The sequence below is a fragment of the Saccharopolyspora erythraea NRRL 2338 genome (assembly GCF_000062885.1).
Taxonomy (GTDB): Bacteria; Actinomycetota; Actinomycetes; order Mycobacteriales; family Pseudonocardiaceae; genus Saccharopolyspora_D; species Saccharopolyspora_D erythraea.
In genome coordinates this window covers 3,381,063-3,438,733 of record NC_009142.1, presented here as the reverse complement: position 1 = coordinate 3,438,733, position 57,671 = coordinate 3,381,063, and the positions used below count along the sequence as shown (strand labels likewise).

44 protein-coding genes and 1 pseudogene (2 of these 45 cut by a window edge) are annotated in these 57,671 nt (G+C 73.0%); 24 read left to right on the top strand and 21 right to left on the bottom strand.

Annotated features, from left to right (window positions below; translation table 11 throughout):
- The 3 genes from SACE_RS15135 to hisD all read right to left on the bottom strand — a co-directional run.
- Positions 1-451, bottom strand: the 5' portion of a protein-coding gene (locus tag SACE_RS15135) for a DUF72 domain-containing protein (protein WP_029621509.1). The gene continues 449 nt to the left of window position 1, outside the view; 451 of the gene's 900 nt are visible here — the first part of the coding sequence; it begins with the start codon at positions 449-451; its stop codon lies off the left edge, out of view.
- 95 nt (positions 452-546) lie between these two features.
- Positions 547-1,887, bottom strand: a complete 1,341-nt coding sequence (locus tag SACE_RS15130; protein ID WP_009945296.1) for an MFS transporter — start codon at positions 1,885-1,887, stop codon at positions 547-549.
- Between the two features lie 26 nt (positions 1,888-1,913).
- Complete coding sequence (gene hisD, locus SACE_RS15125; RefSeq protein ID WP_009945297.1) at positions 1,914-3,233, bottom strand: histidinol dehydrogenase; 1,320 nt, start codon at positions 3,231-3,233, stop codon at positions 1,914-1,916.
- 118 nt (positions 3,234-3,351) lie between these two features.
- Between hisD and SACE_RS15120 the strand changes: the two genes are divergently transcribed.
- The 4 genes and pseudogenes from SACE_RS15120 to SACE_RS15100 all read left to right on the top strand — a co-directional run bounded on the left by SACE_RS15120 (position 3,352) and on the right by SACE_RS15100 (position 7,026).
- Positions 3,352-4,359, top strand: coding sequence for a LacI family DNA-binding transcriptional regulator (locus SACE_RS15120; RefSeq protein WP_009945298.1), 1,008 nt, complete (start codon positions 3,352-3,354; stop codon positions 4,357-4,359).
- A gap of 94 nt (positions 4,360-4,453) precedes the next feature.
- Positions 4,454-4,780, top strand: a complete 327-nt coding sequence (locus tag SACE_RS15115; protein ID WP_009945299.1) for a DUF2795 domain-containing protein — start codon at positions 4,454-4,456, stop codon at positions 4,778-4,780.
- A gap of 507 nt (positions 4,781-5,287) precedes the next feature.
- Positions 5,288-6,120: pseudogene (locus tag SACE_RS37185) on the top strand (aldo/keto reductase).
- Positions 6,121-6,231: 111 nt separating this feature from the next.
- Positions 6,232-7,026: an SDR family NAD(P)-dependent oxidoreductase gene (locus SACE_RS15100; RefSeq protein WP_009945304.1), complete on the top strand. Its 795-nt coding sequence runs from the start codon at positions 6,232-6,234 to the stop codon at positions 7,024-7,026.
- Positions 7,027-7,090: 64 nt separating this feature from the next.
- Here SACE_RS15100 and SACE_RS15095 read toward each other — a convergent pair whose 3' ends face one another.
- Entirely contained in the window at positions 7,091-7,324 is a 234-nt protein-coding gene (locus tag SACE_RS15095) for a hypothetical protein (RefSeq protein WP_231850011.1), read from the bottom strand.
- A gap of 274 nt (positions 7,325-7,598) precedes the next feature.
- Here SACE_RS15095 and grpE point away from each other — a divergent pair, with 274 nt between their 5' ends.
- The 7 genes from grpE to SACE_RS38315 are packed head-to-tail and all read left to right on the top strand — an operon-like array spanning position 7,599 to position 17,692.
- A complete protein-coding gene (gene grpE, locus SACE_RS15090) occupies positions 7,599-8,348 on the top strand; it encodes a nucleotide exchange factor GrpE (RefSeq protein WP_009945306.1) in 750 nt (249 codons plus the stop codon).
- Entirely contained in the window at positions 8,341-10,008 is a 1,668-nt protein-coding gene (locus SACE_RS15085; RefSeq protein WP_009945307.1) for an Hsp70 family protein, read from the top strand. The genes grpE and SACE_RS15085 overlap by 8 nt, the downstream gene beginning before the upstream one ends.
- Entirely contained in the window at positions 10,008-12,368 is a 2,361-nt protein-coding gene (locus SACE_RS15080) for a SaeA-related protein (protein ID WP_009945308.1), read from the top strand. Before SACE_RS15085 ends, SACE_RS15080 begins: the two co-directional genes overlap by 1 nt.
- Complete coding sequence (locus SACE_RS15075) at positions 12,368-13,555, top strand: TRAFAC clade GTPase domain-containing protein (protein WP_009945309.1); 1,188 nt, start codon at positions 12,368-12,370, stop codon at positions 13,553-13,555. The genes SACE_RS15080 and SACE_RS15075 overlap by 1 nt, the downstream gene beginning before the upstream one ends.
- On the top strand, positions 13,555-15,963 hold the full coding sequence (locus SACE_RS15070) for a GTPase-associated protein 1-related protein (protein WP_009945310.1): 2,409 nt from the start codon (positions 13,555-13,557) through the stop codon (positions 15,961-15,963). Before SACE_RS15075 ends, SACE_RS15070 begins: the two co-directional genes overlap by 1 nt.
- On the top strand, positions 15,963-17,558 hold the full coding sequence (locus SACE_RS15065; protein ID WP_009945311.1) for a TRAFAC clade GTPase domain-containing protein: 1,596 nt from the start codon (positions 15,963-15,965) through the stop codon (positions 17,556-17,558). Before SACE_RS15070 ends, SACE_RS15065 begins: the two co-directional genes overlap by 1 nt.
- The gene (locus tag SACE_RS38315; protein WP_009945312.1) at positions 17,555-17,692 is read left to right on the top strand and encodes a hypothetical protein; all 138 of its coding nucleotides are present in this window, start codon (positions 17,555-17,557) and stop codon (positions 17,690-17,692) included. Before SACE_RS15065 ends, SACE_RS38315 begins: the two co-directional genes overlap by 4 nt.
- Here SACE_RS38315 and SACE_RS15060 read toward each other — a convergent pair whose 3' ends face one another.
- From SACE_RS15060 to SACE_RS15045, 4 genes are read right to left on the bottom strand one after another with little or no spacing between them, the layout of a single operon-like run.
- A complete protein-coding gene (locus SACE_RS15060; RefSeq protein WP_009945313.1) occupies positions 17,693-18,352 on the bottom strand; it encodes an RES family NAD+ phosphorylase in 660 nt (219 codons plus the stop codon).
- A 3-nt stretch (positions 18,353-18,355) separates the two neighbouring features.
- Positions 18,356-18,991: a hypothetical protein gene (locus SACE_RS15055; protein WP_009945315.1), complete on the bottom strand. Its 636-nt coding sequence runs from the start codon at positions 18,989-18,991 to the stop codon at positions 18,356-18,358.
- Entirely contained in the window at positions 18,988-20,604 is a 1,617-nt protein-coding gene (locus tag SACE_RS15050) for an Hsp70 family protein (protein ID WP_009945316.1), read from the bottom strand. The genes SACE_RS15055 and SACE_RS15050 overlap by 4 nt, the downstream gene beginning before the upstream one ends.
- A 27-nt stretch (positions 20,605-20,631) precedes the next feature.
- Positions 20,632-24,381, bottom strand: coding sequence for a CHAT domain-containing protein (locus SACE_RS15045; RefSeq protein WP_009945317.1), 3,750 nt, complete (start codon positions 24,379-24,381; stop codon positions 20,632-20,634).
- Between the two features lie 414 nt (positions 24,382-24,795).
- On the opposite strand from SACE_RS15045, the gene SACE_RS15040 reads away from it, so the two are divergent.
- The 4 genes from SACE_RS15040 (at position 24,796) to SACE_RS15025 (ending at position 30,707) form a co-directional block, all read left to right on the top strand.
- Positions 24,796-27,159, top strand: coding sequence for an arylsulfatase (locus SACE_RS15040; RefSeq protein ID WP_011873931.1), 2,364 nt, complete (start codon positions 24,796-24,798; stop codon positions 27,157-27,159).
- Entirely contained in the window at positions 27,152-28,060 is a 909-nt protein-coding gene (locus tag SACE_RS15035) for a formylglycine-generating enzyme family protein (RefSeq protein WP_173401309.1), read from the top strand. Before SACE_RS15040 ends, SACE_RS15035 begins: the two co-directional genes overlap by 8 nt.
- A gap of 27 nt (positions 28,061-28,087) precedes the next feature.
- Positions 28,088-28,996, top strand: a complete 909-nt coding sequence (locus SACE_RS15030) for a LysR family transcriptional regulator (RefSeq protein WP_009945321.1) — start codon at positions 28,088-28,090, stop codon at positions 28,994-28,996.
- Between the two features lie 310 nt (positions 28,997-29,306).
- Positions 29,307-30,707: an MFS transporter gene (locus SACE_RS15025; RefSeq protein ID WP_009945323.1), complete on the top strand. Its 1,401-nt coding sequence runs from the start codon at positions 29,307-29,309 to the stop codon at positions 30,705-30,707.
- A 66-nt stretch (positions 30,708-30,773) separates the two neighbouring features.
- On the opposite strand, the gene SACE_RS38310 is transcribed toward SACE_RS15025, so the two are convergent.
- The 7 genes from SACE_RS38310 to SACE_RS14995 all read right to left on the bottom strand — a co-directional run bounded on the left by SACE_RS38310 (position 30,774) and on the right by SACE_RS14995 (position 37,892).
- Positions 30,774-30,932: a hypothetical protein gene (locus SACE_RS38310; protein WP_009945325.1), complete on the bottom strand. Its 159-nt coding sequence runs from the start codon at positions 30,930-30,932 to the stop codon at positions 30,774-30,776.
- A 240-nt stretch (positions 30,933-31,172) separates the two neighbouring features.
- The gene (locus SACE_RS15020; protein ID WP_009945327.1) at positions 31,173-32,300 is read right to left on the bottom strand and encodes an amidohydrolase family protein; all 1,128 of its coding nucleotides are present in this window, start codon (positions 32,298-32,300) and stop codon (positions 31,173-31,175) included.
- A gap of 8 nt (positions 32,301-32,308) precedes the next feature.
- Positions 32,309-33,676: a type I glutamate--ammonia ligase gene (locus SACE_RS15015; RefSeq protein ID WP_009945329.1), complete on the bottom strand. Its 1,368-nt coding sequence runs from the start codon at positions 33,674-33,676 to the stop codon at positions 32,309-32,311.
- A gap of 213 nt (positions 33,677-33,889) precedes the next feature.
- Positions 33,890-34,090, bottom strand: coding sequence for a cold-shock protein (locus SACE_RS15010; RefSeq protein WP_009945330.1), 201 nt, complete (start codon positions 34,088-34,090; stop codon positions 33,890-33,892).
- A 228-nt stretch (positions 34,091-34,318) separates the two neighbouring features.
- Positions 34,319-36,400 (bottom strand): xanthine dehydrogenase family protein molybdopterin-binding subunit, encoded by a 2,082-nt coding sequence (locus tag SACE_RS15005; RefSeq protein WP_009945331.1) that lies wholly within the window; start codon positions 36,398-36,400, stop codon positions 34,319-34,321.
- Positions 36,397-37,389 (bottom strand): FAD binding domain-containing protein, encoded by a 993-nt coding sequence (locus tag SACE_RS15000; RefSeq protein WP_009945332.1) that lies wholly within the window; start codon positions 37,387-37,389, stop codon positions 36,397-36,399. The genes SACE_RS15005 and SACE_RS15000 overlap by 4 nt, the downstream gene beginning before the upstream one ends.
- Positions 37,386-37,892: a 2Fe-2S iron-sulfur cluster-binding protein gene (locus tag SACE_RS14995; RefSeq protein WP_009945335.1), complete on the bottom strand. Its 507-nt coding sequence runs from the start codon at positions 37,890-37,892 to the stop codon at positions 37,386-37,388. The genes SACE_RS15000 and SACE_RS14995 overlap by 4 nt, the downstream gene beginning before the upstream one ends.
- A gap of 554 nt (positions 37,893-38,446) precedes the next feature.
- On the opposite strand from SACE_RS14995, the gene SACE_RS14990 reads away from it, so the two are divergent.
- Together SACE_RS14990 and SACE_RS14985 are read left to right on the top strand one after the other, a co-directional pair.
- Positions 38,447-41,317 (top strand): DEAD/DEAH box helicase, encoded by a 2,871-nt coding sequence (locus tag SACE_RS14990; protein WP_011873930.1) that lies wholly within the window; start codon positions 38,447-38,449, stop codon positions 41,315-41,317.
- Positions 41,317-42,117, top strand: coding sequence for an SWIM zinc finger family protein (locus tag SACE_RS14985; protein ID WP_009945337.1), 801 nt, complete (start codon positions 41,317-41,319; stop codon positions 42,115-42,117). The genes SACE_RS14990 and SACE_RS14985 overlap by 1 nt, the downstream gene beginning before the upstream one ends.
- A 13-nt stretch (positions 42,118-42,130) precedes the next feature.
- On the opposite strand, the gene SACE_RS14980 is transcribed toward SACE_RS14985, so the two are convergent.
- Positions 42,131-43,429, bottom strand: coding sequence for a sensor histidine kinase (locus SACE_RS14980; protein ID WP_009945338.1), 1,299 nt, complete (start codon positions 43,427-43,429; stop codon positions 42,131-42,133).
- A 272-nt stretch (positions 43,430-43,701) separates the two neighbouring features.
- Positions 43,702-44,112, bottom strand: a complete 411-nt coding sequence (locus SACE_RS14975; RefSeq protein ID WP_021341570.1) for a nuclear transport factor 2 family protein — start codon at positions 44,110-44,112, stop codon at positions 43,702-43,704.
- 321 nt (positions 44,113-44,433) lie between these two features.
- Here SACE_RS14975 and SACE_RS14970 point away from each other — a divergent pair, with 321 nt between their 5' ends.
- The 4 genes from SACE_RS14970 to SACE_RS14955 all read left to right on the top strand — a co-directional run bounded on the left by SACE_RS14970 (position 44,434) and on the right by SACE_RS14955 (position 48,425).
- Positions 44,434-45,045 (top strand): TetR/AcrR family transcriptional regulator, encoded by a 612-nt coding sequence (locus tag SACE_RS14970; protein WP_009945340.1) that lies wholly within the window; start codon positions 44,434-44,436, stop codon positions 45,043-45,045.
- Positions 45,029-46,672, top strand: coding sequence for an acyl-CoA dehydrogenase family protein (locus SACE_RS14965; RefSeq protein ID WP_009945341.1), 1,644 nt, complete (start codon positions 45,029-45,031; stop codon positions 46,670-46,672). The genes SACE_RS14970 and SACE_RS14965 overlap by 17 nt, the downstream gene beginning before the upstream one ends.
- 30 nt (positions 46,673-46,702) lie before the next feature.
- Positions 46,703-47,485, top strand: coding sequence for a crotonase/enoyl-CoA hydratase family protein (locus SACE_RS14960; protein ID WP_009945342.1), 783 nt, complete (start codon positions 46,703-46,705; stop codon positions 47,483-47,485).
- 121 nt (positions 47,486-47,606) lie between these two features.
- Positions 47,607-48,425 (top strand): NmrA family NAD(P)-binding protein, encoded by an 819-nt coding sequence (locus SACE_RS14955; protein WP_009945343.1) that lies wholly within the window; start codon positions 47,607-47,609, stop codon positions 48,423-48,425.
- Between the two features lie 50 nt (positions 48,426-48,475).
- On the opposite strand, the gene SACE_RS14950 is transcribed toward SACE_RS14955, so the two are convergent.
- Entirely contained in the window at positions 48,476-50,335 is a 1,860-nt protein-coding gene (locus SACE_RS14950) for a collagenase (RefSeq protein WP_021341568.1), read from the bottom strand.
- 252 nt (positions 50,336-50,587) lie between these two features.
- Between SACE_RS14950 and SACE_RS14945 the strand changes: the two genes are divergently transcribed.
- A complete protein-coding gene (locus SACE_RS14945) occupies positions 50,588-51,544 on the top strand; it encodes a LysR family transcriptional regulator (RefSeq protein WP_009945345.1) in 957 nt (318 codons plus the stop codon).
- Between the two features lie 7 nt (positions 51,545-51,551).
- Here SACE_RS14945 and mgrA read toward each other — a convergent pair whose 3' ends face one another.
- Positions 51,552-52,598: an L-glyceraldehyde 3-phosphate reductase gene (mgrA, locus tag SACE_RS14940; RefSeq protein ID WP_009945347.1), complete on the bottom strand. Its 1,047-nt coding sequence runs from the start codon at positions 52,596-52,598 to the stop codon at positions 51,552-51,554.
- A gap of 111 nt (positions 52,599-52,709) precedes the next feature.
- Here mgrA and SACE_RS14935 point away from each other — a divergent pair, with 111 nt between their 5' ends.
- Positions 52,710-53,594 carry a LysR family transcriptional regulator gene (locus SACE_RS14935; RefSeq protein ID WP_009945348.1) on the top strand — a complete coding sequence of 295 codons (885 nt, stop codon included), beginning with the start codon at positions 52,710-52,712 and terminating at the stop codon, positions 53,592-53,594.
- 162 nt (positions 53,595-53,756) lie between these two features.
- Here SACE_RS14935 and SACE_RS14930 read toward each other — a convergent pair whose 3' ends face one another.
- Complete coding sequence (locus SACE_RS14930; protein ID WP_009945349.1) at positions 53,757-54,497, bottom strand: hypothetical protein; 741 nt, start codon at positions 54,495-54,497, stop codon at positions 53,757-53,759.
- A gap of 123 nt (positions 54,498-54,620) precedes the next feature.
- Between SACE_RS14930 and hypF the strand changes: the two genes are divergently transcribed.
- A complete protein-coding gene (gene hypF, locus SACE_RS14925; RefSeq protein WP_021341567.1) occupies positions 54,621-56,915 on the top strand; it encodes a carbamoyltransferase HypF in 2,295 nt (764 codons plus the stop codon).
- On the opposite strand, the gene hypB is transcribed toward hypF, so the two are convergent.
- Positions 56,866-57,671, bottom strand: the 3' portion of a protein-coding gene (hypB, locus tag SACE_RS14920) for a hydrogenase nickel incorporation protein HypB (protein ID WP_011873927.1). The gene runs 91 nt beyond the window's last position; the window shows 806 of its 897 coding nt (coding positions 92-897); the start codon falls outside the window, past its right edge; the stop codon is at positions 56,866-56,868. The two genes, hypF and hypB, sit on opposite strands and share 50 nt — an antisense overlap.

Sequence of the window (57,671 nt, the reverse complement as noted above, 5' to 3'; positions counted from 1 at the left end):
CGTGCCGGGCGGCCAGGTCCGCCGCCGCTCCGGTGCTGCGGGGCAGCAGGGCGAAGAACTCCGCCAGCCGCTCGGCGTCGAAACCCAGCGACGGCGGCAGCTGCCACAGCAGCGGCCCCAGCTTGCCGCCGAGGGCGAGCACACCGGAGGCGAAGAAGTTGGCCATCGCCGTCTCGACGCCGCGCAGCTTCTTCATGTGCGTGATGTAGCGGCTTCCCTTGACCGCGAACAGGAAGTCATCGGGCGTCTGCGCCGCCCAGCCGCGGTAGCTCTCCGGCCGCCGCAGCGAGTAGAAGGACGCGTTGATCTCGGCGGAGCCGAGCTTGCCGGACAGGTATCGGAGCTCTTCGCCGCGCCGCAGGTCGGCCGGGTAGAACGAGCCGCGCCAGGGCTCGTAGACCCACCCGGAGGTACCGATCCGCACGCGGTGCGCCTTCGATCTCGATCCCATGACCCCGCTCAGCGTACCGGCCCCGGCGCCCCGTCGTGGGGCGAAGACGCCTCGCCGCCGGGAACCCCGCAGGGCTCCCGGCGGCGAGCACGCGGTCAGACCGCGGTCTTCTGCACCGCGGACTCCGGCTCCCGCCCCGCGTGCAGGCTGCGCCGGAACGTCTCCGGCGCGGCGAACATCGACGCGGCCGCGACCAGCGCCCCGGCGGCGACCAGCGCCGCGACGCTCCACGACGCGCCGCCGGTGGACATGATCAGCGAGGTCGCCAGCAGCGGGGTGAACCCGCCGAGGAGCACGCTGCCGATCTGGTAGCCGATCGACACGCCGCTGTAGCGGACCCGGGGCTCGAACAGCTCGGTGTAGAACGCCGCGATCGGTGCGAACACCGCGCCGTGCGGGACGGCGAGCGCGACCGCCAGCGCCAGCGCGACCAGCGCCGGCGACCGGGTGTCGACCAGCAGGAAGAACGGCCAGGCGTAGGCGGCCATGAACAGCGCGCCGCCGATGAACACCGGCCTGCGGCCGACGCGGTCCGACAGCGCGCCCCACAGCGGCAGCGCCACGATGTTCAGCGCCGCCGCCAGCATCACGCCGGTGAGCCCCGCCTGGCGCGGCAGCCCGAGCTGCTGGGTGAGGTAGCTGAGGATGAAGACGGTGAACACGTAGTAGTTGCCGCCTTCGGCGAAGCGGACCCCGACCGCGATCAGGATCTGCTTCGGGTGGGTCCGCAGCACCTCGACCAGCGGCCTGCGCGCCGGGCCCTCCGCGGCGGTGGCCGCGGCGAACGACTCCGGCTCGCTGATGCGGAACCGGATGTAGAGGCCCACCACCGCCAGCACGATGCTCAGCAGGAACGGCACCCGCCAGCCCCAGGCGAGCAGCTGCGGCTCCGGCAGCGCGGAGACGCGGCTGAACACGCCGGTGCCGAGCAGCAGCCCGGCCGACACACCGGTCTGCGGCCACGCGCCGTACCTGCCGCGCTTGTCGTCGGGGGCGTGTTCCACCGCCATCAGGACCGCACCGCCCCATTCGCCGCCGACGGCGAAGCCCTGGACGAGCCGCAGCACGACCAGCAGCACGGGTGCGATGACGCCGACCTGCCCGTAGGTCGGCAGCAGGCCGATCAGCGTGGTGGCGGCGCCCATCAGCAGCAGGGTCGTCACCAGCATCGCCTTGCGGCCCAGCCGGTCGCCGTAGTGGCCGGCGACGAAACCGCCCAGCGGGCGGGCGATGAAACCGGCAGCGAACGTCCCGAACGCGGCCAGCGTGCCCGCGGTCGGACTGACGTCGCTGAAGAACAGCCGGTTGAAGATCAGCGCGGCCGCGGTGCCGTAGATGGTGAAGTCGTACCACTCGATGACGCTGCCGATGGTGCTCGAGGTCAGCGTCCTCGGCGCGGACGAGGCCCCGGTGCGCTTCGTTGCGGTGGAGGACATGCCGTGCGCTTTCTGGTCGTGGCCGGTCAGGAGCGGGTGACGGCGCCGGGTGCCCAGGGCAGCGGTGCGCCGGCGTACTTGGCGGCGCGGACGTCGCCGGAGCGGGCGTGGCCCTCGAACAGCTCGACGCGGGCGGCGCGGCCGCACACCTCGCCGAGCCGGGCGCTGGCGGCCTCGTCGGTGACCTCCTGGTAGGTGACGGTCTTGAGGTACTTGCCGACCCACAGCCCGCCGGTGTAGCGGGCGGCTCCGCGGGTGGGCAGCACGTGGTTGGTGCCGATCACCTTGTCCCCGTAGGACACGCAGGTGCCCTCGCCGAGGAACAGCGCACCGTAGTTGCGCATCTTCTCCAGCGCCTCGCGCGGGTTCGCGGTGAGGATCTGCACGTGCTCGCCGGCGTAGGTGTCGGCCAGCTCGTAGGCCTCGTCGAGGTCGGCGACGACGTGGACCTCGCCGTGGTCGCGCCAGGCGGGTCCGGCGTTGTCGCGCGTGGGCATCTCGGGCAGCAGCTTGTCGACCTCGTCGATGACCTGCCTGCCGAGGGACTCCGAGGTGGTGATCAGCACCGCAGGCGAGTCCGGGCCGTGCTCGGCCTGGCTGAGCAGGTCGACCGCCGTGACGAACGGGTCGGCGGTCTCGTCGGCGACGACGAGCACCTCGGTCGGGCCCGCGAACAGGTCGATGCCGACCTCGCCGAAGAGCTGGCGCTTGGCCTCGGCCACGAAGGCGTTGCCGGGGCCGGCCAGCATGTCCACCGGCGCCATGCTCTCGGTGCCCAGCGCCATGCTCACCACCGCCTGCACCCCGCCGAGCAGGTGGATCTCGTCGGCGCCGGCCAGGTGCATGGCGGCGACGGTGGCGTCGGGGATCTCGCCGCGGATCGGCGGCGTGCAGGCGACCACCCGCGGCACGCCCGCCGCCTTGGCCGTCAGGATCGTCATGTGCGCCGAGGCCAGCAGCGGGTAGCGGCCGCCGGGCACGTAGGCGCCGGCCGCGGCGATCGGGATGTGCTTCTGGCCCAGGTGGACCCCGGGCAGGGTCTCGACCTCGAACTCCCGCATCGAGGCGAGCTGGTGCTCGGCGAAGGTGCGCACCTGCCGCTGCACGAACTCGATGTCGTCGATGACCTGCTCGGGCACCCGGGCGACGATCTCGGCGATCTGCTCGGGCGAGAGGCGGAACGACTCCGGCTCCCAGCGGTCGAAGCGGGCCGAGTACTCGCGGACCGCCTGGTCACCGCGGGTGCGGATGTCGGCGATGATCGACTCGACCTTCTCCCGCACGTCGGGCAGCGAGGTCGCGACGGCCGCGGAGCGGGCGTCCGGGGTTTTCAGGGCGAGAGACATGGGTGGCGATCCTTCGCATGTTTACGTACACATCCTCTTGGCGAAGCACCATAGGGCGGTAGTCTTGTTTACGTAAACTCCCGACCGCCCTTTCTCGATCCAGGCATGGAGGTGCCCGGTGGTCACCAGCCGGGACGTAGCCCAACTCGCCGGCGTCTCGCAGATGACGGTGTCCCGAGTCCTGCAGGGCAGCACCAAGGTCGCCGCGGCGACCAGGGAGCGCGTGCTGGCCGCGATGAAGGAGGCCGGCTACCGGCCGCACGCCGCGGCGCGCACGATGCGGACCCGGCGCACCGGGACGGTCGGCGTCGTGGTCGCCGACATCACCAACCCCTTCTACCCCCAGCTGCTCGAGGCGGTCGGGCAGGCGCTGGGCGAGGCCGGGCAGCGCATGGTCCTGTGGAACGCCCCCGACCCCGGCGGGTCCAGCGCACTGGCCGCGCTGGACGACGGCACCGTCGACGGCCTGATCTTCACCACCGTCACCGAGGGCTCGACCGAGCTCGCCGAGGTGCTGCGGCGCGGCGACCCGGTCGTGCTGCTGCACCGCGGCCTGGACTCGCTCGAGTGCGACCAGGTCACCACCGACAACGTCGCGGGCGGCCGCGCGGTCGCCGACTACCTGGTCGCTGGCGGGCACACCCGCATCGGCTTCCTGCGCGGCCCCGAGCTGCCGAGCACGGCGCGCCACCGCGAGCAGGGCTTCCGCGACCGGCTGGCCGAACTGGGACATCCGCTGGCCGAGGCGCTGACCAGGCAGGGCGGCTTCGCCCACGACGTGGCGCGGACGGCGATGCGCGACCTGCTCTCCCAGGACGAGCCGCCCACGGCGGTGTTCTGCGCCAACGACCTCACCGCGCTGGGCGCGGTGGACGCCGCGGTCTCGCTCGGACACCGCGTCCCGCAGGACGTGTGGGTGGTCGGCTATGACGACATCGCCATGGCGGCGTGGGACTCCTACGACCTGACCACCGTCCGCCAGCCCATCGCCGACATGGCGCGCGCCGCGGTCGGGCTGCTGCTCGAACGCGTCGAGGACCGTTCGCTGCCGCCCCGCAGGCAGACCTTCCCCAGCGAGCTCACCATCCGCGGCTCGACCGCCCGCACCGCCTGGCCGGGAGCGTGATCGACTTGACTGCCCCGCAGGGGTTTCGCCGCGGCACGCCCGGGCAATCCCGTGAGCTGAAGCGGCAAGCGACCCCGCAGGTACAGGAGGCGACATGAGCACGGATCGTTCGACGCTGGAGGCGACCCTCTCGGCTGCGGACTTCCCTGCGAGCAAGGAGCAGATCGTCGGCTACGCCGCCAACAACGGCGCTGACGAGGACACGTTGCGCGCGCTGCGCGCGCTGCCGCTCGCCGACTACGAGAACGTCGAAAAAGTCATCCGCTCGACTCCCATGGACAAGGGGGTCGAGGAGGGCCAGTCCAGCTCGGACAAGGCCCAGCAGGCGCGGCAGCACACCAAGGGCGGGCTCGCCGAACACGAGACCGAGGTCCCGAGCAACCCGATCGTCGAAGAGCTGGGCGAGAACCGCGGGAGCTGACCGCGGCCCCGGTGCCGAACAGGGCAGGACCGCGACGCGCAGAAGCGCGGCTGGGGTCGCCGGGTGCTGTCCGGGCGCTTCGGTGGCGGTGGCGCCTGCAGACCGTGCCGCCACCGAAGCGTCTTGACTTGCAGGAAGCTTCCAGCTCGCCGAACGCCCCGCTTCCTGACGCATGGAATCCGCTCGCCGCACCTGCTGGCGAACGCGCCGCAACCTCTGCTTTTCCTTGCCCTCCCAGGACAAGACTTCGATGCCTGATGCGTCCACGGCCTGTGACGGCTGACGCATCGATCGCGTCGCGAAGGCGCCCTTGCCGACGCTCAGGGCACCTGGTCCCGGTGTTGCCACCCCTCGTTGCGTATCGATGCAACACGCCCCTACAATATAAGGCGTGTGCAAATAAAGGCGTGCGGTTGTAATTCGGCGGGTGCCGCCGAGGCACGCCGTCACCTTCCCCGCCTGCCCGGACCCGGGCCTACGCAGAACTTCCGAAAGGACGCACCACCGATGACCAGCGTTCCCACGGTCACGCTCAACAACGGCGTCGAGATGCCCCAGCTCGGCTACGGCGTGTTCCAGGTCCCCGAGGACGAGACCGCCGCCGCGGTCGGCGCCGCGCTCGAAGCGGGCTACCGCAGCATCGACACCGCCGCCGCGTACGGCAACGAGGCCGCCGTCGGCCGCGCGCTCGCCGGGTCCGGGCTCGCCCGCGACGAGCTGTTCGTCACCACCAAGCTGTGGAACGCCGACCAGGGCTACGACAACGCGCTGCGGGCCTTCGACACCAGCCTGGAGCTGCTCGGCCTCGACCACCTCGACCTGTACCTGATCCACTGGCCGACCCTGAGCGCGGTCTCCACCGGGAGACCTGGCGCGCCCTGGAGGAGCTGTACTCGCAGGGCCGGGTCCGCGCGATCGGCGTCTCCAACTTCCAGCCCGCGCACCTGCGCGACCTCGCCGAGCACGGCGGCGTGGTGCCCGCGGTGAACCAGGTCGAGCTGCACCCGTTCCTACAGCAGGCCGAGGTCCGCCGGTACGACGCCGAGCACGGCATCGCCACCGAGGCGTGGAGCCCGCTGGCCAAGGGCGGCGAGCTGCTGTCCGAGCCGGTCGTCGCGGACCTGGCGCGCAAGCACGGCCGCACCCCGGCGCAGGTCGTGCTGCGCTGGCACCTGCAGCTGGGCAACGTCGTCATCCCGAAGTCGGTCACGCCGTCGCGCATCCGGGAGAACCTCGACGTCTTCGGCTTCACCCTGGACGAGGCGGACCTGACGACGCTGGCGGCGCTCGACCGCGGCGAGCGCACCGGCCCCGACCCCGACACCTTCAACGTCGCCTGAGCACAACCCGGTAGCGGTGCCCGCGCGCCGCATCACGCGCGGAGCCGCCCGGTCGGCAGAACACTGGGCGGGACGGCGTTCCCTCCCGGCACGAGGAAAGGGTTTTCGCAGATGCAGTTGGACCTCACCGGCAGGACCGCGCTGGTCACCGGTTCCACGCAGGGCATCGGCGCGGCGATCGCCACCGCCCTGGCCCGTTCGGGCGCCCGCGTCGCGGTCAACGGCCGCAAGGGCGAGACCACGGAGGAGGCCGCGCGGCGGCTGCGCGACGAGGTCGCCGGTGCCGACGTGGTGCCGGTCGCCGCCGACGTCGCGAGCGAGGAAGGCGCGCGGCAGCTCGTGGAGCAGTTGCCCCACGTCGACGTCCTGGTCAACAACCTCGGCATCTTCGGCGCGCAGCCCGCGCTGGAGATCACCGACGAGGAGTGGCGGCGCTACTTCGAGGTCAACGTCCTGTCCGCGGTGCGCCTGACCCGCTCGTACCTGCCCGGCATGGTCGAGCGGGGCTGGGGCCGCGTGCAGTACATCGCCAGCGACTCGGCGGTGGTGACCCCGGCGGAGATGATCCACTACGGCATGTCCAAGACCGCCCTGCTGGCCGCCTCCCGCGGCTTCGCCAAGGAGGCGGCGGGCACCGGCGTGACCGTCAACTCGGTGATCGCCGGGCCGACCCACACCGAGGGCGTGGAGAAGTTCGTCTACGAGCTGGTCGACCAGGACCTGCCGTGGGAGCGGGCGCAGCGGGAGTTCATGCGGCTGCACCGGCCGCAGTCGCTGATCCAGCGCCTGATCGAGCCGGAGGAGATCGCCAACATGGTGGTGTACCTCAGCTCGCCGCTGTCGTCGGCCACCACCGGCGGGGCGCTGCGGGTCGACGGCGGCTACGTCGACAGCATCCTGCCCTGACCCGGCCGGGTCCGTCGCCGGCTCGACGGCGGACCCGGGTCCACAGTGGACTTTTTGCCCGGGTTCATTCGCCCGGCACCACCGAATGGTCCACGATCGCAAGGGGATGCCGGATCACCGCGGCGGTCAGCGTCCGGGCGCTCCCGGCGGCGGTCGCGGCGTCGGCTCCGGTGAGCCGGGCGGCGAGGTAGCCGGCGTTGAAGGCTTCACCGGGCCAGTGGAGTCCACCACGCGCGTCCCCTCCGGCGCTGGAGCGACCGACCTCCCTCAGCACGCACCCGTGCGCAGCTTTATTCACCGCCACCTCCGCAACCCCAATCCGCGCAACCGCCGCACCACGGCCTGGGGATCGCCGTCGCTGAAGGCACGGTGCGGGGAAGGCCAAGTGCACGGGAAAGCCGCGGTGCAGGGGAAACGCGGTGCGCTTTGCGCTTTCCGGGTGAGTCGCGGAACCTCTCCGCCCGCGGCTTGGTCCAACCTCGGCGAATCCGTTCCAGAGCCGGTCGACGCAGCGATAGGGTCTGTGATCAACGACAGGTGTACTCCGTGCGGTCGAACGACCGCGGAGCGAAGTGGGCATCGAGGCGGGCGAGGTCATGCGCGACGAACAACAGGGCGGTGCCGCGGCGGAACAGGACTTCGACGCGCACCCGGAAACGCCGGAGCAGTCCGCTGATCCGGACGCGCGACCAGAGCCGGCGGACGGAAGCGGAGCAGCGCCGACGGACGGCGACGAAGCGGCGCCGGCAGCCGCAACGGACGTCGAGGAAACCGAGCCCGCCGACGACGACCCGCTTGTCGCGCTGACCGACGCGGTTTCCGCGCTGACCGAGCAGATCCGCGAACACCACGCCAGAGCCACCGCGCGCGAGCGCGTCATCGACAACCTGCACGCCGAGGTCGAACGGCTCCGCGCCGGCGAGCAGAACCTGCTGCTGCGCCCGGTGGTCACCGACCTGCAGAACCTGCGCAAGGACCTGTTGCACCAGGCGCGGACGCTGCCCGCCGACATCGCGCGCGACCAGGTGGCCGGGTTGCTGGAATCCTTCGCGCTCAGCGTGGAGCTCGCGCTGGAGCGATGCGGCAGCGCACCGATCGTCCCCGCGGAGGGCGACGAGTTCTCCGCGCGCGAACACCGCGCGGTCAAGCTCGTGCCCGCCGAGCGAGCCGAGCAGGACGGCAGGGTCGCCGCGGTCGTCGCCGACGGCTACCGGGACACCGCCACCGAGCGCGTGACCGCACCCGCCCGGGTCCACGTCTACCGGTGGACACCTGTCGAGACCTCCAGCACGGAACAGGAACAGGAGCGCGCGGATGCCTGACGAGAGCCTCAAGGTCTTCGGCATCGACCTCGGCACGACCTACTCCGCCATCGCCTACGTCGACGAGACAGGCCGGCCGGCGGTGTGCCGCAACACCGACAGCCTGGAGACGACGCCGTCGGTGGTGTTCTTCGAGAACGAGTCCAACGTCGTGGTCGGCTCGGTCGCCAAGAACTCCGCGATCACCTACCCCGACCAGGTCGTGTCGCTGATCAAGCGGGAAATGGGGAGCGAGGCGGTCTACGACTACCACGGCACCACCTACACCCCGGAGTCGATCTCGGCGCTGATCCTCAAGCAGCTCGCCCAGGACGCCGCCACCCACACCGGCGGACCCGCCACCCGCGCGGTCATCACCGTCCCGGCCTACTTCGGCATGCTGGAGCGCACCGCCACCAAGAACGCGGGGCAGATCGCCGGGCTGGACGTGATCGGCATCGTGCCGGAGCCGGTCGCCGCTGCGCTGCACTACGAGGCGACGACCGACGCCGAGGACAGGACGATCCTGGTCTACGACCTGGGCGGCGGCACCTTCGACACCACCGCGATCCGGGTGTCCTCCGACGAGATCGAGGTGCTGTGCACCGACGGCGACGACCACCTCGGCGGCGCCGACTGGGACGCCCGGCTGCGCGACTACCTGCTGCAGCGGTTCACCGAGTCGACCGGTACCGACGCCGAGGACGACGAGGAGTTCATGCAGTCGCTGGCCACCACGGCCGAGGAGACCAAGAAGCAGCTCTCCCGCGCCGAGTCCCGGCCGGTCGCGCTGCGCGGCGCGGGCAGCAGCGCGCGCGTGGAGGTCACCCGCGAGCTGTTCGAGCACGAGACCAGGGACCTGCTGGACAAGACGATCGACATCGTCCGGCGCACGCTGGAGACCCTGCGCGACAAGCGGCCGGGCACCACCATCGACGACGTCCTGCTGGTCGGCGGCTCGACCAAGATGCCCGCGGTCGCCGAGCGCCTGCGCGCGGAGTTCGGCTGGGAGCCCAAGCTGCACGACCCGGACCTGGCGGTGGCCAAGGGTGCCGCGCTCTACGCGCTGGGTCGCGTGGTGCACAAGGAGAAGCAGGACGCCGAGGACGCCGGCGGCACCGCCGAGCAGGTGCGGGAACGGGTCGCCGAGGCCGTCGGCGGCGTGGCCGCGCAGACCGGCATCTCGGTGCGGACGCTGGAGGGCCTGGCCGCCAAGCAGACCCGCAACGTGCTGCCGAAGGCGTTCGGGGTCAAGCTCGTCGACACCAGCGAACCCGACTGGCAGAGCAAGCCCAAGCGCCACTACGTCCACCACCTCGTGCACGCCAACGACGCGCTGCCCACCGAGGTGCGCAACCTGCAGGCCGCCACCGTCGAGGAGGGCCAGCAGGGCGTCGAGATCGAGCTGTTCGAGCAGTCCGGCGTGGTCGCCGGGCCGGAGCTGGCCGAGAACAAGGCGCTCAACGAGGGCAAGGGACTCATCGACGGACTGCCGCCGATGCCGGTCGGCTCGCCCGTCGACATCCGCATGACCGTCGACGCCGAGGGGCTGCTCGAGCTCAACGCCACCGAACCGAGCACCGGCAAGTCGCTGGACATCAAGGTCCGGGTCAGCGTGCGCAGCGACGAGGAGGTCGCCGAGGCCGCGAAGGTCGTCGCCGGGATCACGGTCTCGAGCTGATGGCCCCGTTCGACCCGAAGGACTACGAGCAGGAGGTGGTGCGGCCGCTGCGGGGGCGCGGCGGCCGGCTGCCCGACGACCTCGTGTCGCGCTATGCGGTCCGGCTGGACTTCTCCGACGACGAGCTGGCGGAGCGGATCGCCCAGATCCGCTCGCACTGGAACAAGAGCGCCCAGTCCACGGCGAAGTCCACGTTCGTCCGCAGCGTCTACAAGGCTTTCCTGCGCGAGGACGAGGAGCTTCGGCGCGAGCACGGCGAGCGGATGCTGCGGATCTCCTGGTGGCGCGAGCGCGACGCGGCGCGGACCGGCAGCCGCAGGCAGCAGGTCGACGAGCTGGTCGCGATGCTGCACGCCGACTTCGGTGACCTCGGCCTGATCACCTCCGGCCAGCTGGAGGCGATGCGCGAGACCTTCAGCCTGCTGGCACCCGAGGAGGTCGACCGGGCGCTGGAGACCGCGGGCGTGCGGCTGAGCACCCCGGTGGAGCTACCCCGCGCCAGCGGACTGCGCGAGACGACGTACCGGCGGCTGAAGTCGCTGCTCGCCGACGCCGAGATGAGCAGCATCGCCGAGCTGCTGCACGGCGAGCTGACCAGCCTGCGCATCCTCACCGCCTTCGCCAGCACCCCGGCGCACCCGGCAGGGCTGACCGCCGAGGCGGTGCGCCAGGCGATCGACCGGGAGAACCGCCGCTCCGGCAACCAGGCCGTACGCGAGGCGCTGGGCATCCTCAACACCGCGGTGACCTCCGACGGGGTCGACCTGCGCCGGCTCACGCTGTTCCACCTGCTCGACGACGTGCGCAGGCACCACGACAACCGCGCTCCGGCGTCGGTGCTGCTGCGGCATCTGCGGCAGGCGAAGCTGGCGGAGTCCGAAGCGCGGCAGGCCGTGGTGAGCGTGCTCGGCGAGACCGGCGGGCGCGGGCCCGCCCCACCGCCCGGGCTGCCCGGCGTCACCGAGCTGCTGCGCGACGGCTGCCTCGTCGCCGCCGAACAGGCGCTGACCGGCATCACCGACGCCGAGGAGGCCGAGTCCGCCCGGCGGCTGGTGGAGCGCCAGGGCGAACGGGTCCGCGAGCTGCGGTCGGCCGCCCACCGGGCGCTGGTCGCGGGCGAGGAAACCGAGGCGCGGCAACGGTTGCTGCAAGCCGCGGCGCTGGCCACCGACGACGACCGCATCGCGGCCGAGCTGCGCCGCGTCCCTCCCCCTCCGGTGCTGGAGGTGTCGGCGCAGCCGGAGGGAACCGGCGTGCGGGTGTCGTGGCGGGTGCCCGCCGAGCACGAGAACGGGACGGTCTACCGGGTTGTGCGCCGCAACGACCGGGTGCCCGCCGACCCCGCCGACGGGGAGGTCGTCGCCGAGGACACCGCGACGGTCGCCCGCGACACCGGCGCTCGGGCCGGGGTGCGGGTCGGGTACGCGGTGTTCGCCGCGCAGGAGCAGGGCGCGTGGTCGCGTCCGGCGGGAGCCCGGATCGAGGTGCTGCCGCCGGTGCACGGCGTCCGGCTCCGGGCCGCTCAGGGCGCGGTCGAGGCGAGTTGGAAGGTGCATCCCGACGCGATCGCCGTCGACGTCCGCCGCAGCGACGGCTCGCGGGAGTTACCGGTCGCCACCACGGACACCACGTCGTTCCGCGACACCGGCACGACTCCCGGGGTGGACTACACCTACGTGCTGACCGCCCGCTACCGGCGGTCCGACGGCACCGAGGCGTCGTCGGAACCGGTGCGCGCCGAGAGCACCAGCCGCGTGGTGCCCGCGCTGCCGCCGGTCAGCGGCCTGGAGTTCCGCCGCTTCGACGAGGAACTGTTGCTGTCGTGGGTGTGGCCCGAGCGGGCCGGTGTGGCCGAGGTGATGTGGAACGGCACGGCGGGCTCCGGCAGGCACCGGCTGACCAGGCAGGAGTACCAGGCATCGGGCGGCTGCCGGCTGCGCACCGGGCCCGGACCGGTGCGGGTGCGCGTCAGCGCGGTCGCCGCCGCCGAGGACGGCGCCGCGTGCTCGGCGCCCACCGAGATCGACATCCAGGGCCGCCAGCCGCACGTCGGCTACACCGTGGAGCGCCGGTCGCGCCCGTTGGTCGGCGGCGGTACCGCGCGGATCACGCTGACCGCCGACCAGCCGGTGCCGGCGTGCACGGTGCTGGTGGTCGCCGCGCAGGGCCGCGTGATGCCGCTGCAACCGGCCGACGGCCAGGTCATCGGCCGGGTCGAGGGCGAGCTGCGCCCCGGACGCCCGGTCGAGACCACCGTGGAGGTCCCGAAGCTGCGCCGCCCGTACTGGCTGCGTTGCTTCACCGAGACGGCCGGTGTCCGGCTCGTCGACCCGCCCACCGCGCAACTGAAGGCCACCTGATGCCGACCACCGCCTGCCCCTACTGCTACCACCGCTTCCAGCCGGCGAACCTGCGGTTCCAGTGCACGGGGCGGGCCGCGCCCGGCCGCACGCGCTGCACGCGTTCGGTCGACGAGGAGCGGCTGCGGCTGACCGGGTACGCCGAGGCGTCCTGGCCGACGTTCCCGCCGCCGCCGTCGCGGCTGCGGCTGCCGCGGCGCAGGGCCACCTGCCCGGACTGCGGCACCGACACCGGCATCCGCGCGTGCCCGGTCTGCCGCACGCCGCTGCCCGCCAACTTCGCCGACAGCCGCAGCCCGCTGATCGGCATGGTGGGCGGCAAGAACTCCGGCAAGACCGTCTACACCACGGTGCTGGTGCACGAGCTGCGCCACCGCGTGCGCCGCCGCTTCGACGCCGACGTGTCCTTCGCGGGCGAGCAGGCCGGTGCGCGGACCGCCGCGTGGCTGGAGCACTACGAGCACGCGCTGTTCGACGACAACGAGCTGTTCGAGTCCACCGCCGGGTCGACCGACGGCAGTCGCGTGCCGCTGGTGGTGCAGTGGCGCCAGCCCCACCGCTCTTTGGGCCGCGAGGTGCACAGCACCACGACGCTGTCGTTCTACGACGCGGCGGGCGAGGACATGACCACGCAGGAGTTCGTCAACCGCCAGGCCTACCTCGGCGCGGCCGACGGGCTGATCGTGCTGCTCGACCCCTTCCAGCTCCCCGGCACTCGCGACCGCATCGCGGTGCCGGAGGCGGGCATGCGCGAGACCGAGCCGCCGCTGAGCGTGCTCGGCCGCCTCACCGAGCTGCTGCGCGCCACCGGCGGTGTCGGTGTCCGCCGGCGCATCCCGGTGCCCGTCGCGGTCGTGTTCTCCAAGATCGACGCGTTCTACGGGATGCTGGGCGAGGGCCATCCGCTGCTGCGCGCACCGTCGGCCGGGGCGCACTACGACGAGGCGGCCGGGCGCGACACCGACGAGCACCTGCGTGCCCTGCTCGCCGACCTGGGGGCCGACGACATCGACGCCCACCTGCGGGCGCACTACAAGAGCTACCGCTACTTCGCGGTGTCCTCGCTGGGCGCCGAACCCGACTACGACCACAAGCGGATCGATCCGGGCGGGGTGCGCCCGTTCCGGGTGGACGAGCCGCTGCTGTGGCTGCTCGGACTCTTCAGGATCGTCGAACGGAGCGGGTGATGGGCGGGCGCGGCTTCGAGTCGCTGTTCTACACCGACTGCCGCCAGGGCCAGGGCCTGCGGGGCGGGGCCGGGTTCCAGTTCCAGGCCGTCTCGTCCGGGGCGGGCCACGAGATGATGGGCCTGGTCCAGCGGTCCGCGCTGTACGAGGCGCCGGTGTCGTGGATGCGCGGCAAGCGCCCGGTCGAGCAGTACCCGCCTTCGCTGGCGCACGTCTTCGACGGCGTGTACGCGACCGCGCGCGGCGTCTACCTGGGTGCCGAGGCCGGCGGGGTCCGGGAGGGCAACCAGTTCACCCACGCCATCGCCACCGCCGATCCGCAGCTCTACGGGCCCGTCCGCCCCGCGCAGTTGTGGGAGGCGCCCTGGTGGTCCGAGCGCCCCGCCGACGGCACCGAGACCGAGCCGGTGCCCGCCGAGCCCGAGCCCGGCCCGTGCGGGGTGGACGTCCTGCGGGACTGGGTGCTCGGCACGACCGGCGGCGAGAGCTGGCTGCTGGCGCTGACCTCCGCGCTGGACCGCGTCCACGACGAGAACCCGCGGCGGGTGCTGTTCGTCGGCGCCGACGCGGGCGAGATCGTGCGCTGGATCGCCGCCGGTACCCTGCTGCTGCCCCAGGAAAGGGCGTTGCGGGTCGGTTTCCGGGTGTTCGCGACGAGTCCGCAGTACAGCAGGCACGAGGTGCTTGCGCTGCACCCGGACTGGGCGGGCCAGCTCGCCGACACCGAGCGGGACAGCGGTTTCGCGGTGTTCGACCTGGTGTCCGGCCGCCACTCCCGGATCGAGCCGACCGAGTGCGCCTCGCACTGGGTATCGCGCTTCCTGCGGGCCGACCCCTACGACGTGATCGACGCGGTGGAGATGGCGCACCGGTTCGCCCGCGACGGCGGCAGGCCGCGGCCGGGGACGGGCGACCGGCTGGCCGCCGGAGTGCTCACCTGCGGCGATCCGCTGGAGCACCGCTCCGAGGCCGCGGTGCTGGCCGACTGGCTGGCCTCGGCGCCACCGGAGTCCGCGCAGGACGCGCTGGAACCGGTGGCCGAGGCGGTCATGTCCGCGGGACCCGACGCCCCGGCGCTGCGCAAGCTGGCCGCGGCTGTCCACTCAGGACAGGACGAGCTGGCCGGCCAGGTCTGGTACGCGCTGCTGCGGGCCGAGCTCGACGAGGTCGTGCGCGGCGTGGCCGCCACCGGCCGCGGCACGCTGCCGCAACGCCGCTGGTCACCGCCGGAAGTGGAGCGGGCGACCTCGCTGGTGGAGTCGGTGGCGGCCGGCGTCGCCCCGGAGCGGTTCGACGCCCTGCTGCGCCTCGCCGCCGGATTCGGCATCACACCGCGCATCGACCGCTTCCGCGACGCCGCCGCCCGGTTCGTGAGCTGGTGGGCCGACAACCCGGACGCCAAGGCCTCCCCCTCGCGGTGGAGCTGCGAACCGCAGGTGCTCGACCTGCTCCGCGACGAGCTCGCGTTCCGGTTGCGCGGACCGCATGCCGACCAGACCGTCGCAGCGATCCGCCGGCACTGGTGGCCGCTGCTGCTGCCGACGGTCAGCGACCCGTTCATGCGGCTGGACGCCGTGGTGGCCGGCGCGGCGGTGGCCGAGGGCGGCCAGAGCCGCCGGGAGGCCTTCGCCGCCATGCGCGCCCCGTTGCAGGAGCCCGACCGGCCGGGCGTGGGCGACGCGGTGTGGGAGGCGCTGTTCCAGGACACCACGCCGTCGGTCGCCGAGATGCTGGAGTTCTTCTCCCAGATGCCGACCGCGACGGTGTCGGAGTCGTTGGCGCGCAAGGCGTTCCCGGTGCTGGAGAGGTCCACTGTGAACGCCGAGTACCTGGAGGTGCTGCGCAAGCTCGTCGAGCACGTCCGGTCCGAGCCCATGCGAGAGCTGTGGAAGCAGGACGGCGCGTTGCGCCGGTGGCTGACGGCTTTCCAGCGCAGCGACGGCAGCGAGTCGGCCGCGGCGCTGGCCGAGGTGTCCAAACCCGTGCTCTCGGCCCGTGCTCGCGATCTGGTGGACGCGCTGCTGGGGGTCGAGCTCAGCCGCGCGGTGAACGCGGCGGTGCGTGGCGGGGAGGCCGTGCAGACCGTGCTGGTGGACGAGCTCGCCGCGGTGTGGAACGGGAATGCGCCGCAGGAGCGCGGGGATCGGGCGGTGGCGCTGGCGTTCCTGGTGGCCTGGTCGGACAAGGCGGCGGACTCGGCGCGGGCCGGTTTCGACAAGGGGCTGGCGTCGTGGGTGGGCGAGCACCGCCAGTCCGACCAGCGCCGGATCAGGATGCTGCTGCGCGCGGTCGACTCCGACCACGCAACCGCGTGGCACGAGTGGCTGCGCGAGCTCGGCAAGAACAAGCAGCGCAAGCCCTCCGCCGCGCGCCGCCTGTTCGACCGGCTGCGGGAACGGGGTGAGTGATGCAGAACCCCGTCGTCGCGCTCCTGCTGCTGGGTGCCGGGTTGTGCGCGCTCGGCGTCGTCTTCTACGCATCGCTGATCGCGCTGTGGCTGGGGTCCATGGCCGGGGTGGTGGGCTCGTTCGTCATCGCCTGCACCACGCTCGCCGGAGGTGGTAGGTGGCGGCCCGCCCTGGTGATGCCCGAGCACGTCGAGGCGGGCACCGCGGGATTGCCCCGGTTCCGCCGCAACCGCCCGCGCGGCCGGGACCGGGCCTGGCCCGGTTACCTCGCTTCGCAGTGGCGCTACGACTTGCTGGCCGCCTGGCACCGCGGTCGCGGCATCATCGTCGCCGGATACCGGCGGATCCGCGGCTGGGGCGGGTACGGCGAGTGGGCCGCACTCCGGTTCCTGGTGCAGGCCGTGCCGTTCGCGGGGTGGTCCGGCGTGCTGGTCGGCACGTTGGCCGGCGGGCTGCTCGTCACGGTCGTCGCGGCCGCGGTTCTGGTCGTCGCCGGGATCGGCTGGGCCGCGGTGATCGCCCTGCTTCGCGGCTGCGACGGCATGGTCCGACGCATCCGCCGCGCCGACGCCGTCTGCCCGCATCCCGAGTGCTACTACAAGCAGCGCCTCCCCGACTACCGTTGCCCGAACTGCGCGACGGTGCACCGCGACATCCGGCCCGGTCTGCTCGGCGCGGTGTGGCGGCGGTGCGGCTGCGATACCCGGCTGCCGACGACGGTGCTGCGCGCCGCGCGGAAGCTGACCGCGCTGTGCGAACGCTGCGGGCAGCCGTTGCACACCGGCGCGGCCGCGCTGACCGGCATCTCGATGCCGGTGTTCGGCGCGGTCTCGGCGGGCAAGACCCGGCTCGTGCACGCCGGGATGGTGAAGCTGCGCGACGAGCTGGCGGCGGCCGGCGCGGAGCTGGAGTTCGACGACGAGCCGAGCAGGCAGGTCTTCGCCGAGGCCACCCGACTGGTCTCCGGTGGCGGTGAGACCGCCAAGACCCCGGCCGGCCGGCTGCCCGCGGCGATCACCGCGCGGGTCCGGCGTGGTCGCAGGCAGGCGCTGCTGAGCCTGTTCGACGCCGCGGGCGAGTTCTTCGTGGACCGGCAGGAGAACACCGAGCTGGAGTTCCTCGACCACGCGCGAGGTCTGGTGTTCGTCGTGGACCCGTTCTCCGCGCGGTGGGTGCGCGACCAGTTCGGTGGCGCGGGGGACGCGCGAGTCGTGGCGGCCAACCCGGCGACCAGGGACCCCGACGACGTCTACCAGGTGACGGTGCGCAGGCTCAAGGACTACCGCGTCGACCTCGGGCGCCGGGCGCTCGCGGTCGTGGTGGTCAAGGCCGACCTGCTCCAGGACCTGGACTGGGCCGGGCCGCTGCTGTCGGGCCGGGTCCGGGAATGGCTGACGACGGCCGGACTGGAGAACATGGTGCTGTCGGCGGAGCGCGACTTCGCCGAGGTGCGCTTCTTCGTCGCTTCGTCGCTCACCGGGACCAGGCCCGGCAGCGCCCTGTCCCCTGCCGAACCCTTCCTGTGGCTGATGGGCCGCGGCGGGTTCCCGGTCTCGCGCGGCGGGTCCGGCCGAACGGTGAAGGAGCCGGTGTGAACCGACAACCGCCGCCGGGCTACCGCGCCCACCGCTGGGTCCTGTTCGGGGTGCTGGCGCTGGTCGCCCTGGCACTGGTCGCCGACACGCTGCTGAACCTGTTGGCTTGGCTGCTCACGCCGGGGACCTCGTGATCAGCCCTGCGTTTTCCGGCGCGGGGGCAGCGAGACCTGCACGCGGTAGGCGCCGAGCACGTCGTTGAGGTAGTGCGCGCCTTCGAGGGTGCCGAGCTCGACCGACGCCGCGGATTCCAGGGCGTCGGGGCCGCACCGGTCGCCGAAGAGAACGAGCGCCTCTCCCCCGATGTCGCGTCTGGACCGCCAGATGAGCCCGTCGGCCCACCTCGCCTGCTCCCTGATCCAGCTCGCCCAGCGCCGCGTCTTGCCGTACTCGTCGCTCTGGATGAGCCACCCGTCCTGCGCGACCGCCGCCAGGTCCGGTCCGCTGAGCAGGCTCACCAGGGCCAGCGGGCGGGTCGTGCGCACCGAGCTGATGCGGCGCCCGTTGACCTTGCCGCGCGAGACGAGCCTGCCGCCGTTGTCGCGGTACCGCAGATCCCGCGCCAGGTACTCCATGAGCGCCGTGGGTGGCTGCAAGGCCGCGTAGTACACGGGGTACGGGTCGCGTTCGGTGCCGTCGAACCGGCCGCCACCGAAGTGGTCGTCGGAGGGGCCGGGGCGGAAGCTCGTGGCGTCGAACTCGCCGGAATGCACCCGCCACAGCTCGGCGTCGGCGGGCAGCTCGTGGCGGGCTGGGCTGTCGGCGTACTTCGGGGGAGGCGCGAGGTCGGGCACCGCTCACACCTCCGAGAAACCGGCGCGGGCGGCGTCGATCAGGACCTGGTCGGCGACCTGGCCGAGCAGCCGCGCGGGGACGCCGTCGAGCCAGGCGTTCTCACCGAGCCACCAGTCGGCGGCACCCCACGGGTCGTCGGTGGCGTCCAGGAGCCGGTTGACGGTGCGCACGACCTGCAGCGGCTGTCCCGACGGGCCGAACTGGAAGGCGGGCCAGCGGTCGCCGTCCTGGTGCTCGAGCCGGATCAGGCCCGGGTCGTCGGTGGCGACGCCGCGTGCCCGCACCTCCGCCTCGCCGACCGCTTCGGCCTCCAGCACCTGGCTCGGCACCTTCGGACCGGGACCGGAGAGCAGGCAGCCGTGCAGCGTCGCGCCGAGGTCCCCCCAGTCCGCCTCGGCCCCGGTGGAGAAGCGGGACTCCGGCGCCGACAGCTCGCGGCGGACCGGGTGCTCGGCAGGCAGCGCGTCGGTCAGCAGTACCGCGATGTCCTCGGCGATGTCGGCCGCGACGTCCGGGCTGGTCTCGGTGGAGAACTCCACGACCAGCGCGACCAGGTGGGTGTAGTCGCCGGGTGCCAGCCGGGCGCGCACCCCGTCCCAGTCGGCGGCCAGCGCCGCCAGGGCCTGCCGCAGGTTCACCCGCTCACCTCGTGCCTGGCGATGTCGGTGCGGGCGGCGTCGACCGCCCTGTGGTCCATGCCGCCGATGGCGAGTTCGAACCGCACTTCCTGCCCCGATTCCTGCTCCTGCGCGTGCACCGCGAGCGTACCGGTCCCGGACATGCGGAAGGTGATCTCGATCCGGGTTCCGGCGGGCCGGGGCGGGATGCCCTTCAGCACGCCGCGTCCGACGCGGGTGTTGTCGGCGAGGTCCTCCGACTCCTCCTGTCCCTTCTGCTCCCACACCTCGATCTCGGCCATCCGCTGGTTGTCCACGCCGGTGGCGAACGGGAACGGGCCGGTGTCGGCGGGAAGCTCGGTGTTCGCGGCGAGCAGGTGGGTCACGATCTGCCTGGCGCGCAACGGGTTGTTGTGCGCCTCCGGGTCGGTAGGGTCGATCGCCTTGACCCCGAACGCCCGGGGGACCACGGTCGTCACGCGCTTGGCCGCCGCCGCCTCGACGTCGGCCGCGCTGATGCCCAGCTGCCCGGCGACCTCCCGCGCGGCTCCGCCGGTGTCCCCGACCTGCCGCAGCAGCGCGAAAAGCGCCGCGCCCTTGGCGACCGCGAGGTCCGGCTCGCTGAGCCGCGCGTCGAGGCCGAATCGCGTGCGCAAGTTCTCGGCCACCGCGGGCATCCGGGTCATCCCGCCGGCCAGCAGCACGTCGTCGAACCGCTCGATCCCCTTGCGCCGCGCCACCTCCAGCGTGCGGCGGGTGATCTCCATGGTCCGGTCGAGCAGGTCGCCGGTGAGCCGCCGCAGGTCGGCGCGGGTCAGCTCCACCCCCGCGGCCGCCCCGGCGAAGCGCAGTTGCGCGCGCCGGGACTCGGTGCGGCTCAACGCCTTCTTCAGCTCCTCGGCGGTGCTGTGGAACTCCTGCATCGCCTCCTCGTCGGCGGCCGGGTCGAGCCGGGGGTGCCGGGCGCGGAAGACCTCCAGCAGGTGCTCGACGATCCGCCGGTCCCAGTCCGCGCCGCCGAGGGCCTGGTCCCCGTCGGTGCACACGACGCGGATGTCGTCGCGCTCGACGCGGATGGCGGTCGTGTCGAACGTGCCGCCGCCGAGGTCGTAGACCAGCAGGTGCCGCGCGCGGTCGGTGCTTTCCAGGCCCTGGTGGTGGAGTGCGGCGGCGACCGGCTCGGCGAGGACGTCGAGCACGTTGAGCCCGGCGATCTCACCGGCCCGGCGGGTGGCCTCCTTCTCGGCGACGCCGAAGTAGGCGGGCACGGTGATCACCACGTCCCGCACCTGCCTGCCGGTGCTCTCCTCGGCAGACCTGGCCAGCTCGCGCAGGATCAGCGCGGAGATCTCCTCCGGGGTGTAGGCGCGGCCGTGGTAGCCGAACTCCACCCCCTGCCTGCCCATGTCCCGCTTGACCAGTTGCGCGACCAGGTGCGGCGCCAGCAGCGCGGAGTTCTTCGCCGAGGAGCCGACCAGCACCCGGCCCGGCCCTTCGAAGTAGACCACCGACGGCGTGGTGTCCTCGCTGACGGCGTTGCGGGCGATCACCGGCCGCCCCGACTCGTCGACGTAGGCGACGCAGGAGTGGGTGGTGCCGAGGTCGATGCCGAAGGTCGTCGGCGGTGCCGCCATGGGTGCTCCCAACTTGCCGCAGGTGCCTCACCGGCCCTGGTAGGTGAACGCCGCCCAGTTGCCGGGTTCGGCGGGGTCGATCGTGGCGAGCTCCGGCGCGAGCCGGGCGCCGACCCCTTCGGGCAGCGCCCGGCGCGGGTCCAGCATCCACGCCTGCGCCGCGCGCAGGGCCGTGGCCGGATCGTCGCAACCGGAGTTCAGGTAGTGGTGGAACATGACCATGACCAGCGCCGTGGGCAGGTCGTCGACGTTCCACCGCGCGCCGACGACCCCGGCCGCTCCGGCGGTCAGGAACGCCGTCGCCAGCGTCAGCGCCTCGTCGTGCTCGCGGCCGGTCAGGTCGCTGGCGCAGGCGGCCAGCACGACCAGGCCGCCCGGCGCGTCGGCGGGACGGTCGCGCGCCTGCCGCAGGATGTCCTGCACCTGCAACGCCGAACCGGATCCCAGCCGCAGGGCGGAGTCCACCGGCACCGCCGCGAGGTCGGCGTGGCAGCCCAGGTGCAGCAGCGACGCACCGGGCGAGTTCGCGCCGGGCAGCAGTGCGCGCACGTCGTCGGGCCGCGGGGCAGGCGCCCGCCTGCCGCCCCGGCGCCTGCGGCCGAGGTAGACGCCGTGGGAGTAGTGCCTGCGGTGGATGTCCTCGATCTCCTCCGACGCCCACAGCAGACCGCTGCCCGCCACCCGCACCAGCGCCGGTTCGCCGTCCCACGCGCGCCTGCGGCGCCGGGCGGTCTCGGTGAACTGGCGGGCCGACGCGGCGTAGCGCACGACGGCGTCCTGGAAGGCGTAGCGGACGCCGCCGCCGGGCACCCGGTGCCGCGCGGCGTGCCACGGGACCGCGCCGAGCTTTCCCACCGGTACCAGCACGATCCGGCTCGGACGCCGGCGCCGCTCGGCCGCGACGGTGTCGAGCACCTGGTTGAGCACCGCCGTCCACGCCCAGTCGCAGACCTCGCCGAGGGCCTGCCGCCACCTGCTGTCCAGTTCCCCGGACACGGGGCCGCTCGCCCGCTCCCGCTGGAGCCGGTCGAACCGGTCAACCGGACTGCCGTCCGCGGCGGTCAAGAGCGGGCAGTGGAGCGGGCGGACCTCGCCGCCGTCGGTGACCAGCACGGCGATGCCGGGTTCCCGGTCCTCGCCCGGGAGCAGGTAGACCAGCGCCCTGGTGTCGGTGTCGCGCAGGGCGGCGGCGATCTCGGCGACGGCGGGCGGTGTGAGCAGCCGTGTACGCGCCCCGTGGCCCTCCAGCGCTTCGAGCACCCGGTACCGCAGATCGCTCGGCAGCGGCGCGCCGGTCAGGTCCCGCATCGGGCTGGGCGGCCCCTCCGGCAAGTCCCACGGCTGCGGACCGGACTCGGCCGCCTCGCGCTCCCAGCGCTCGGCGAGCCCGTCGTGGCCGGACTCGCGCAGCATCGCCGGGACGCCCGCGTCGACCGTGGCCGCGTGCAGCACCATGCCCCGCCCCAGCTCCAGCGCCTCCACCGCGTTCTCGCTCCGTCCGGTCTCCAGGCACCAACGGGCCACCGAAGCCGCCTCGCCGAGCGCGGCACGGGCCGCGTTCAGCGCGCGCAGAGCGCTGGACTGCAACAGCACGTCGCGTGCGCGCGTCCGCAGGGACTCCAGCCCCACTCGGACCGCACGCTGCGGGTCCTTCCTGGCCGCGTCGCCGCGCGTGCGGTAGCAGTCGGCCAGCGAGTTCAGCAGCAGCGCGCCCTCCAGCGCGCCCGGGTCGAGCATCCGCCGCGCCTGTTCGAGCCGGTCGATCGCGTTGCTGAGGTCGCGCCGGTCCCGGGTGAACTCGTAGCGGGTGCGCAGCCCCATGCCCAGGCTGCCGATCGCCGACAACCGCTCGTGGTGGTGCAGGTCGGCACGGGCCGCGACCGACCCGAGCATGCCGATCCCGCGGTCGAGCGCCTTGCGGTCCCCGACCGCGATCGCGCTCCACAGCACCGACATCGCGGCGGTGGTGGTCTCCATCGGGTGGTCGAGCGCGGCCTCCGGGATCGCGCGGAGCGCATCGGTCACGGCGTCCACCGACTCGTCGAGACCGGCCGCGCCCGTGGCGTCGGACCCGGCGTTCCGGATGATGCGGGCGAGCCCGAGCGTGGTCGTGGCGCGCTGGCGGACGAAGTGCTCGTCCGGCAGTTCGCCGACCAGATCCTCCAGCGCCCGGATCGCCTCCCGCAGGCCATCCGGGTCGGGGCTGCGCATGTGGTTCGCGAGCCGGACGTGGGCCTCGGTGAACCGGTCGAGGACGTCGTCGCCCTGCTGCCCCAGGTAGTGCACCGCGGCGTCGACGTTGTCCGCCGCACCGCTGCGGGTGTAGCGGATGAGCAGCACGGCCCCGAGCATCGTGCGCAGGCCCTCCCGCAGCGGGTGCCCGTCCGGCAACAGCCGGGCGGCCTCCCGCAGGTGCCCGACCGCGGTGTCGATCTGGTCGAGCCCGAGCGCGGAGTCCTCCTGGAAGACCGTCGCCAGGGCCAGCACCGCGTGGTTGACACCGGTGTTCTCGTCGTCGGCCCGGCCGCCGCGGATCGCTTCGGCGGCGAGCGTGCGGATGCGGCTCATCGAACCGCCTGCGCGGTTCACCGAGAGGTCGGCCATCAGCGACCCCACCAACCGCGTCAGCACCGCGGCGCGGTCGGGATCGTCGGCGGGCAGCCGCTCCAGCGCCCGCTCCAGGGCTGCGATGGCGGCCGAGCTGCTCGCACCGAGCCGCCGCAGGTCACCCGACTCCGCGAGCCCGGGCTCGGCGGGGCGCAGCAGGCCGACCAGGAACTCGCGCAGCAGGTGCCCGGCGGGCAGCCCGGCCATGGCTTCGGCGATCCCGTCGGACAGGTCTTCGCCGGAACCCGTGGCGTGAGCCCGGATTCCGCGCAGGACCGCGCGGACCGCGTCGCGTTCCCCTGCGTCGAGATCTTCTTCCGGGATCTGCGAAAGCATCTCGTCGAAGCCGGTCAGCGCGCGGTCGGCCTCCGGTGCCGTGAGGTCGATCTTGCCCGTGGCCGACGACACCAGCAGCTCGAGCGCCGATCGCATGCCGGCGAGGTCGCGATTCTCCTGGTCCGTCAACGACTCCAGGTGTCGCCGTGCGGTCGCGATCTCCTCCGGCGTCGCCTCCAGCCCCAGTCCGGCGACGCCGGTGAGCGTCGGCCGGCGACCGCGCAGCTCCACCGGCGTGCCGCGGCTCAGCAGCAGGTGCGCGACGGTCACCCGGCACGCGTCGGCGGTCGCGGTGTCGGCATCGGGCCGCTCGATCAGCTCGGAAAGCATCTCGATCGCCGTCTCGCGGTCCTGCTGCTCCCCCGCGAAGCCGGTGTAGCGCACGGCGTGCAGGATCCCGAGGGCGTAGCGGCCGACAACGCCTCCGCCGGCACCGGCCGCTGTCAGGTCGCGGATGGCCTCGTCGACGTCGGCGCGGTCGCCCTCGGCCACCCCCACGTACCGGCTGACCAGCAGACCTGTGCGGGCGCAGACCTCCGGCCGGTGCGGGTCGTCGTCGGCCAGGCAGTCCCGCACCGCGCGCATCCACCCGATGGCCGATCTCAGGTCGTCGACCGAACCGGTGCGCTCGTGGCGGAGGCCGTGGGCGAGCCCGAGCTGGTAGAGCGGCCCCGCGCGGCGGGCGTCGCAGCCGGCCACTGCGTCCAGCGCGCGGTGCGCGTGCTCGACCGCCGCGTCCACGTCGTCGACGCCGTCGGAGCGCCGCGCCCGCTCCAACAGCCGGTCGGCGAGTTCGAGCGACTCCCGGAAGGAGTCCGCGTCACCGCCCGCCATCGACCGATCCCCTCACCCCCGCGAACTACAGCGCCGGAAGATCAGCCTACCGGCGGCTCCCACCGCCGTCGGCGAAATCAACGAAGAGGACCGGCGAAGCCCCATAGACACCTTCTATGGGCCTGATTCGAAATCCGTCTGCGCGACCGAAGACGGCTTTCTGACCTGCCCATAACCGAATCCCGCTGCCCGCGCGGACCAGGTCGTCGCGGCAGCATTGCTTGCACCGCCCGGTCCAGGCACTAGCATTCGCTGCCGTACCTGAACACCGGCGACGCGGACCCGCCGGACAACGGCGATCAGACCACGCACGCAATTCATTCCGGCGCGGGAAACCAGCGAATTCCGCGCTCGGTGGCGCGCGCCCGGAGGTCGCCGCGGCGAACCGCCTCGAACACCGTCCAGGAGGTCGACATGGGCGACGCGGACATCCCCCGCGAACGTCTCCCGATTCCCGATGCCGTCGTGCCCACCGCCACGTCCCTGGACGTGCACGAGCAGGACCCGCCCTTCGAACCGGTGCAGCCGGTGCGGCCACCGCGGGGCGCCCCGAACGTCGTGGTCGTGCTCTTGGACGACATGGGCTTCGGCGCACCGAGCACCTTCGGCGGCCCGTGCCGGATGCCGACCGCGGACCGGCTCGCAGCGGGCGGCCTGCGCTACAGCCGCTTCCACGTCACCGCGATCTGCTCGCCCACCCGCCAGGCGCTGCTGACCGGGCGCAACCACCACTCGGTCGGCATGGGCGTGACCACCGAGATGGCCAGCTCCGCGCCCGGCTACAACGGGATCCGCCCGCGCAGCGCGGCCACCCTGGCCCAGGTCCTGCGCGGCAACGGCTACAACACCGCGGCGTTCGGCAAGTGGCACCAGACCCCCGCCCGCGACGTCAGCGCGGCGGGCCCGTTCGACCGCTGGCCCACCGGCGAGGGCTTCGAGAAGTTCTACGGCTTCCTGTGCGCCGAGATGAACCACTGGTACCCGGTGCTGTTCGACGGCACGACCCCGGTGGAGCCGTCGCGGCGCCCGGAGGACGGCTACCACCTGTCGGAGGACCTGGTCGACCACGCGATCGACTGGGTGCGCGACCAGCGCAGCCTCAAGCCCGACAACCCCTTCTTCGTGTACCTGCCCTTCGGCGCGACCCACGCGCCCTACCACGTCCCCCGCGAGTACCGGGAGCGCTACCGCGGGAAGTTCGACCACGGCTGGGACGCCCAGCGCGAGATCACGCTGCGCAGGCAGAAGGAGCTGGGCGTGGTGCCGCAGGACGCCGAGCTGGCGCCGTGGGCCGACGGCGTGCCGCACTGGGACGAGCTGTCGGAGACCGAGCAGCGCTCGGCCGCGGCGCTCATGGAGCTCTACGCCGGGTTCGCCGAGCACACCGACGACCAGGTCGGCCGCCTCGTCGACGCGCTCGAGGAGCTCGACGCGCTGGAGGACACCCTGTTCATCTACATCCTCGGCGACAACGGCGCGTCGGCCGAGGGCGGCTTGGGCGGCACGCTCAACGAGCACCGCTTCGCCAGCGGCATCCCCGACAGCCCCGAGTTCATCCTCGACAACCTCGACGCGCTCGGCGACGCCACGACCCACGCGCACTACCCGGTGGGCTGGGCGCTGGCGATGAACACGCCCTACCAGTGGACCAAGCAGGTCGCCTCGCACTTCGGCGGCACCCGCGACGGCATGGTGGTGCACTGGCCGCGCGGCATCGAGGAGCGCGCCGGCATCCGCCAGCAGTTCCACCACGTGATCGACATCGTGCCGACCGTGCTGGAAGCGGCGGGCATCCCGCAGCCCTCGGAGGTCGACGGCATCGCCCAGAAGCCCATCGAGGGCACCAGCATGCTCTACAGCTTCAACGCCGCCGACGCGCCGGACCGCCACCGCCTGCAGTACTTCGAGATGGTCGGCAACCGCGGCATCTACCACGACGGCTGGATGGCGGTGACCCGCCACGGCACCCCGTGGGAGATGGTGCAGGGCGAGCAACGCCGCTACTTCGACGACGACGAATGGGAGCTCTACGACACCACGGTGGACTGGACCCAGGCGCGCGACGTCTCGGCCGAGCACCCGGGCCGGCTCAACGAGCTCAAGCAACTCTTCCTCGTCGAGGCCGCCAAATACAACGTCTTCCCGCTCGACGACCGGATGACCGAGCGCGAGAACCCCCGCGAGGCCGGGCGGCTCGACCTCATGGGCGAGCGCCGCGCGGTCACCTTCCACGCCGGGGCCAAGCGACTGACCGAAGAAACCGCGCCCAACGTCAAGAACCGCTCGCACACCATCACCGCCGAGGTCGAGATCCCCGACGGTGGCGCGGAAGGGGTGCTCGTCGCCCAGGGTGGACGATTCGGCGGCTGGTCGGTCTACTTCCACGAAGGCCGGTTCTGCTACGCCTACAACTACTTCGGCCTGGAGGTGCACACCGCGCGGGCGCGCGAACCGCTCGCGCCCGGGACGCACGAGGTGCGGATGGACTTCGCTTACGACGGCGGCGGAGTCGGCAAGGGAGGCACCGCCACGCTGCACGTCGACGGCAAGCAGGTGGGAGAGGTGGTGGTGCCCAGGACCATCCCGTACTACTTCGCCTTCGACGAGACCTTCGACATCGGCTGCGACCGAGCCTCCCCGGTCACCGACGACTATCCCGTGGTGGACAACAGGTTCACCGGCACCCTGCGGTGGGTCCGCGTCGACCTCGGCGACGACCTCTGCGACGACGTGGGCACCGAACGCGAGCGCAGCCGGTTCAAGGCCGCCCATGACTGAGCAGGAGCAGAAGTCCTGTTGCGCGCCGCCGACCGGCCGGGCGGCGCGGCCGGTGGAGGTGGACGCCGTCGAGACCTGCGATCCCCCGCGCCGTGCGGGCGACCTGGTGCTGCTGGACGGTGGCGAGTTCCTGATGGGAAGCGAGGACGCGCACGCCTACCCCGAGGACGGGGAGGGGCCGGTCCGCGCGGTGCGGCTGGAGGCGTTCCGCATCAGCCGCACCGCGGTGTCCAACGTGGAGTTCGGCGAGTTCGTCGCGGCCACCGGCTACCGCACCGAGGCCGAGCGGTGGGGATGGTCGTTCGTCTTCGGCGGTCTGCTGCCCGACGACTTCCCGCCCACCCGCGGTGTGGCGGCGACGCCGTGGTGGCGTCAGGTCGAGGGCGCCGACTGGCGCCGGCCCGAGGGACCGGGGTCCGATGTGGACCAGCGCGGTGACCACCCCGTCGTGCACGTGTCCTGGTCCGACGCCCGCGCCTACTGCGCCTGGGCCGGGCTGCGGCTGCCGACCGAGGCCGAGTGGGAGTACGCCGCCCGCGGCGGCCTGGCCGGCCGGGCGTTCCCGTGGGGCGACGAGCTGGAGCCGGGCGGGCGGCACCTGATGAACGTCTGGCAGGGCGAGTTCCCGCGGCGCAACACCTTCGCCGACGGCTGGCTCGGCACCTGCCCGGTCGACGCGTTCCCGCCCAACGGCTTCGGGCTGCACAACACCACGGGCAACGTGTGGGAGTGGTGCGCCGACTGGTTCGACCCCGGCGACCGGACGCGCCGCAGCGCCCGCGGCGGCTCGTACCTGTGCCACGACTCCTACTGCCGCCGCTACCGGGTGTCGGCGCGCCAGGGGCTCACACCCGACTCCACCACCGGCAATACTGGGTTCCGTTGTGCCCTGGACGCGTGAGGCGGCCGACGCCGGGAGGGATGCGGCATGGAGCGCAGGGAACTGGAGTACTTCCTGGCCATCGCCGAGAGCGGCAGCTTCACCGCCGCGGCCCAGGCGCTGCACGTGGCCCAGCCGTCGCTGTCGCACGCCATCGGCGCGCTGGAGAACAAGCTCGGCGGCAAGGTCTTCCACCGGCTGCCGCACGGCGTCGCGCTCACCACCGCGGGCGAGGCGCTGGTGGAGCCGGCCAGGCAGGTCATGCGCGACCTCAGCACCGCCACCGACTCGGTGCGCCGGGTGCTCGGCCTGGCGGCCGGGCGGCTGGACATCGTCGCGCAGACGACGCTGGCCGTCGACCCGCTCGCCGAACTGCTCGGCGCTTTCCTGCGCAGTCACCCGAAGGTGGCGGTGCGGGTGTCGGACCCCGAGCTCGGCTCCGACGTCACCGGCTCGGTGCGCACCGGTGAGTGCGAGCTCGGCATGGCCGACTCCACCGTGGACGCCGTCGGCGACCTGGAGAACATCGTGCTGGAGGGCCGCGAGATCTTCGCCGTGCTCCCGGCGGGCTCGGCCCCGGCCGAGCGCACCCGGCTGGGCGTGGCCGAGCTGGCCGAGCTGGACTGGGTCACCACGCCGGAGGGCACCGCGACCCGCGAGGTCATCGAGCACACGGTCAGCGCGCAGGGCGCGAGTCCGCGCGTGGCGGTCGAGACGGCGCACCAGGCCATGGTCGTGCCGCTGGTGCTGGCCGGCGCGGGCGCGACGCTGCTGCCCCGCTCGCTGGCCCGCGACGCCGCCGAGCGCGGGGCGGCCGTGCTCCCGCTGCGGCCCAGGGTCATCCGGCGCGGGGTGCTCTTCTGGCGCCGCGGGCCGCTCTCGCCTGCCGCGGGCGAGTTCGTCCGCCTGGTGATGTCGCGGGCGGGTCGCGGTTCCGCCGACCGCCGCCGCGGCTGACGTCGCGGGATAGCGCGGTTCTATCGCACATATCGAAAACCGGTCTCGGCCGGCACCGCGCGAACTGTGGTCCGCGTACTCGCCGACAACTATTCTCTGCGGAAACGATCCGCCGGATTTCTCCGGGAATTTCCCGCTACACGCGGGTGGACGACGAGATTTCCTGACCACCGCACCGTTTCCGCGCCCACGTGCGCGTCGCAGAACCGGATTCGGCACACGGAGGTGCCGCCGATCCGCTATCGGCGCGGCGATTTCCGGGACCGACCCGCGCATTCGTGGTGCGCGCGGGACAACGGGAGGAAGACTGATGAAACTCGACGCAATCGAAGAGGCACCCGTGAGCGGGTTCCACCGCAAGCTGCTCGTCGCCTGTTGCGGAGGACCGCTGCTGGACGGGTACCTGCTGAGCATCATCGGCGTCGCCCTGGTCGGCATCACCGACGAGATGCGGCTGAGCACGACGTCCTCGGCCCTGGTCGGGGTGGTCGCCCTGGTCGGCATGTTCCTGGGCGGGCTGACCATCGGCCCGCTGACCGACCGCCTCGGACGCCGTTCGATGTACACCATCGACCTCGCCGTCCTGCTCGTCGCGTCGGTGCTGTGCGTGTTCGTCACCGAGGCGTGGCAGCTCGTCGTGCTGCGGTTCGTCGTCGGTTTCGCCGTCGGGGCCGACTACCCCATCGCCACCGCCCTGCTCGCGGAGTGGTTCCCCCGCGCGCAGCGGGCGCGCGCGCTGGGCGGTGTGATCATCGCCTGGTACTTCGGCGCCCTGCTGTCCTACGTGGTCGGGTTCGCCATCACCGAGGTCGCCGGCCCCGGCGGGTGGCGCTGGGTGCTGGGCAGCGCGGCGGTGGTGAGCGCGGTCGTGCTCGTCCTGCGGCACGGGACACCGGAGTCGCCGCGCTGGCTGGTCGACCAGGGACGCGCCGAGGAGGCGGCGGCGCTGGTGCACCGGGTGCTGCGGGTACCGGTCACCGCCGACGACCTCATCGCCTCGCGCGAGCGGGCCACCGTCGAACGCGGCGGGCTCCGCGAGCTGTTCCGGGGCATCTACCTGCGCCGCGCGGTGTTCGTGTCGGTCTTCTACACCTGCCAGGTCATCCCGATGTGGGCGATGTACCTGTTCGGGCCGCAGATGCTGGCCGCGTTCGGGCTGGACTCGCAGAACCTCAGCAACCTCGGCTCCGCGCTGATCAGTGCGCTGTTCCTGCTCGGCTGCGTGCCCGCGATGCGGCTGCTGGAGACGGCAGGGCGCAGGCGCACCATCATCTGGTCCTTCGCGCTGATGGCCGTCCCGCTCGCGGTGCTGGGCTGGTGGCCCACGGCCCCGGTCGTCGCCGTGATCGTCTGCTTCAGCCTCTACGCCTTCTTCGCCGGCGCCCCGGGAATCCTGGAATGGCTCTACCCCAACGAGCTGTTCCCCACCACGATCCGCGCGTCGGCGGTCGGCCTGGCCGTCGCGCTGAGCCGGATCGGTGCCGCCGTCGGCACCTACCTGGTGCCGCTGTCGCTGGAGAGCCTGGGCACCTCGACCACCATGTACATCGGCACCGCGATCACGTTGGTCGGGCTGCTCGCCTGCGTGCTGTGGGCCGAGGAGACCAAGGGGCTGTCGCTGGCCCAGGCCAGCGGCGGCGAAGTGCCGGCGCTGGCCTGGGCCAGCGGCGGCGAAGTGCCGGCGCGGCAGGGCGAGACGAGCGCGGTGTGACCGACGGTCCAGCGGACGCGGGCTCACTCCGCGGTCGTGGAAGCTGCGCGGCGCGCAGGGTCGTGCTCAACCGTTCGCGCTGCTTTGCCGTGACCGCGGCGAGCGCGGCGCGCCGCGCAGGGTCGAGAGCGGGAGCCGGTCGATGAACAGGAACAGCCTGCGCGACTGCTCGCCGTCGAGGTCGACCGGCACCGCGTCGCTCTCGAAGGCGCGGCCGGTCGGCATCCGGTTGGAGAGCGACCGCTGGGATCTGCGCCGACGGCTCCCAGCGGGACAGCGAGCGCGCGTACTCTGCGACGGCGCGGCGGTGGATCTCCGCCTTGATCGCCCTGGCCACCAGCGCGCGTGCGGCCGGAACCATCCGCCAGCTGCCGGAGCACCGCCGAACGGGACGGTCCAGCGGACGCGGTGCGCCCCCCGGGCCTGGCCCGGCGGGGAGGGTCTCCGGCAGCTCCCCCAGGCCGGTCAGGCCTGCGGCCAGTCGAGGCCGTACGCGCGCGCCGCGTTCGCACCGGCGATGCCGGTGACCAGCCGTTCCGCGTCGCGCGTGGTGAGCACGTCGTCGGCGAGCCACTCGTCGACCAGGCGCCCGCACCGTTCGCGCCACAGCGCCGCGCCGAGGTGGTGCAGTTCGGGCAGGCCGTAGCCGTCGGAGGAGAAGCACACCGCGCGCCAGGGCGCGATTTCCAGGGTCTCGGCCAGCACCGCCCCGGCTCGGGCGCCGACGTGCGGGATGGTCAGGCCGAGGTCGACGAGCACGTGGTCGAAGACGTGGGCGAGGTAGGCGGCGTTGCGATGGTGCGGCCAGCAGTGCAGCAGGACGACGGTCGCCCCGGTTCCGGACGTGGACCGTAGGAAGTCGGTCAGCGCCAGCGGATCGGCCTCGCGCAGGTGCAGGTCGGGATCGCCGAAGCCGGTGTGGAACTGCAGCGGCAGGCCCAGCTCCGCGCCGATCTCGGCACCCACGTGCGCGAGCCACGCCAGCAGGTCGCGATCGTCGAGGCGGCCGCGGCCGCTGGAGAGCCACCGCGAAGCCGCCCTGACGACGCTCGCGGCGTCCGGACGCCGTCCGGGCAGGGCCAGACCACCGCGGTAGGCGGCGATGCTCTTGAACCCGGCCGCGCTCACCGCACGTGCTCGCAGCTCACGCTCCACCGCGTCGGCCAGGTCCGCCGCCGCGACTCCGCCTGCCGCGACCCGTTCGGCCACCGCCTCCAGCCGCACCACTTCGCGTGCCTGCCCGTCGGCGAGCACCGCGAACTCGGCGGGGGACGTGAGCGGCAGGGCCGTGAGACCGGTGTCCACCAGCCACGTCCTGGTACCCGACGTGCCCAGCAGCCGCCGGGTCGCGGTGAGCCAGCCGAGTTCGGTGCGTCGCGCCAGGTAGTCGCCGGCTTCGGCGTGCGGGTCCAATCCGAGCACCGGTGCGCACAGCCGCCGCAACGACACGCCGAGCATCGAGTCGAACGGGCTGCGGTCCCGGCCGAGCCGCTCCGCTTCGGTCATCAGCAGCTCGAACTCGTGCCGGTCCAGGTCGGCGGTCCGCACCCCGTGGCAGTGCTGGTCGAGCAGCGGGACGTCGTCGTTGAGCACCGCGGCTCCTACCAGCGCCAGCGGGTCAGGGAGACGAGCTCGGCGGGCTCGGCCTCGGCGAAGCGCTCGCCCTCGCCGCGCCGGACCGTCACCACGGCGTCGTGCAGAGCTTCTCCCATCGCCTCGGCCAGCACTCGCGAGCCTTCCAACGCGTCGGCCGCGGCGAGCGGGCTGGTCGGCAGCCGCGCCGGCTGCTGCTCCTCCGGCAGCAAGACCGGATCGCCGGAGACCTCCGCGGGGAGCCGGAGCCCGGCGCGCATCCCCTGCGCGCCCGCCGCGAGTACGGCACCGACGACCAGGTACGGGTTCGCGGTGGCGTCGAAGCACTTGACCTCCGCGTTGGCCGCCCAGTCGCCGGTGCCGGTCACGCCGAGCACCAGGCGGATCGCGGCTTCCCGCGCCTCGCGTCCCCACACCTGCCACACCCCGGCCCACCGGGAGGGCTGCAGCCGCAGGTAACTGGCCGGGTTCCCGGCCCCGACGGCTTGCAGCGCGGGCAGTTCGGCCAGCACCCCGGCCAGGAACGCCTCGCCCTCGCGACGCAGCCCGTGCGGACCGTCCCCGCCGTGGAAGAGGCTGCCCTGCTCGTCGCGCAGCGACAAGTGCAGGTGCGCGCCGGAACCCGGCACGCCGGGGACCACGCACGGCGCGAAGCTCGCGCGCCAACCGTGGCGCAGCGACACCTGGCGGACGGTGTGGCGGACCAGGACGGCGTCGTCGGCGGCCGCCACCGGATCGGTCGCGGCGACGGAGAGCTCGAGCTGACCGGTGGTGTACTCGGGGTGGAACTGGTGCACGACGAGATTCTGCGCGTGCAGCGCGTCGACGAGGTCGCGGGCGTAGTCGGCGACCACCTCCAGCCGCGGCTGTCCGTACGCCGAGCCCGTCACCGCCGGGACGAAGTCCTCGACACCGCCCGCGCCCAGCGCCCACTCGTGCTCGAAGGCCGCGAGCACCCGCAGGCCGCGCGCCTGCAACGCCTCCGCCTGCGACGCGGCGAAGGCCCGCTGGCAGGCTGCGAAGCGCGGACCCTCCTGCACGAACTTGTCGGCGGGCGCCCACGCCCAGCCGGGCTGGGCGGCCAGCGGCACGAGCCGGTCGAGGTCGGGGATCAACCGCAGGTCGCCGTCCGGACCGCCGAGGTGGCGGCCCAGCACCATCACGTCGTCGAAGCAGAACGTCTCGAAGCAGGGCGAGACCCCGATGCCGTAGCGCGCGGCGAAACCGAGCCGGTCCAGGGGCACCGACTTGACCCTCACCACCCCGGCGTTGTCCACGAAGGACGTCTCGACCATCGACACGCCGCCGGCGCGCAGGCGCTCCGCGGTGGCGTCGAGATCGGCCCGCTCCTCGGCCGGGATGCGGTCGGAGGTCATCGCGGTCCCCCTGCGGCTCGCGGGCTGGCGACGTCCGGGCGCCGCCGCCCGGACCGGGCTCACCCAGCGTGCCCGCACGGACACGGCAAGTCCAGCGAGGCGGTTCGGCACAGACCCGAATCACCGGTACGGGGAGGTGGGACCGGCCTCCGGAAACACCGGTGGCTCCTCACCCCGATCGGGTGAGGAGCCACCGGGTGAAGCGAGTCGGGATCAGACGCGCACGCTGGCGGCCTGCGGACCCTTGGGCCCCTGGGTGACCTCGTAGTTCACCCGCTGGTCCTCCTCGAGGCTGCGGAAGCCTCCCGCGTCGATCGCCGAGTAGTGCACGAACACGTCCGGACCACCGTCATCCGGCGCGATGAAGCCGAAGCCCTTTTCCGCGTTGAACCACTTCACGGTTCCCTGTGCCATGTCTTCTCCTCCGGGAGCTGGGAATACGTCGGGCGCACGCGGCGCGCGGCCCGGGCCCGCTGATCTCAGACGGCGGCCAACTCCAGCTACGCCAGGGAAAGCAGCTCGCCCGCATCGGCATCTGCGAGCGTGCTTGCGAACACGAACTCAGAAATACGACCGAGCCCACTCTACACGCCGCAGGCGCCGTCGGCTCGCAGGTCTTCCGCACGGCCGCGTCGCCCCGCCTCAGCCGAGGAACTTCTCCGGCGTGATCGGCAGCTCGCGCACCCGGACGCCGGTGGCGTGGTAGGCGGCGTTGGCCACGGCGGCGGCCGCTCCCACGATGCCTATCTCGCCGATCCCCTTGGTGCCCACGGGGTTCACGTGCGGGTCGTGCTCGTCGAGCCAGTGCACGTCGATGCGGTGCACATCGGCGTTGGTGGCCACGTGGTACTCGGCGAGGTCGTGGTTGACCACGTGCCCGAACCGGGGGTCCATAACGCTCCGCTCGTGCAGCGCCATGGAGATGCCCATGGTCATGCCGCCGATGAACTGCGAGCGCGCGGTGCGGGGGTTGACGATGCGCCCAGCGGCGAACACCCCGAGCATGCGGGGCACCCGGATCTCACCGGTGTCCTCCCGGACGCGCACCTCGGCGAACTGGGCGCCGAACGCCTTCATCTCGTAGCGCTCGCGGTCGGGGTTGTCCGGCACGGTCCCCTCCGACTCGTCGCCCTCCGAGGGGTCGGTGCCGAACTTCTCCCGGAACACCGCGGCCGCGTCCACCACCGCCGAGCCCCAGCTCGACAGCCCGGAGGAACCGCCCGCGACGGTCGCGTGGGGCAGGTCCGTGTCGCCCATGCGCAGGTCGATCTCCTCCAGCCCGACGCCGAGCGCGTCGGCGGCGATCTGGCTCAGCGCCGTCCACGTGCCGGTTCCGATGTCGGCGGCACCGATGCTGACCTGGTAGCCGTCGGCGGTGCGGCGGATCGCCGCCGCCGATCCGGGGAACACGTTCGCCGGGTACACCGAGCTCGCGACACCGGTTCCGACCAGCCACCCGTCCTCCCGGCGCACCCCGGGCGCCGGATCGCGGTCCTGCCAGCCGAAGCGGCGCGCGCCCTCGCGCAGGCACGCCACCAGGTTGCGGCTGGAGTACGGCTTGCCCGACTCGGGGTCGGTCTCGGGTTCGTTTCGCAGGCGCAGTTCGATCGGGTCGAGGCCGCAGGCGACGGCGAGCTCGTCCATCGCCACCTCACCGGCGAACATGCCCGGGCACTCCCCGGGAGCGCGCATCCACGACGGCACCGGCACGTCGAGCAGCGCGAGCCGGTGCGTGGTGCGGCGGTTGCCCGCCGCGTACATGTGCCGGCTGGGTTCTGCGCTCTGCTCGGCGAAGATCTTGACCTTCGAGCTCTGCTCGATGACGTCGTGGGCGATGGCCGTCAACCTGCCGTCGCGGTCGGCGCCGAGCCGGAGCCGCTGCACGGTGGGTGTGCGGTGGCCGGTCAGGGAGAACATCTGCCGGCGGGTCAGCGCCAGCTTCACCGGCCTGCCCTCCACCAGTCCGGCGGCCATCGCGGCGAGTACGACGTGGGAGTGCGGCAGCCCCTTGGAGCCGAAGCCGCCGCCGACGTGGGTCGAGACGACCCGGACCCGCTCCCGGTCGAGGCCGAACAGCTTCGCCATCACTTGGCGCACGGTGTGCGCGCCCTGCGTGGAGTCGTAGAGCGTGAGCCCGCCGTCGGCGCGCACCGCGACCGTCGTGTGCGGCTCCATCGGGTTGTTGTGCTCCATCGGCGTGGTGTAGGTCTCGTCGACCCGCACCGGCGCCGACTCGAACGCGGTCTCCAGGTCGCCCTGCGAGGTGTCGGTGGCGAACGCGGGGTTCACCTGCTCCGGCGTGTAGAGGTCGTCGCGCTCGGCTGAGAACTCGGCGTCGTGGTCGGCCTGCTCGTAGTCCACGCGCACGAGCGCGGCGGCGTGCCGGGCGATCTCCGGGTTCTCGGCGATGACCGCACCGATGAGCTGGCCCCGGTAGTGCACCTCGCCGGACTGCAGGATCGCAAGCTCTCCGTCCTCGGTGGACGCCAGCGCCGGGGCGTTGTCGTGGGTGAGCACGGCGAGCACGCCGGGCAGCTCGCGGGCGGCGGCGGTGTCGATACCGGTGATCCGGCCGCGCGCGATGCTCGCCTGCAACGCGTGCGCGTGCGCGGGGTTCTCCACCGGGTGCTCGTAGGCGTAGGGCGCGGTGCCGGTGACCTTCGCCCAGCCCTCCAGCCTGGCCACGTCGACGCCCATGGCTCGCGGTCGCAGCAGATCGGTCACGCTTCCTCCCCGGCCAGTTCGCTGAGCGTCGAGACCAGTGCCGACCGGGCCATCGGCACCTTGAACCCGTTCCCGGGCAGGGGGCGGGCGTCGGCGAGCTCGGCGTCGGCGGCGGCGGCGGCGAAGGCCTGTGCAGTCGCGGGTTCTCCGCGCAGCGCCTCCTCGGCTCGGGTGGCGCGCCACGGCTTGTGCGCCAGCCCGCCGAAGGCGATGCGGGCCTCGCGCACCCGTCCGTCGGCGACGTCGAGCGCGGCGGCCACCGAGACGAGCGCGAACGCGTAGGACGCCCGGTCGCGCACCTTGCGGTACTTCGATCGTGTCGCCATCGGCAGCTCCGGCAGGTCGACCGAGGTGATCAGCTCGCCGTGCTCGAGGACGGTGTCGCGGTCGGGTTCGTCCCCGGGCAGCCGGTGGAAGCCGACGACCGGGATGCCGCGGTGCCCGCCCGGCCCCTGCACGCGGACCACCGCGTCCAGCGCGCACAGGGCGACCGCCATGTCGGAGGGATGCACCGCGACGCACTGGTCGGACGCCCCCAGGACGGCGTGGTAGCGGTTCCAGCCGCCGACCGCCGAGCAGCCCGACCCCGGCTCGCGCTTGTTGCACCGCGTGGTGACGTCCTGGAAGTAGACGCACCTGGTGCGCTGCAACAGGTTCCCGCCGGTGGTGGCGAGGTTGCGCAGCTGCCCCGACGCGCCGGACAGCAGGGCCTGCGAGAGCACCGGGTAGCGTTCGCGGATCAGCGGGTCGGCGGCGAGGTCGCTGTTGCGCACCCCGGCCCCGACGCGCACCCCGCCGTCCGCCAGCGGTTCGACACCGCCCAGCGGGAGGCGGGTGACGTCCACCAGCAGCTCCGGGCTGGCGATGCCGAGCTTCATGTGGTCCACCAGGTTCGTGCCGCCGCCGAGGAAGGCCGCCGCCGGGCGGCCCGCGACCGCCGCCACCGCGCTGTCGGCGTCCTCGGCGCGCTGGTAGTCGAAGGGGTTCACCGCCTGCCTCCCACTTCGCCGATCGCCGCGACGATGCCGGTGTAGGCGCCGCACCGGCAGAGGTTGCCGCTCATGCGCTCGCGGATCTCCTCGTCGTCGAGCTCCGGCTCGGCGCTGACGTCGGATGTGGCGGCGCTGGGCCAGCCCCGGCCGAACTCGTCGAGCACGCCGACCGCGGAGCAGACCTGGCCGGGCGTGCAGTAACCGCACTGGAAGGCGTCGTGGTCCACGAACGCCTGCTGCACGGGGTGCCCGCCGTCGCGCGCCAGTCCCTGCGCGGTCGTGAACCGCACGTCCTGGTTGGCCACGGCCAGCGACAGGCACGTGGTGACCCGCCTTCCGTCGGCGAGCACCGTGCACGCTCCGCACTGCCCGTGGTCGCAGCCCTTCTTGGCCGAGGTGATGCCCAGGTGGTCGCGGAAGGCGTCGAGCACCGTCGTGCGCGTGTCCGCTGTGATGCGGTGCCGTTCGCCGTCGACGTCCAGGGTGATCTCAGCTTCCATCAGCGCACCCGTTTTCTCGTGGTGGTCGTAGCGGTCAGCCGGTGCCTTCGCGGACTACCCGCGAGGCCGTGTTCCTAATCGCGGGATCCGCGGGAGCACTCCGGCCAACGGCGCACCACGGTGACTGTGCGGTTTTCGGTACTCGGCGAACCTTCGGGATGGAATTCGCCTCGACCTGTTTTCTCCGATCCACTTGACAACCCGGCTGGGCGACTGTCAGGAAATCATTCTTCGCCGACTTGGGCAGGCCGGCACCTCCCCCGACCGCAACGAAAGACCCTGGCAGAGCGGGACTTGGAACAGAATCGCCGCGCGATGTCAAATTCCGGATTTCCGATCCGCCGACGCGATCCGGCCGGAATTTCGGGTATTGTCGGCGGTCGCCAATCCCACCCGCGGCCGAACCGTGCCGTGAACAGGCTGCCCGGCGAATCACCGACCGCTGCCGATTCGTGCGGCCGCACCAGAACGGAGGGACGCCCATTTCCGCTTCGCCGACCTCGACTGCCCTGCTCCTCGACGGATCAGGACCGGACCGCCCAGCGTTGCCCGGCATGCTCCAGGCCACCTTCGTCCCCGGTTGCCCCGATTCCTCAGCCGTCGGCCTCGCGTTCTGGGGCACCGGAGATCCGGCGGCGGCCGCGGCGGCGCTCGGTCTGCGCTCCGGGCGGCCGACGACGCTGCGCACGGTCCTGCCGACCGCTGATGCGTCGCCGGTCGTCCCGGCCGACGTGCCTGCCGTGGCGATCGCCCTCGACGCGGTGCTACCCGCGTTGGCCGCCATGCCCGCCTGCTCCCTCCTGCCGCGCGGGCGGCGGCCGGGCGACTCCGTGTTCGCCTGGAGCACCGCGGCCAAGCTGGCCCTGGAACTCGTGACCGCGGGCATGGTCGTGCCCACCGCGCGGGTCGGCGAAGAGGGCGCGGTCGCGCGGTGGCGGCTGGTGAGCGCGCATGACGGCAGGCTCGCGGCGCTGGCCCGGGCCATGCCCGCGGCGGCGCACGCCCTGCGTCGCGACGACGCGCACGTGTGGACCGCGGCGGAGGCTCTCGGCGCCTTCTGCGATGCGGTGGCGGACACGTGCGCGCGGGGATCGGCGGTCGTCGACGAGCCGGTCTCGTGGGAACAGCGGTGGATCGCCGCCCTGAGCGGCACCTCACCGGCTCTCGATGCGCCGGACGAGCGGCTGCGAGACGAGCTGGACGCGTGGGCGCGGCCTCTGCTGCCGCGCACCGGCGCCGCCGGACGTCTCGGCGGCCGGCTCTGCCTGCGCCTTCGCGCACCCCGGACCGGAGAGGCACCGTGGGAGCTGGAGTTCCACCTGCGGGCCGCGGCCGGCCCCGCCACGTCGGTGCCGGCCGAACGGGCCTGGTCGGCGGGCAACGCGACCCTCGAACTCCCCGGCTGCTCGATCGGTGAACCGCAGGACTCGCTGGTGCGGGGGCTGGCGGAGGCCGCGCGGCTGTTCCCGCCGATCGACCGCGCGCTGTCCGAGCCGCGCCCGACCGGGATCCGGCTCGACGTCGAGCAGGCGGCGGCCTTCCTCGCCGACGGCGAGCCCGCGCTGACCGCGGCGGGGATCTCGGTGGAGGTCCCCGACGACCTCGGAGCCGGAGCTGTCGAGCCCCTGCGGGCTCGGCTTCGCGCGACGGCGGAGGACGCTCCCGGCAGCGCGGCCGTCGACGGCCGCGAGGCAGCGACCTTCCGCTGGGAGGCCGTCGTCGGCGACACCGTCCTGACCCGCGACGAGGTTTCGGAGCTCGTCGCGCCGGGCCGCCCGCTGGTCCGATGGCGCGGCCGGTGGGTGCGCGTCGACGCGCGGCGAGCCGCGCGGATCGCCGCGCTCATGGACACCGCGGTCACGCTGTCGAGCACCGAGGCCCTGGCCGCGGCGCTGGAGGGCAGCCGCACCACCGCGGAACTGGGCGAGGTCGACGTGCGGTCCGCGGGGCGCCTGCGAGCGCTGGTCGACCGGCTCGGCGCCGACGGCCACCGGCAGCCCCGGCTCGCCGGGATCGACGCGACGCTGCGCCGCTACCAGGAACGCGGCGCGGCCTGGCTGCAGATGATGGCCGAGCTCGGCCTGGGCGCGGTGCTGGCCGACGACATGGGCCTGGGCAAGACCCTGCAGACCATCGCGCTGCTGGCGGACCGGCCGGGACACCGCCCGCACCTCGTGGTGTGCCCGACCTCGGTGGTCGACAACTGGGAGCGCGAGATCCGGCGCTTCGCCCCGGGGCTGCGGGTAGTCCGCCACCACGGCACCGGCCGCGCCGCCACGGCGGAGGCGTTCCCACCCGGCGCGGTCGTGGTGACCACCTACACCCTGCTGCGGCTGGACTCCCCACTTCTGTCCGAAGTGGACTGGGACGTCGTGGTCCTGGACGAGGCGCAGCAGATCAAGAACCACACCGGGCAGACCGCGCAGGCCGCGGCCCGGCTGCGCGCGGCGGCGCGGGTTGCGCTGACCGGCACGCCGGTGGAGAACCGGCTGGCCGAGCTGTGGTCCATCATGCACTTCGCCAACCCCGGCCTGCTGGGCCGGTTCCCGCGGTTCAGGGACCGCTTCGCGGTGGCGATCGAGCGGTGGCGCGACCCGGATGCCACCCGGCGCCTGCGCTCGGTGGTCGCGCCGTTCCTGTTGCGGCGCCTGAAGAGCGAGGTCGCCACCGACCTGCCCGCCAAGGTGGAGTCGGTCGTCAGCTGCGCGCTCACCGACGAGCAGGCCGAGCTGTACCGGGCGACCGTGCGCGGCATGCTCGACGAGCAGGGCATGGGCGAGGGCATCGCCCGCCGTGGGCGGATCCTCAAGCTCCTCACCGCCCTCAAGCAGATCTGCAACCACCCGGCGCACTTCCTGCGCCAGCCCGGGCCGCTGCACGGCCGCTCGGGCAAGCTCGAGCGCACCGCGGAGATGCTGTCGGAGGTGGTGGCGGCCGGGGACCGGGCGCTGGTGTTCACCCAGTACCGCGTGATGGGTGAACTGCTCGCCGGCCACCTCGCCGCCGAGCTGGAGCTGCCCGCGGTGCCGTTCCTGCACGGCGGGGTCAGCGCGGCGCGGCGCAGCCGGATGGTCGAGGAGTTCCAGCACTCCGACGACGCCGCACCGGTGCTGGTGGTCAGCCTGAAGGCCGGCGGCACCGGCCTGAACCTGACCCGCGCCACGCACGTCGTGCACTACGACCGCTGGTGGAACCCGGCGGTGGAGGACCAGGCGACCGACCGCGCGCACCGCATCGGGCAGACCCGCGGCGTGCACGTCCACAAGCTGGTCACGCACGGCACGCTGGAGGAGCGGATCGCCGACCTGCTCGACTGCAAGCGCGGTCTGGCCGACGCCGTGGTCGGCAGCGGCGAGACCTGGCTGACCGAGCTGAGCGACGACGCGCTGCGCGCACTCGTGGCGCTGGGCGAGGAGGAGGCGTGATGCCGGAGTTCGGCGCGACCTGGTGGGGACGGCGCTGGCGGCGCGCGCTGGAGTCGCTGGGCGCCACCTACCCCAACCCGCGGCTCCCGCAGGGACGCTCGCTGGCCCGCAAGGGCGCCGTCGAGGACATGGCCGTCGTAGCGGGTGCGGTCACCGCGCGCGTGCGCGACGGCTCCCGCACCTACGACGTCGGCCTGCACCTGCCGGTGTTCGGCGACGACGAGTGGGCCGCCGCGGTCACCGCACTGGCGGGGCGGCTCCGGCACGCCGTCGCGCTGCTCGAAGGGCGGTTGCCCGAGGACGTCGACGACACGCTGGGCGAGGCCGGCGTGCCGCTGTTCCCGCGCCGGGACGAGCTCGGCTCGACGTGCGGATGCTCGGGCAGGGCGCACCCGTGCGCCCACGCCACCGCGGTGCACTACGTCCTGGCGACGGCGCTGGACGACGATCCCTTCCTGCTCACCCGGTTGCGCGGCCGCGACCGCGACCACCTCCTCGCCGAACTGCGCGCCGAGCGCAGCGGCGAGCCACCGGCCCCCGCCGTGAGCGACGGGCTGCCAGTCGTGGAAATGGAGGCGGGTTCGCTGTTCACCGCCGGTGCGCCGCTCGCATCGATCGCCGCGCACCCGCGCGAGCCCGGCGGGCGCATGCCGGAAGCGCTCCGGCTGCTGGGCCCGGCGCCGGGCATCGACGCCGACGACTGGCGGCACCTGGTGGCGGTCGCCCGCCGTGCGGCCGACCGGGCGTGGTCGCTGGCCGGAGACGACGGTGGCGCGGCGCACGACGGCCCGCCGCGCTGATGGGCGCACGCCGTCACCGCGCGTCCGGCGCCTCGCCCACCTGCGCCTCGCCGGCCTGCGTCTCGCTCACCGGCAGCACGGCGGCCAGGTGGAACCCGCCGGGAACCGGGTGGGCCGTCAGCGACCCGCCCAGCAGCGCGACCCGCTCGCGCAGGCCGATCAGGCCGTTGCCCGCCCGCGCCGGGGCGTCGACGCCGGGCGGACGCGGCGCGGCGGCGTTGGCGTCGCGGTTGGTCACCTCGATCCGCAGGGAGGAGTTGCCGTACTCCAGCAGCACCCGGGCGTTACCGCCGGGTGCGTGCTTGAGCACGTTGGTGATCCCCTCCTGCACCACCCGGTAGGCGTTCATCTCCACGCCCGGCCCGAGCTCCCGCACGGAGCCGCGGCGCTCCAGCCGCCAGGAGACCCCGGCGCTGCGCACCCGGTCGATCAGCAGGTCGACGCGGTCCAGGCTCGGCGCGGGCTGGCGCTCGGCCTCCTCCAGCTCACCCGGCGCCGGCCCGGCGTGCGGTGGCGCCACCGCTCCTTCGCGGAAGGCGGTGAGCACGTTGCGCATCTCGTCCAGCGCCGAACGCGAGGTCTCCTCCAGCTCCCGCAGCGTGCCGCGGGCGTGGTCGGGGTCGCGTTCCATTACGGCGCGGGCCACCCCGGCGCGCAGCGCGACCACCGAGAGGTTGTGGGAGACCACGTCGTGGAACTCGCGCGCGATGCGGGCGCGCTCGACCACCGCCGCGTCGGCGGCGATCTGGTCGCGGGCCTCGTCGAGCAGCACCACGGTGTGCTCGAGCTGGCGCTCGCGCCGCAGCGCCACCCGCATCGCCCGGCCCCAGCCGATGACCATCACCAGGTTGACGGCCCCGCCGAAGACCCGCAGGAATCCCTCGCCCAACGGCAGCTCCAGCGCGTCGACCACCGGGTAGACCATCGCGACCAGCGCGGCCAGCACCACGCCCGCGAGCGAGGTGCGCAGGCAGACCGCGTACATCTCGACGAGGATCACCAGGTTCAGCGCGCCGATCGAGGCGTGCGCCGCGGTGAGCGCCACGGTGGCGCTCAGGGTGACCAGCAACGCCGGCCACGGCATGCGCCGCCATCCGAGCAGCACGGCGGTGGCCGGGATGCTCACCAGCAGCGGCCACCACTGCGACTCGCCCGACTCGCTCGGTTCCAGAACGACGGCGAGCACGTGGGTCGCCGAGAACACCGCCACCACAGCGAGGTCGGCGGCCAGCGCCGCGCTGCCCCGCGCCACGGTCCCGAACAGGTAGCGCGTGATCCACCGCGCCGGCGCCGCACCCGGATTCGCGCGCATCGGATCCCCCTTCTCCGCTCCACCGCGAGTCTCCCAACACGGCTCGGGCTCCCTCGCGCGATCAAAGCACGCGCGCGGCGACCAGGACCAGCACTCACCCTGATCGAAGACAGATCTTGACCTTCGTGACGTCCACGTGAGAATCCGCCGGTGGAGTCGGGAAAACCGGGAACGGGACCGACGCGCCGCGCGTCCGCCCGACGGACCTTCGCCCGCCGCGACGGGAGGACCGCGGAGTCGAACGTCCTCAGTGGAGCCGCGCTAGCGGGCGTTCATCCGTCCTGCGCAGCGGGTGTGATGTGGCTGTGCACGCACAGCCAGCGGCCCTCGTGCCGGACGAAGACGTCGGTGGTCCACTCGTCGGCGTCGAAGCGCCGGCCCCGGTAGTGGGCGGTGCTTGTCACCCTCGCCGCGTACACCGCCGTGGCGCCGTGGACGCGGACGCTCGCCGCGCCGACCCTGCTCATCGCGGAGTGCCTCAGGTCGCCGGAGTCGACCAGCGCGAGGAAGTCGGCCTTCGACGACACGCCGGATTCCGACACGACCACCCAGTCCTCGGCCATGAAGGCGCCGATGCGGGCGGCGTCGTTGGACACGATCGCGACCGCCCAGTCGTCGGCGACCGCCACGACCTCGTTCGCCACCGCGTCGTCGGAGGCGTGCGGGCTCGGCGGGCTGGTCATCACGGCAGAGTAGCGGCCATCGCCGTCCTCGGCAGCGAGCAACGGCCTGGGGCGCTGGCGCCCATGCGTTCGGTTTCGCAGCCGATCTGCTCGCCGAGGGTGCCGTAGCCCTTGCGGAGCCGCTGGACGTCAACGGCTTCGTGGGTATCCGCCGCCGGGCCGGAAGAGCCCGACCGACGCGGGTGGTGCTGATGAGCGGCGCGTAATCCCCTCCGAGGGAAACGCCTCGCGCGGATCGTTCGCCAAGGCCGAAAAGACCCACGGCACCCAGGGTCGGCGGACCATTGCGTGAAGTGATGAATCGGTGGTTCACTCCTTCGCGTGCCCTATCGACGCACCCCGGCCGTGCAGGCCCGCATGGACGCCCAGCGCCAGGTCGTCCTCGATGCCGCGGTCGGCCTGCTCGCCGAGCGGGGCTACGCCGGGTGCTCGATGGCCGCGGTGGCGGCGGAGGCGGGGATCGCCACCGGCAGCGTGTACCGCCACTTCCCCAGCAAGGCCGAGCTGGCCGCCGAGCTGTTCCGCACCGTGGTCTCGCGCGAGGTCGCGGCGGTGGCCGAGGCGTCCCGGCGGCCCGGTGACCTGGTCCAGCGCATCGTCGCGGTGATCGAGACCTTCGCCGCTCGGGCGCTCAAAGCTCCCCGGCTGGCCTACGCGCTGCTGGCCGAGCCGGTGGACCCGGCCGTCGACGCCGAGCGGCTGGTGTTCCGCCGGGCGTTCCGCGACGTCTTCGCCGAGCACATCGCCGAGGGCGTCGACCGCGGCGTCCTGCCCGCGCAGGACCCCCAGGTCACGGCGGCGGCCCTGGTGGGCGCCGGGGCGGAGGCCCTGGTGGGCCCGCTGGCCGAGGGTGCCTCCGGCCCGGACACGATCCCCGCCCTGGTCACCTTCACCCTGCGAGCGCTAGGAGTCGCCGATGCCCGTCACGCATGAGGTCACCAACCAGGTCCCACCGCTGGTGGACCACGATGTCGCCGGCGATCCGGCGCTGCTGGAGGGCCTGCGCCGGGAAGGCGCGGCCTGGGCCGAGGAGGAGCTGCACGCTCTCGGCACGCTCGCCGGCAGCGCCCGGGTTCAGGAATGGGCTCGACTGGCCGAGCAGTATCCGCCGGTGCTGCGCACCCACGACCGCTACGGCCACCGCGTCGACGAGGTCGACTTCCACCCGCACTGGCACGACCTGATGGACGTCGCGGTGACCAACGGCCTGCACGCCGCACCGTGGCGGCAGGAGCGTCCCGGCGCCCACGTGGCCAGGGCCGCGAAGATGTACGTGTGGGGGCAGACCGATCCCGGGCACCTGTGCCCGATCTCGATGACCTACGCGGCCGTCCCCGCCCTGCGCGCCGCACCCGAGCTCGCCGAACTGTACGAACCGTTGCTCGCCGCTCCCGTCTACGACTTCGGCCTGCGCGAGCCGGCCGGCAAGCGCGGATTGATCGCGGGCATGTCCATGACCGAGAAGCAGGGCGGCTCCGACGTCCGCGTCAACACGACCCGCGCCGTTCCGGCCGGTGACGGCACCTACACGCTGACCGGGCACAAGTGGTTCACCTCGGCGCCGATGTCGGACGTCTTCCTGACCCTGGCCCAGGCCCCGGGCGGTCTGTCGTGCTTCCTGCTGCCCAGGGTGCTGCCCGACGGCACGCGCAACGCGATCCGGTTGCAGCGGCTGAAGGACAAGCTCGGCAACCGCTCCAACGCCTCCTCCGAGATCGAGTACGAGGATGCGCGCGGATGGCTGGTCGGCGAGGAAGGCCGCGGCGTGGCGACCATCATCCGGATGGTCAACCTGACCAGGCTCGACTGCGCCGTGGCCTCGGCCGCCGGCATGCGCCAGGGCGTGGTCCAGGCGGTGCACCACGCCACCCACCGCCGGGCGTTCGGGGACCGGCTGGTCGACCAGCCGCTGATGACCAACGTGCTGGCCGACCTGGCGGTGGAGGCCGAGGCCGCGACCGTGGCGGGGATGCGGCTGGCGGGCGCGGTCGATCGCGCCGCGGCCGGTGACGACGGCGAGGAGAGCTTCCGCCGGATCGGTCTGGCGGTCACCAAGTACTGGGTGTGCAAGCGCGCGCCCGCCCACGCGGCGGAGGCGCTGGAGTGCCTGGGTGGCAACGGCTACGTCGAGGAGTCCGGCATGCCGAGGCTGTACCGGGAGTCGCCGCTGGCCTCGATCTGGGAGGGCTCGGGCAACGTGGCCGCGCTGGACGCGCTGCGGGCCATGGCCAAGCAGCCTGAGTCGGTGCAGGCCTACTTCACCGAGGTCGAGCAGGCGGCGGGTGCCGACGGGCGGCTGGACCGCGCGATCGCGTCGGTGCGCAAGGAACTCGGTGACCTCGAGGACGCGCAGTACCGGGCCCGCCGGGTCGTGGAGCTGATGGCCGTGGTGCTGCAGGGCTCGCTGCTGCACCGGCATGGCAACCCGGCGGTCGCCGACGCCTTCTGCGCCTCCAGGCTCGACGGGGACTGGGGGGTCGCGTTCGGCACGCTGCCGCGCGGGGTCGACACCGCCGCCATCCTGCGCCGTGCTCGCCCCGCCACCGCAGGAGAAATCTGACGACCATCCACATCGGACGAAGGGACCGCCATGGCCTCCGAGGAGCCCGTGCTGGTCCACCGCGAGAGCGCGGTGACAACGATCAGCCTGAACCGTCCCGAGGTCCGCAACGCCGTCGACCGGGACGCGGCCGAGGCGCTCGCGGCCGCTTTCCGGGCCTTCGACGCCGACGAAGAGGCTTCGGTGGCCGTGCTGCACGGCGAGGGCGGGACCTTCTGCTCGGGTGCGGACCTGAAGGCGATCAGCGCCGGGCGGGGCAACCGGCTCGCCCCGGACGGTGACGGGCCGATGGGCGTGTCCCGGATGCGGCTGTCGAAACCGGTGATCGCCGCCGTCGCCGGGCACGCCGTGGCGGGCGGGCTGGAGCTGGCGCTGTGGGCGGACCTGCGGGTGGCCGACGAGACCGCGGTCTTCGGCGTGTTCTGCCGCCGCTGGGGCGTGCCGCTCGTCGACGGCGGCACCGTCCGGCTGCCCCGGCTGGTCGGGGCGGGCACCGCGATGGACCTGGTGCTCACCGGACGGCCGGTCGACGCGGCCGAGGCGCTGCGGATCGGGCTCGCGAACCGCGTGGTCGCGGCCGGGCAGGCGTTGCCGGAGGCGCAGCGCCTCGCCCGGCAGATCGCGGGATTCCCCCAGCCCTGCATGCGCAACGACCGGATGTCCCTGCTGGAGCAGGAAGGTCTCGACGAGCGGGCCGCGATGGCCGACGAGTTCGCCCGGGGCATGGCGTCGCTGTCGGGCGACGGCCTCGACGGAGCGGCCCGCTTCGCCGAGGGCGCCGGGCGTCACGGCTCCTTCGAAAGCCCGGAGTGAGCAAACGCCTGCCTCCGGGTGCACCACACGATTTGCAATGGTGGCGCCGGCAAATGTTTGACCTCCACCTGACTCGAAGAAATAGCGTCGCGCCCGGAACCCCTGCAACGGGAGGAAAGGCATGACGATCCTGGTCACCGGAGCCACCGGCAACGTCGGTCGCCACGTGGTGGACGAACTGAGCCGCGGCGGACATCAGGTGCGCGCCCTGTCCCGCAACCCGGCCGCCGCGAAGCTGCCCGGAGAGGTGGAGGTGGTGGCGGGCGACCTGTCCGAGCCCGCGACGCTCGCGCCCGCACTGGCCGGTGTTACCGCGATGCACCTGATCACCTTCGACGGCGCGGACGGCACCGCGCTGCGCAGCGGACCGGAGCTCGCACGGCTGGCCGAGCAGGCGGGAGTCCGCCGCGTGACGATGCTGTGGAGCGGCCGGCGCGGCCCCGTGGAGGAAGCCGTGGCCGCGAGCGGGCTGGGGTGGACCTCGCTGCAACCGGTCGAGTTCATGTCCAACGCGCTGGGCTGGGCGGAGTCGGTGCGTTCGCAAGGCGTGGTCCGGGAGCCGTTCGCGCAGGTGCGGAACGCGCTGGTGCACGAGGGCGATGTCGGCGCCGTGGCGGCGAGGGCGCTTACCGAGGACGGGCACGCCGGTCAGGAGTACGTGCTGACCGGTCCGGAGGCGCTGACCGTGCCGGACCGGGTCCGCGTCCTGTCCTCCGCGCTGGGCAGGCCGTTCGGCTACGAGGAGCTGAGCCGGGAGCGGGCCCGCGAGCGGTTGCTCGCGACGGGCGCCGCCGAGGAGGTGGTCGACTTCGTCATCGCCTGGCACGCCGATCCGCCGCCCGCGGCCTACACCGTCGTGCCGACGGTCGAGCGGGTCACCGGGCGTCCGGCGCGGACCTTCGCCCGGTGGGCCGAGGAGAACGCCGGTTCGTTCCGCTGAGCGCGTAGCCCTGCCGGTCGGCTCCGCGGCCGACCGGCAGGGCGGTGTCGTCAGGGCCGGGCGCAGGCTCCCGCGGCGCACTGGTCCAGCCAGGTGTGCCAGTCCTGGTCGAAGCTCGTCCCGATGGTGCGGGTCAGCAGGTCCCGCGCGGCCTGCCAGTCACCCGTGCGGTGGTGGCCGAGGACCGATGCCAGCTCCGCCGGATGCCGCTCGGCCATGTACCGGACGGCCAGGTAGCCCCAGCGGTAGACGCGCGCGGTGTCGGCGTCGTAGGTGGTGTTCCACAGCTCGCTGAGCGGGTAGGTGTGCCTGCCCGCCTCCTCGATCGCCTCCTGGTAGGGCAGATCGCGGTAGGAGTAGGAGATGTACTCGCCGATCCCCTCCAGCCACCACACGGTCGGCGTGCTCGTGGACTCGGCGAAGTCGCCGTACATGTCGAAGCGGCCGTCGAGGTAGTGGGTGTACTCGTGGTTGAGGTTCCAGATCGCGAACTGCGGGCGCTGCCATTCGGCCTCGTAGGCGATGAACCTCGGCTGGTTGCCGGGCGCGGCCGGGTCGCCTTCCAGGTACATGCCACCGTTGTTGGTGTCGATGCCGAAGACGGCGCCCGCGTAGGTCTGGTAGTCGGCGCTGGAGTCGAAGGCGACGACCTCGACCGTGGTGTTGTTGTCGTCGGCGACTGGCCTGCCGCCGTCCTGGACCTTGTCGTGGAAGAAGGCGTCCTGACCGATCAGGCTGGTGCAGGTCGCTTCCAGTTCCCCGGCGGTCATCTGCTGCGCCCGGACCGCGATGCTCGGGGAGCAGGTGTGCCGGACGGTCAGCACGGCATCGGCCAGCCGCCGTTGCAGGTCGCAGGTCCCGTACTCGGCGCAGTTCTCCCGGTCGTGGGCGTCGGTCATCTCGGCCACCCCGACCCACAGCGCCGCGGTCGGCCCGGTCATCTCACTGCGGCCCAGCAGCTCCCGGACCATCGGCCGCACGGTCGGTCGCATCGCTTCGTGCTGTAGGAAGCGCGCCAGCTCGCGGCCGGCGTTGGAGGTCAGGTACGCGCGCTCGGTGCCGAGCAGGTCGAGGTGCTCCAGCGCGAAACCGCGCAGGACCGCCAGCACGGCGGGATCGGCCTGCACCGCGTCGACGAACTCGGGGAGCTGGTGCCCGCGGAACAGCACCGTGTAGACGTTGTTGACCGCGTTGACCATCCACCAGTACTGGTCGTAGGAACTGTTGTAGTCGGAAAGCAACCGCTGGACGACGGCCAGATAGCGGGCGTTCTCCTGCGAGCTGTCGATGAGCGTCACCGACTCGGCCAGCACCTCGCCGTTGGCGTCGCTGACGGTGCCGGAGCGGGGATTGGCGAAGAACGCGTCCAAGGCGCCCTGGATCGCGCTCTTGAGCGCCGGCCCGTACTCCCCCACCACGTCGGGCCGGTTCCACTGCGCGTAGTAGCCCGCGCGCAGGTACAGCACGAGTTGCGCGGTGGCGGTGCTGTTGTCCCCGGGGTAGCCGAGGGCGTTGTCGCGGTAGGCGTTGGCGACGGTCACCATCTGCTCCTCGCGGAAGGCGCCGTGGGCATCGCTGCCCGTCAACCGGAACAGCGTGTTGATGCATTCGGTCGGGACGGCCCGGATCTGGCGCACGAGCTCGGCGCCGGTGTTGCCGGTGAAGTTCGCCGGATCGCAGGCCATCGGCTCGTCGGCTGCGTGCGTCGACGGTCGCGGCGGGCTCTGCACCGGGTCGTCGTGTTCACGTCGCAGCGCGGCGGTGTCGGCCGAACGCGGCGGTCGTTCCTCGGGCGGCAGCCAGGTCCGGTTCGGCGCCGTCCGCGCGACGGCGGGGCCGGGGTCGATCGCCGCTTGCGGTGCGGCGGTCACTGAAGCCGGCGCGGCGGTGGCCGTGACGAGCGCTGACACGGCGAGGACGAGCAGACGCGGCCAGCGACCCGCACCGGCGACAGGTGCCTGTCGTACCTGGCGCGCAAGCGTTTCAACAGCACGGTGTACCTCCCAGGATGGCGACGGCCCGGCGCGGGCCTCCAACCGGCGCTCGCACGTCCCGGGTTCGCCGCGCGATCCGCGGCCGGAGGCCGGAAAAGTGCCTGCGCCGCGGGAAGTCTGGCAGCGGAAGATCGCCCGGAGTCATAGGCGGAGCCATAGAGTTCTGCTATGGCACTCGACATCCGTGAGCTCCGCATGATCTGCGCCATCGCGGAGACCGGCAGCATCACGCGGGCGGCGGCCAGGGTCGGGCTCAGCCAGCCCGCGCTGAGCACCCACCTCAGCGGCATCGAGAAGGCCCTGGGCGACGCGCTGTTCCTCCGCAGCCGCACCGGAGTTTCGCCGACGCCCTTCGGGCGCCGCGTCATCGACCGGGCCAGGATCGTGCTCTCGGAAGTGGACTCGCTGTTCGGCGACCTGCCGGGCGCACCGCCGCCGTCGCGTCCGATGCGGCTGGGATGCGCGCACCTGGCGTGCGTGCCCAGCATCGCCGAGCGCGCCCCGGTCGCGCTGCCCGGCCACGGTGTCACGCTGCACATCGAGTCGTCGGCGGCGGTGCTGGGCGACGCCCTGGCGAGCGGGCGCTACGACGCCGCGCTGGTGGCCCACATGGAAGGCCATGACGTGCCCCTTGAACGACCGGTGACCGGGCGCGCGCTGGTCCCCCGCTACCCGATCTTCGTCGCGCTGTCGGCGAAACACCGGCTGGCACGGGAAAATCGCGTCCGGCTGGCCGACCTGCGCGACGAGTCGTGGGTCGGGCCGCCGGGCTCCGACGACGGCTCGCTGGCATCGCTGCGCGCGGCCTGCCTCGCCGCCGGGTTCGAGCCGAGGGTGCGGTTCGAGGCGCCCAGCGGCGGCGCGCGGGAACTGGTCGCGGGCGGCCACGCGATCCGGCTGGTCGACCCGTCGTGGCCGGCGCCCGAAGGTGCGGTCGTGCTCCCGCTCGACGGCGAGCCGCTGGTGGCCAGGCTCGTGGTGGCCTGGCGGCAGGACCACCTGACCCGCGAGCAGGCCGGCACCCTCTACCGCGAGCTCGCCCACGCCTACCTGGCCCACGTCGGCGACAACCCGGTGTTCCACCGCTGGTGGCGCGCACACCCGGAAACCCACCCGGCGGTCTGAACCCGGCTCAGGCCCCGGCGGGCACCCCCTGGAGGGTCCGGCGGAGGTCCGTTCCGGCGACGGCGGCGTACCGGTCGATCTCTTCGAGCTCGTCGGCGGTCAGCGGAGCCGCGTCGACCGCGGCGAGGTTGCTCTCCAGCTGCTCGACCGAGCTGGCGCCGACCAGCACCGACGTCATCCGGGGATCGCGCAGCGCCCAGGTCAGCGCGAGCGCGGCCAGCGACTGGCCGCGGCGTCCGGCGATGCCGTCGAGCGCGCGCACCCGCGCGAGCACCTCGTCGGAGAGCAGGTCCGAAGACAGCGAGGTGGCTCTCCTGGCCCGCGAGTCCGCCGGCACGCCGTCGAGGTAGCGGTCGGTCAGCAGACCCTGCGCGAGCGGTGAGAAGGCGATGCAGCCGACACCCGCGTCGCCCACGACGTCGAGCAGCTCCGGTTCGATCCAGCGGTCGAACATCGAGTACGAGGGCTGGTGGATCAGCAGCGGCACGCCTTCGGCGCGCAGCAGGGCCTCGGCTTCGCGGGTCTGCTCGGGCGAGTACGAGGAGATGCCGACGTAGAGCGCCTTGCCCTGGCGCACCGCGGATGCCAGCGCGCCCATCGTCTCCTCCACCGGGGTGTCGGGGTCGAAGCGGTGCGAGTAGAAGATGTCGACGTAGTCCACCCCCAGGCGGCGCAACGACTGGTCCAGCGATGCGGTGAGGTACTTGCGCGACCCGCCGACGCCGTAGGGCCCGGGCCACATGTCGTTGCCCGCCTTGGTCGAGATGACCAGCTCGTCGCGGTGTCCGCGCAGGTCGCCCGCGAGCATGCGGCCGAAGTTGCGCTCCGCCGAACCGTAGGGCGTGCCGTAGTTGTTGGCCAGGTCGAAGTGCGTGACGCCGAGGTCGAACGCGCGGCGCACGATCCGGCTGCCCACCTCGAACGGCCGGTCGTCGCCGAAGTTGTGCCACAGGCCCAGCGACACCGCGGGCAGTCGCAGTCCGCTGCGGCCGCAGCGCCGGTAGGGCATCCGTTCGTAGCGGTCCGGGGCGGGTTCGTCAGCGCGGGTCGCCATCAGGTTCCTCCAGTCGGGGTGCGGGGATGACGGGCCAAGCCTGCCCTGGACCGATTAAGCTGTCCAACAGAAGAAAACGATCGATTCAAGCAACGAGAGCGATTGATCCGAATGGAGCTGCGGCAACTGGAGTACTTCGTCGCGGTCGCGGAGGAGTGCCACTTCACCCGGGCCGCCAAGCGGCTGCACGTCGCCCAGTCCGGGCTGTCGGCGTCGATCCGGTCGCTGGAGCGGGAGCTGGGCGCACGGCTGTTCCACCGCACGACCCGCAACGTCACGCTCACCGCCGCCGGTCACGCCCTGCTCCACGAGGCCCGGCGGGCACTCTGCGCGGTCGACTCGGCACGCGACGCCGTCGCGGCCGTACGCGGGCTGCTGCGAGGTGAGCTGTCCATCGGCACGTTGCAGTGCCTGCACGTGGTGGACCTGCCCCCGGTGCTGGCCGGGTTCGTCACCGCGCACCCCGGCATCGAGGTCCGGCTCCGCCAGGGCGGCTCTGGAGACCTCGCGGAGCAAGTGCGTGCCGGACGCCTGGACCTCGCGTTCGCCGTCCGGCCCGCCCGCTGCCCGGACGGCGTGCTGGTGCACAGCCTCGACACCGAGCCGCTGGTCCTGGCCTGCGCCGGTGACCACCCGATGGCCGAGCGCGACCGGGTCGACCCGCGCGAGCTCGGCGAGCAGCCGTTCGTCGACTTCCACCCCGACTGGGGAACACGCGACGTGGTCGACCGCGTGCTGGCGGAAACGGGGGTCGAGCGGCGGGTCGCCCTCGAGGTCACCGACGTGCACTCGCTGCTGGAGCTGGTCGCCTGCGGGCTGGGCATCGCGCTGGTGCCGCGGTCGTTCTCGGCCAAGAACGGGCAGGTGCGCTTCGTCCCGCTCGCCTCCCCCGCGCCGACCTGGGAGACGGTGGCCATCACCAGCGACCCGACCAGCACCGCCGCGGCGGCCCTGCTGCGCGACGTCCAGGAAGCGAGCAGGCGCGCGTCAACCTGAGGCCGTGCCTTCCGGCGCGGCGACCCGTGTCGCGCCGGGCGGGGCGAGAACTCGGCGAGCCTGGCGGAAGGGCTCGTGCGGTGCGGTCCGTACCGAGCCGGCTCGGTCGGCGCCGAGCCGGCTCGGTCGGCGCCGAGCCGGCGCGCTTCGCGCCGCGGCGGGCTACCGCGGCGAGTCCGCCGCCGGACCGGGGCCGTAGTGGTCGACCTCCGGCTTGGCGACCTCCTCCTCGCTGACCCGCTCCTCGCCCCTGCGCCGGAAGAACTGGAAGCCGGGGATGCCGACTATCGCGCGCCGGACGTCGTGGGTGACCTCCAGCAGCTCGTGGATCTCGGGGCCGACGCGGTCCAGGGTGCGCAGGATCGGCAGCACGTCCCGGAGCACGTGGTCGGTCAGCACGGGCAGCTCGTCCACCAGCCGGATCGCGGCCTCGACCTCCTTGTCGGAGAGCTCGTCGACGAACCGGTCGGCCAGCGGGGCGAACCGCCGCGCCGTCGGCGCGTAGGCGGCCAGCAGCCCGTCTGCGGTGGAGGTCGCGCGCTGGGCCACGACGATCGTCTTCGCCGCCTCGTCGGTGACACCACCCGCGCGGTTGACCAGGCCCTCGGCGGAGGCGGCGATGCGCCCCGCGTCGGCCACCGCCGCGCGGGCCGCGTCGGCGACCGCGCGGGTGTCCCGCAGCAGCGCCTCGGCGTCCTCGGCGGTCCTCGTGGTGCGCTGGACGAGCTCGTCGGCGCGGTCGACGACCGCCTGCACGCGGGTCAGCAGGGCCTCCGCCCCGTCGACCAGCCCGAGCACGCGGCCCGGTAAGGCGGCGACCGCGGTGGCCGACTCGACTGCCCACCCGACCGTGGACTTCGCCAGGCCGAGAACATCACTGGGCGTGGGGATCCGGATGACCATGCCTCCCGACTTAGCACATCCGGGCGGCAGGACGCCACCGACTGGAGGACAGTTCGCGGCTACCGGCAGCGCGAAAACACCGTCGGTGCAAGGAAGAACGCGGATCGGCGCCGGTTCCGCCGGATGGCTGTGGCCGCGTACCGGCGCGACACTGGACGGGTGAACGGGCGAGTCCGGGTGCGGGTCAGGGTCCAGGGTGTGGTGCAGGGCGTGGGTTTCCGCCCTTTCGTCCATTCGCTGGCCACCCGGCTCGGTCTGGCCGGACACGTCGGCAACGACCTGCACGGCGTGTTCATCGAGGTGGAGGGCACCGAGGAAGCCGTCGAGCTGTTCGTGGCGTCCCTGCGGCCGCAGGCCCCGCCGCTGGCGGTGGTCGAGGACGTCGCGGCGGTGCCGGTGGAGCCGTTGGGCGACACCGGTTTCCACATCGTCGCCAGCTCCTCGGCAGGCCACCGCGAAGCGCTCGTGTCGGCCGACAGCGCCACCTGCGACGACTGCCTCCGCGAGCTGTCGGACCCCGGCGACCGGCGCTTCGGCTATCCCTTCGTCAACTGCACCAACTGCGGTCCGCGGTTCACCATCGTCCGCGACGTGCCCTACGACCGTCCGCTGACCACGATGGCCGGCTTCGCCATGTGCGCCGCCTGCGCCGCGGAGTACGGCGACACCGCCGACCGGCGCTTCCACGCGCAGCCGGTGTGCTGCCGGGCGTGCGGGCCGACGCTCGCCCTGCTCGACGCCTCCGGTGCTCCGCGCGGGGGCGACCCGGTCGAGGAGGCCGCGGCGGTGCTCGCGCGTGGCGAAGTGCTCGCGGTCAAGGGACTCGGCGGCTACCACCTCGCGGTGGACGCCACCGACGAGGACGCGGCGCTGGCGCTGCGCAAGCGGAAGCTGCGCGAGGACAAGCCGTTCGCGGTGATGGTGGCCACTGTGGACCACGCCCGCGAGCTGGTCACCCTCGACGACACCGAGGCCGAGCTGCTGACCTCGCGCCGTCGCCCGATCGTGCTGCTGCGGCTGCGGTCCGGCACGGGGCCGATCGCCCCCGCCGTGGCGCCGGGCAACCCGCGTCTGGGGCTCATGCTGCCGTACACGCCGCTGCACCACCTCCTGCTGCGCCGATGCGCCACACCGATCGTGCTCACCAGCGGCAACGTCTCCGACGAACCGATCGCCCACCAGGACGACGACGCGTTGCGACGGCTTTCCGGCATCGCCGACGCGTTCCTCACCCACGACCGACCCATCCACGTCCGCACCGACGACTCGGTGGTGCGCGCGTTCCGCGGCCGGCCGATGCTGGTGCGCCGGTCCCGCGGCTACGCCCCGGAACCACTCGCGGTGCCCTGGGAGTTCCCGCGTCCCGTGCTCGCCTGCGGCGCGGAGCTGAAGAACACCTTCAGCGTCGCCAAGCAGCGGCACGTCTTCGTCTCCCACCACATCGGGGACCTGGAGAACTACGAGACGCTGAAGTCGTTCACCAGTGGCGTCGAGCACTTCCGCAAGCTGTTCGACGTGCGGCCCGCGATCGTGGCGCACGACCTGCACCCCGAGTACCTGTCGACCAAGTACGCCCGCGAGCTGACCGGCGTCGAGCTGACCGGCGTCCAGCACCACCACGCGCACATCGCCTCCTGCCTGGCCGACAACACCGAGACCGGACCGGTGATCGGCGTCGCCTTCGACGGGCTGGGCTACGGCACCGACGGCACCCTGTGGGGCGGGGAGTTCCTGGTGGCCGGACTCGCCGACTTCGAACGCGCGGCGCACCTCGCGCCGGTCCCCATGCCCGGTGGCGCGGCAGCGATCCGCCAGCCCTGGCGGATGGCGGTCTCCCACCTGATCGCATGCGGGGAGCTGGCGGAGGACGAAGTGCTGCGCCGCAACCCGAGCTGGCCGGAGGTCGCCCAGCTCGTCGAGCACGGCCTCAACTCGCCGCTGACCTCGAGCGCGGGCAGGCTCTTCGACGCGGTGGCCGCGATCCTCGGCGTCCGCGACATGGTCAGCTACGAGGGCCAGGCCGCCATCGAGCTCGAACAGCTCGCCGACCGGCACGAACCCGGCGCGTACCGGACGGGAGACCCGCGGGGCGGAGCCATTCCGGCAACCGACCTGGTGCGTGCCGCCGTCCACGACGTGCGTGCCGGTGTGCGGCCACCGGTCGTGTCGGCGAGGTTCCACAACGGACTGGCGCGGCTGGTCACCGAAGCGTGCGAGCGGATCAGGCTCTCGACGGGCCTGCACGCGGTCGCCCTCTCGGGCGGGGTGTTCCAGAACATGCTGCTGCTGGAACGAACGGTGGCCCGGCTGGAGTCGCGCGGCTTCCGCACCCTGACCCACTCCCGGGTGCCCGCCAACGACGGCGGGATCAGCTTCGGTCAGGCGGTTGTCGCCGGGGCGCGGGACCGGCTGCGCTGACCGCGTCTCCCGGATCCGCCAGGCTGTCGCGCAGCCAGCCGTACCAGCGGTCCAGCCCTTGGCCCGTGGTCGCCGAGACCTCCACGATCCGCGCTCGCGGCCTGACCTGCCGCACGTTCGCGGCGAACGCCTCGACGTCGAAGTCCAGGTGCGGCAGCAGGTCGACCTTGTTCAGCACCACCAGGTCGGCGGTGCGGAACATGTGCGGGTACTTCAGCGGCTTGTCCGCGCCCTCGGTGACCGAGGCGATCACGACCCGGAACCGCTCCCCCAGGTCGAACAGCGCCGGGCACACCAGGTTTCCCACGTTCTCCACGAAGACCACCGAGCGCCGCGGCGGGTCCAGCGCCCGCAGGGCGTCGCCGAGCATGCCGGCGTCGAGGTGGCAGCCCGCTCCGGTGTTGACCTGCACGACCCGGCAGCCGGTGGCGCGGATGCGCTCGGCGTCGAAGCGGGTCTCCTGATCGCCCTCGACCACCGAGACACCGACCTCGGTGCCGAGCTCGCGCAGCGTGCGTTCGAGCAGCGTGGTCTTGCCCGAGCCCGGCGAGCTCATCAGGTTGAGAGCGAGGACCCCGTTTCCGGACAGCCATCGGCGGTTCTGCTCTGCCAGCCGGTCGTTCTTGGCCAGCACCCGCTGTTCGAGGTCGATCGTCCGCGCGTCTTCCCGGTCGCCGTGCCCGTGCCCGTTGTCGTGGCCATGACCGTGGCCGTGCCCGTCACCATGTCCATGTCCATGTCCATGTCCGTGTCCAT

What these genes read in the sequence shown, in the direction of transcription:
- SACE_RS15130 (WP_009945296.1), bottom strand. Translation starts at nt 1,887, where the DNA reads ATGTCCTCCACCGCAACGAAGCGCACCGGGGCCTCGTCCGCGCCGAGG.
- hisD (WP_009945297.1), bottom strand. Translation starts at nt 3,233, where the DNA reads ATGTCTCTCGCCCTGAAAACCCCGGACGCCCGCTCCGCGGCCGTCGCG.
- SACE_RS15115 (WP_009945299.1), top strand. Translation starts at nt 4,454, where the DNA reads ATGAGCACGGATCGTTCGACGCTGGAGGCGACCCTCTCGGCTGCGGAC.
- SACE_RS15100 (WP_009945304.1), top strand. Translation starts at nt 6,232, where the DNA reads ATGCAGTTGGACCTCACCGGCAGGACCGCGCTGGTCACCGGTTCCACG.
- SACE_RS15085 (WP_009945307.1), top strand. Translation starts at nt 8,341, where the DNA reads ATGCCTGACGAGAGCCTCAAGGTCTTCGGCATCGACCTCGGCACGACC.
- SACE_RS15080 (WP_009945308.1), top strand. Translation starts at nt 10,008, where the DNA reads ATGGCCCCGTTCGACCCGAAGGACTACGAGCAGGAGGTGGTGCGGCCG.
- SACE_RS15075 (WP_009945309.1), top strand. Translation starts at nt 12,368, where the DNA reads ATGCCGACCACCGCCTGCCCCTACTGCTACCACCGCTTCCAGCCGGCG.
- SACE_RS15070 (WP_009945310.1), top strand. Translation starts at nt 13,555, where the DNA reads ATGGGCGGGCGCGGCTTCGAGTCGCTGTTCTACACCGACTGCCGCCAG.
- SACE_RS15065 (WP_009945311.1), top strand. Translation starts at nt 15,963, where the DNA reads ATGCAGAACCCCGTCGTCGCGCTCCTGCTGCTGGGTGCCGGGTTGTGC.
- SACE_RS15050 (WP_009945316.1), bottom strand. Translation starts at nt 20,604, where the DNA reads ATGGCGGCACCGCCGACGACCTTCGGCATCGACCTCGGCACCACCCAC.
- SACE_RS15045 (WP_009945317.1), bottom strand. Translation starts at nt 24,381, where the DNA reads ATGGCGGGCGGTGACGCGGACTCCTTCCGGGAGTCGCTCGAACTCGCC.
- SACE_RS15040 (WP_011873931.1), top strand. Translation starts at nt 24,796, where the DNA reads ATGGGCGACGCGGACATCCCCCGCGAACGTCTCCCGATTCCCGATGCC.
- SACE_RS15035 (WP_173401309.1), top strand. Translation starts at nt 27,152, where the DNA reads ATGACTGAGCAGGAGCAGAAGTCCTGTTGCGCGCCGCCGACCGGCCGG.
- SACE_RS15030 (WP_009945321.1), top strand. Translation starts at nt 28,088, where the DNA reads ATGGAGCGCAGGGAACTGGAGTACTTCCTGGCCATCGCCGAGAGCGGC.
- SACE_RS15025 (WP_009945323.1), top strand. Translation starts at nt 29,307, where the DNA reads ATGAAACTCGACGCAATCGAAGAGGCACCCGTGAGCGGGTTCCACCGC.
- SACE_RS38310 (WP_009945325.1), bottom strand. Translation starts at nt 30,932, where the DNA reads ATGCCGACCGGCCGCGCCTTCGAGAGCGACGCGGTGCCGGTCGACCTC.
- SACE_RS15015 (WP_009945329.1), bottom strand. Translation starts at nt 33,676, where the DNA reads ATGACCTCCGACCGCATCCCGGCCGAGGAGCGGGCCGATCTCGACGCC.
- SACE_RS15010 (WP_009945330.1), bottom strand. Translation starts at nt 34,090, where the DNA reads ATGGCACAGGGAACCGTGAAGTGGTTCAACGCGGAAAAGGGCTTCGGC.
- SACE_RS14995 (WP_009945335.1), bottom strand. Translation starts at nt 37,892, where the DNA reads ATGGAAGCTGAGATCACCCTGGACGTCGACGGCGAACGGCACCGCATC.
- SACE_RS14990 (WP_011873930.1), top strand. Translation starts at nt 38,447, where the DNA reads ATGCTCCAGGCCACCTTCGTCCCCGGTTGCCCCGATTCCTCAGCCGTC.
- SACE_RS14985 (WP_009945337.1), top strand. Translation starts at nt 41,317, where the DNA reads ATGCCGGAGTTCGGCGCGACCTGGTGGGGACGGCGCTGGCGGCGCGCG.
- SACE_RS14980 (WP_009945338.1), bottom strand. Translation starts at nt 43,429, where the DNA reads ATGCGCGCGAATCCGGGTGCGGCGCCGGCGCGGTGGATCACGCGCTAC.
- SACE_RS14975 (WP_021341570.1), bottom strand. Translation starts at nt 44,112, where the DNA reads ATGACCAGCCCGCCGAGCCCGCACGCCTCCGACGACGCGGTGGCGAAC.
- SACE_RS14965 (WP_009945341.1), top strand. Translation starts at nt 45,029, where the DNA reads ATGCCCGTCACGCATGAGGTCACCAACCAGGTCCCACCGCTGGTGGAC.
- SACE_RS14960 (WP_009945342.1), top strand. Translation starts at nt 46,703, where the DNA reads ATGGCCTCCGAGGAGCCCGTGCTGGTCCACCGCGAGAGCGCGGTGACA.
- SACE_RS14955 (WP_009945343.1), top strand. Translation starts at nt 47,607, where the DNA reads ATGACGATCCTGGTCACCGGAGCCACCGGCAACGTCGGTCGCCACGTG.
- SACE_RS14945 (WP_009945345.1), top strand. Translation starts at nt 50,588, where the DNA reads ATGGCACTCGACATCCGTGAGCTCCGCATGATCTGCGCCATCGCGGAG.
- mgrA (WP_009945347.1), bottom strand. Translation starts at nt 52,598, where the DNA reads ATGGCGACCCGCGCTGACGAACCCGCCCCGGACCGCTACGAACGGATG.
- SACE_RS14935 (WP_009945348.1), top strand. Translation starts at nt 52,710, where the DNA reads ATGGAGCTGCGGCAACTGGAGTACTTCGTCGCGGTCGCGGAGGAGTGC.
- SACE_RS14930 (WP_009945349.1), bottom strand. Translation starts at nt 54,497, where the DNA reads ATGGTCATCCGGATCCCCACGCCCAGTGATGTTCTCGGCCTGGCGAAG.
- hypF (WP_021341567.1), top strand. Translation starts at nt 54,621, where the DNA reads ATGGCTGTGGCCGCGTACCGGCGCGACACTGGACGGGTGAACGGGCGA.